The 42,968-nt window shown below is 74.1% G+C and carries 44 protein-coding genes and 1 tRNA gene; 31 read left to right on the top strand and 14 right to left on the bottom strand.

Going from position 1 to position 42,968, the window contains the following annotated elements; translation table 11 throughout:
- Positions 1-143: 143 nt before the first annotated feature.
- Positions 144-1,664 carry a zinc-dependent metalloprotease gene (locus tag ACWF41_RS11085; protein WP_380319922.1) on the bottom strand — a complete coding sequence of 507 codons (1,521 nt, stop codon included), beginning with the start codon at positions 1,662-1,664 and terminating at the stop codon, positions 144-146.
- 217 nt (positions 1,665-1,881) lie between these two features.
- Here ACWF41_RS11085 and ACWF41_RS11090 point away from each other — a divergent pair, with 217 nt between their 5' ends.
- The 8 genes from ACWF41_RS11090 to ACWF41_RS11125 all read left to right on the top strand — a co-directional run bounded on the left by ACWF41_RS11090 (position 1,882) and on the right by ACWF41_RS11125 (position 9,848).
- Positions 1,882-3,051 (top strand): YlbL family protein, encoded by a 1,170-nt coding sequence (locus ACWF41_RS11090; RefSeq protein ID WP_380319925.1) that lies wholly within the window; start codon positions 1,882-1,884, stop codon positions 3,049-3,051.
- Positions 3,052-3,167: 116 nt separating this feature from the next.
- Entirely contained in the window at positions 3,168-6,218 is a 3,051-nt protein-coding gene (locus ACWF41_RS11095) for a UPF0182 family membrane protein (RefSeq protein WP_380319928.1), read from the top strand.
- Between the two features lie 147 nt (positions 6,219-6,365).
- Positions 6,366-6,442, top strand: a tRNA-Met gene (locus tag ACWF41_RS11100).
- Positions 6,443-6,592: 150 nt separating this feature from the next.
- The gene (locus ACWF41_RS11105) at positions 6,593-7,174 is read left to right on the top strand and encodes a helix-turn-helix domain-containing protein (RefSeq protein WP_380319931.1); all 582 of its coding nucleotides are present in this window, start codon (positions 6,593-6,595) and stop codon (positions 7,172-7,174) included.
- Positions 7,171-8,460: an MFS transporter gene (locus ACWF41_RS11110; RefSeq protein WP_380319934.1), complete on the top strand. Its 1,290-nt coding sequence runs from the start codon at positions 7,171-7,173 to the stop codon at positions 8,458-8,460. Before ACWF41_RS11105 ends, ACWF41_RS11110 begins: the two co-directional genes overlap by 4 nt.
- Positions 8,461-8,462: 2 nt before the next feature.
- Positions 8,463-8,732, top strand: coding sequence for a DUF7218 family protein (locus ACWF41_RS11115; protein ID WP_380319937.1), 270 nt, complete (start codon positions 8,463-8,465; stop codon positions 8,730-8,732).
- Between the two features lie 116 nt (positions 8,733-8,848).
- Positions 8,849-9,226 (top strand): hypothetical protein, encoded by a 378-nt coding sequence (locus ACWF41_RS11120; protein ID WP_380319940.1) that lies wholly within the window; start codon positions 8,849-8,851, stop codon positions 9,224-9,226.
- 127 nt (positions 9,227-9,353) lie between these two features.
- Positions 9,354-9,848 carry a dsRBD fold-containing protein gene (locus tag ACWF41_RS11125; RefSeq protein ID WP_380319943.1) on the top strand — a complete coding sequence of 165 codons (495 nt, stop codon included), beginning with the start codon at positions 9,354-9,356 and terminating at the stop codon, positions 9,846-9,848.
- Positions 9,849-9,858: 10 nt separating this feature from the next.
- Here ACWF41_RS11125 and ACWF41_RS11130 read toward each other — a convergent pair whose 3' ends face one another.
- Both ACWF41_RS11130 and ACWF41_RS11135 read right to left on the bottom strand, forming a co-directional pair.
- Positions 9,859-11,106: an RNA polymerase sigma factor gene (locus tag ACWF41_RS11130; protein ID WP_380319946.1), complete on the bottom strand. Its 1,248-nt coding sequence runs from the start codon at positions 11,104-11,106 to the stop codon at positions 9,859-9,861.
- A gap of 13 nt (positions 11,107-11,119) precedes the next feature.
- On the bottom strand, positions 11,120-11,503 hold the full coding sequence (locus ACWF41_RS11135; RefSeq protein WP_380319949.1) for a YciI family protein: 384 nt from the start codon (positions 11,501-11,503) through the stop codon (positions 11,120-11,122).
- Positions 11,504-11,717: 214 nt separating this feature from the next.
- On the opposite strand from ACWF41_RS11135, the gene ACWF41_RS11140 reads away from it, so the two are divergent.
- The 3 genes from ACWF41_RS11140 to ACWF41_RS11150 are packed head-to-tail and all read left to right on the top strand — an operon-like array spanning position 11,718 to position 14,267.
- A complete protein-coding gene (locus tag ACWF41_RS11140; RefSeq protein WP_380319952.1) occupies positions 11,718-12,581 on the top strand; it encodes an ABC transporter substrate-binding protein in 864 nt (287 codons plus the stop codon).
- A 7-nt stretch (positions 12,582-12,588) separates the two neighbouring features.
- Entirely contained in the window at positions 12,589-13,494 is a 906-nt protein-coding gene (locus ACWF41_RS11145) for an ABC transporter permease subunit (RefSeq protein ID WP_380319954.1), read from the top strand.
- Complete coding sequence (locus tag ACWF41_RS11150) at positions 13,491-14,267, top strand: amino acid ABC transporter ATP-binding protein (protein WP_380319957.1); 777 nt, start codon at positions 13,491-13,493, stop codon at positions 14,265-14,267. The genes ACWF41_RS11145 and ACWF41_RS11150 overlap by 4 nt, the downstream gene beginning before the upstream one ends.
- Before the next feature lie 2 nt (positions 14,268-14,269).
- On the opposite strand, the gene ACWF41_RS11155 is transcribed toward ACWF41_RS11150, so the two are convergent.
- Both ACWF41_RS11155 and ACWF41_RS11160 read right to left on the bottom strand, forming a co-directional pair.
- Positions 14,270-14,935 (bottom strand): response regulator, encoded by a 666-nt coding sequence (locus tag ACWF41_RS11155; protein WP_380319960.1) that lies wholly within the window; start codon positions 14,933-14,935, stop codon positions 14,270-14,272.
- A 49-nt stretch (positions 14,936-14,984) separates the two neighbouring features.
- Positions 14,985-16,253 carry a sensor histidine kinase gene (locus ACWF41_RS11160; protein ID WP_380319963.1) on the bottom strand — a complete coding sequence of 423 codons (1,269 nt, stop codon included), beginning with the start codon at positions 16,251-16,253 and terminating at the stop codon, positions 14,985-14,987.
- Between the two features lie 164 nt (positions 16,254-16,417).
- Here ACWF41_RS11160 and ACWF41_RS11165 point away from each other — a divergent pair, with 164 nt between their 5' ends.
- The 4 genes from ACWF41_RS11165 (at position 16,418) to ACWF41_RS11180 (ending at position 20,714) form a co-directional block, all read left to right on the top strand.
- Positions 16,418-17,140: an Ltp family lipoprotein gene (locus tag ACWF41_RS11165; protein ID WP_380319966.1), complete on the top strand. Its 723-nt coding sequence runs from the start codon at positions 16,418-16,420 to the stop codon at positions 17,138-17,140.
- Positions 17,141-17,209: 69 nt separating this feature from the next.
- On the top strand, positions 17,210-18,244 hold the full coding sequence (locus ACWF41_RS11170; RefSeq protein WP_380319969.1) for a DUF2510 domain-containing protein: 1,035 nt from the start codon (positions 17,210-17,212) through the stop codon (positions 18,242-18,244).
- Between the two features lie 133 nt (positions 18,245-18,377).
- Complete coding sequence (locus ACWF41_RS11175) at positions 18,378-19,256, top strand: NAD(P)-dependent oxidoreductase (RefSeq protein ID WP_380319972.1); 879 nt, start codon at positions 18,378-18,380, stop codon at positions 19,254-19,256.
- 105 nt (positions 19,257-19,361) lie between these two features.
- Entirely contained in the window at positions 19,362-20,714 is a 1,353-nt protein-coding gene (locus tag ACWF41_RS11180; RefSeq protein WP_380319975.1) for a DUF2235 domain-containing protein, read from the top strand.
- 24 nt (positions 20,715-20,738) lie between these two features.
- Here ACWF41_RS11180 and ACWF41_RS11185 read toward each other — a convergent pair whose 3' ends face one another.
- Positions 20,739-21,125 (bottom strand): universal stress protein, encoded by a 387-nt coding sequence (locus ACWF41_RS11185; RefSeq protein WP_380319978.1) that lies wholly within the window; start codon positions 21,123-21,125, stop codon positions 20,739-20,741.
- A gap of 79 nt (positions 21,126-21,204) precedes the next feature.
- On the opposite strand from ACWF41_RS11185, the gene ACWF41_RS11190 reads away from it, so the two are divergent.
- Entirely contained in the window at positions 21,205-21,606 is a 402-nt protein-coding gene (locus tag ACWF41_RS11190; protein WP_380319981.1) for a TFIIB-type zinc ribbon-containing protein, read from the top strand.
- 39 nt (positions 21,607-21,645) lie between these two features.
- On the opposite strand, the gene ACWF41_RS11195 is transcribed toward ACWF41_RS11190, so the two are convergent.
- Positions 21,646-22,086, bottom strand: coding sequence for a SufE family protein (locus tag ACWF41_RS11195; RefSeq protein ID WP_380319984.1), 441 nt, complete (start codon positions 22,084-22,086; stop codon positions 21,646-21,648).
- Between the two features lie 152 nt (positions 22,087-22,238).
- The gene (locus tag ACWF41_RS11200) at positions 22,239-23,165 is read right to left on the bottom strand and encodes a sulfurtransferase (protein ID WP_380319987.1); all 927 of its coding nucleotides are present in this window, start codon (positions 23,163-23,165) and stop codon (positions 22,239-22,241) included.
- Positions 23,166-23,604: 439 nt separating this feature from the next.
- Here ACWF41_RS11200 and ACWF41_RS11205 point away from each other — a divergent pair, with 439 nt between their 5' ends.
- From ACWF41_RS11205 to ACWF41_RS11225, 5 genes are read left to right on the top strand one after another with little or no spacing between them, the layout of a single operon-like run.
- Entirely contained in the window at positions 23,605-24,144 is a 540-nt protein-coding gene (locus ACWF41_RS11205; RefSeq protein ID WP_380319990.1) for a nucleoside deaminase, read from the top strand.
- Between the two features lie 29 nt (positions 24,145-24,173).
- Positions 24,174-25,664, top strand: a complete 1,491-nt coding sequence (locus tag ACWF41_RS11210; protein WP_380319993.1) for an NCS2 family permease — start codon at positions 24,174-24,176, stop codon at positions 25,662-25,664.
- Positions 25,665-25,722: 58 nt separating this feature from the next.
- Positions 25,723-26,946, top strand: coding sequence for an XdhC family protein (locus ACWF41_RS11215; RefSeq protein ID WP_380322699.1), 1,224 nt, complete (start codon positions 25,723-25,725; stop codon positions 26,944-26,946).
- Positions 26,937-27,815, top strand: a complete 879-nt coding sequence (locus tag ACWF41_RS11220) for an FAD binding domain-containing protein (protein ID WP_380322696.1) — start codon at positions 26,937-26,939, stop codon at positions 27,813-27,815. The genes ACWF41_RS11215 and ACWF41_RS11220 overlap by 10 nt, the downstream gene beginning before the upstream one ends.
- Positions 27,812-30,685 (top strand): molybdopterin-dependent oxidoreductase, encoded by a 2,874-nt coding sequence (locus ACWF41_RS11225; protein ID WP_380322693.1) that lies wholly within the window; start codon positions 27,812-27,814, stop codon positions 30,683-30,685. Before ACWF41_RS11220 ends, ACWF41_RS11225 begins: the two co-directional genes overlap by 4 nt.
- A 69-nt stretch (positions 30,686-30,754) precedes the next feature.
- Here ACWF41_RS11225 and ACWF41_RS11230 read toward each other — a convergent pair whose 3' ends face one another.
- A complete protein-coding gene (locus ACWF41_RS11230) occupies positions 30,755-31,405 on the bottom strand; it encodes a nucleotidyltransferase family protein (RefSeq protein WP_380322690.1) in 651 nt (216 codons plus the stop codon).
- A complete protein-coding gene (locus ACWF41_RS11235) occupies positions 31,402-31,830 on the bottom strand; it encodes a winged helix-turn-helix transcriptional regulator (protein ID WP_380322687.1) in 429 nt (142 codons plus the stop codon). The genes ACWF41_RS11230 and ACWF41_RS11235 overlap by 4 nt, the downstream gene beginning before the upstream one ends.
- 146 nt (positions 31,831-31,976) lie before the next feature.
- Here ACWF41_RS11235 and ACWF41_RS11240 point away from each other — a divergent pair, with 146 nt between their 5' ends.
- The 7 genes from ACWF41_RS11240 to ACWF41_RS11270 all read left to right on the top strand — a co-directional run bounded on the left by ACWF41_RS11240 (position 31,977) and on the right by ACWF41_RS11270 (position 38,596).
- On the top strand, positions 31,977-32,852 hold the full coding sequence (locus ACWF41_RS11240) for an SDR family oxidoreductase (protein WP_380322684.1): 876 nt from the start codon (positions 31,977-31,979) through the stop codon (positions 32,850-32,852).
- The gene (locus ACWF41_RS11245; RefSeq protein ID WP_380322681.1) at positions 32,849-33,790 is read left to right on the top strand and encodes a VOC family protein; all 942 of its coding nucleotides are present in this window, start codon (positions 32,849-32,851) and stop codon (positions 33,788-33,790) included. Before ACWF41_RS11240 ends, ACWF41_RS11245 begins: the two co-directional genes overlap by 4 nt.
- Positions 33,791-33,849: 59 nt before the next feature.
- Complete coding sequence (locus tag ACWF41_RS11250; protein WP_380322678.1) at positions 33,850-34,872, top strand: bile acid:sodium symporter family protein; 1,023 nt, start codon at positions 33,850-33,852, stop codon at positions 34,870-34,872.
- Positions 34,873-34,882: 10 nt separating this feature from the next.
- On the top strand, positions 34,883-35,170 hold the full coding sequence (locus tag ACWF41_RS11255) for a DUF3175 domain-containing protein (protein WP_380322675.1): 288 nt from the start codon (positions 34,883-34,885) through the stop codon (positions 35,168-35,170).
- A 96-nt stretch (positions 35,171-35,266) separates the two neighbouring features.
- Positions 35,267-36,553, top strand: coding sequence for a GAF domain-containing protein (locus ACWF41_RS11260; RefSeq protein ID WP_380322672.1), 1,287 nt, complete (start codon positions 35,267-35,269; stop codon positions 36,551-36,553).
- Positions 36,554-36,634: 81 nt separating this feature from the next.
- Positions 36,635-38,158 carry an acetaldehyde dehydrogenase ExaC gene (gene exaC, locus ACWF41_RS11265; RefSeq protein WP_380322669.1) on the top strand — a complete coding sequence of 508 codons (1,524 nt, stop codon included), beginning with the start codon at positions 36,635-36,637 and terminating at the stop codon, positions 38,156-38,158.
- A 15-nt stretch (positions 38,159-38,173) separates the two neighbouring features.
- Positions 38,174-38,596: a DUF779 domain-containing protein gene (locus ACWF41_RS11270; RefSeq protein WP_380322667.1), complete on the top strand. Its 423-nt coding sequence runs from the start codon at positions 38,174-38,176 to the stop codon at positions 38,594-38,596.
- An 18-nt stretch (positions 38,597-38,614) separates the two neighbouring features.
- Here ACWF41_RS11270 and ACWF41_RS11275 read toward each other — a convergent pair whose 3' ends face one another.
- Complete coding sequence (locus ACWF41_RS11275; RefSeq protein ID WP_380322664.1) at positions 38,615-38,980, bottom strand: DoxX family protein; 366 nt, start codon at positions 38,978-38,980, stop codon at positions 38,615-38,617.
- A 138-nt stretch (positions 38,981-39,118) separates the two neighbouring features.
- Here ACWF41_RS11275 and ACWF41_RS11280 point away from each other — a divergent pair, with 138 nt between their 5' ends.
- The gene (locus tag ACWF41_RS11280; RefSeq protein ID WP_380322661.1) at positions 39,119-39,520 is read left to right on the top strand and encodes a winged helix-turn-helix transcriptional regulator; all 402 of its coding nucleotides are present in this window, start codon (positions 39,119-39,121) and stop codon (positions 39,518-39,520) included.
- A 21-nt stretch (positions 39,521-39,541) separates the two neighbouring features.
- On the opposite strand, the gene ACWF41_RS11285 is transcribed toward ACWF41_RS11280, so the two are convergent.
- Positions 39,542-39,907 carry a DoxX family protein gene (locus ACWF41_RS11285; RefSeq protein ID WP_380322658.1) on the bottom strand — a complete coding sequence of 122 codons (366 nt, stop codon included), beginning with the start codon at positions 39,905-39,907 and terminating at the stop codon, positions 39,542-39,544.
- 173 nt (positions 39,908-40,080) lie between these two features.
- Here ACWF41_RS11285 and ACWF41_RS11290 point away from each other — a divergent pair, with 173 nt between their 5' ends.
- Positions 40,081-41,073, top strand: coding sequence for a hypothetical protein (locus ACWF41_RS11290; protein ID WP_380322655.1), 993 nt, complete (start codon positions 40,081-40,083; stop codon positions 41,071-41,073).
- 40 nt (positions 41,074-41,113) lie between these two features.
- On the opposite strand, the gene ACWF41_RS11295 is transcribed toward ACWF41_RS11290, so the two are convergent.
- Positions 41,114-41,593 (bottom strand): HNH endonuclease, encoded by a 480-nt coding sequence (locus tag ACWF41_RS11295; RefSeq protein ID WP_380322652.1) that lies wholly within the window; start codon positions 41,591-41,593, stop codon positions 41,114-41,116.
- Between the two features lie 144 nt (positions 41,594-41,737).
- On the opposite strand from ACWF41_RS11295, the gene ACWF41_RS11300 reads away from it, so the two are divergent.
- Positions 41,738-42,385, top strand: a complete 648-nt coding sequence (locus tag ACWF41_RS11300) for a dihydrofolate reductase family protein (protein ID WP_380322649.1) — start codon at positions 41,738-41,740, stop codon at positions 42,383-42,385.
- Between the two features lie 2 nt (positions 42,386-42,387).
- Here ACWF41_RS11300 and ACWF41_RS11305 read toward each other — a convergent pair whose 3' ends face one another.
- Positions 42,388-42,810, bottom strand: coding sequence for a hypothetical protein (locus tag ACWF41_RS11305; protein ID WP_380322646.1), 423 nt, complete (start codon positions 42,808-42,810; stop codon positions 42,388-42,390).
- Between the last annotated feature and the right edge of the window lie 158 nt (positions 42,811-42,968).

Here is a 42,968-nt window from a genome sequence, read left to right on the forward strand (position 1 = left end):
TTGGGGGGGTTTGGGGGGGGTGACGGAGGAATGGGGGGGGCTGGGGTTTTCTGGGGGGGTTTTTTGTTTGTCGGGGAGGGGGGGGTTTTGTCGTTGGGGTTTGGGGGAAAGGACCCGCAGCATCCGGCGGGCTGAGCCCCCCGTCAGCCCTCCTTCGGCGCCGCGGGGCCGTCGTCCGTCGTGTCGTCCGCGCCCTTGTTCGTGCCGTGCTCCGGGTCGTCGTCCGCGCCGCCCTCCGCGGCGTCGAAGATCTGCGCGAGCGCGGCGTCGAGGTCGGACTGCTCGTCCGCCTGGGCGGCGCGGCGGGAGAAGTATCCGGCGGGGTCGTCGAGGTCCGCGGTGCCCGGCAGCAGGTCGGGGTGCGCCCAGACGGCGTCGCGCGCCTCCGGACCGCCCTCGGCGAGGACGTGCGCGAAGAGCGCGGTCGCGTCACGGGAGCGACGGGGCCGCAGCTCGAGGCCGACCAGCGTGGCGAAAGTGTGCTCGGCGGGGCCGCCGGCCGCGCGCCGACGACGGATCATCTCGCGCAGCGGGTACGTGTGCGGCAGGTGGGGGAGGGCCGCGGTCGCGGCCACCTCCGTCACCCAGCCCTCGACGAGCGCGAGCGCCGTCTCGAGGCGCAGCAGCGTGGCCTCCTGCTCCGGGGTGTGCTGCAGCCCGAAGACGCCGCCGGTGAGGGCGCCGCGCAGGGCCTCCGGGTCGCTCGGGTCGATGTCGCGCACCTGCTGCTCGAGCACGTCGAGGTCGATGGTGATGCCGCGCGCGTACTGCTCGACCAGGCCGTGCAGGTGCGCGGCGAGCCACGGCACGTGCGTGAACAGGCGGGCGTGCGCGGCCTCGCGCAGCGCGAGGAACAGCCGCACCTCCTCGAGGGGCGCGTCCAGCCCGTCGGCGAACTTCGCGACGTTCGTGGGCAGGAGGACGGTGGCGGGCTCGGACAGCAGGGGGACGCCGACGTCGGTCGAGCCGAAGACCTCGCGCGAGAGCGTGCCCGCGGCCTGGCCCACCTGCATCCCGAAGACGGCCGAGCCGAGACGGCGCATCATCTGGGCGGGGTCGAGGCCGCCGCCCAGCGCGCCCGCGGGCAGGCCGGCGAGGCCGGGCACGTCGGGCATGCCGAGCGCGCCCGCGGCGCCGAGGTCGTCGGGGAGCTGGTCGCTCAGCACGGTCGCGAGCGCGTCGGCGACGGAGGCCGCGACGGGGGCGACCAACCGGTTCCACGCGGGCAAGGTGGCCTCCACCCACTCCGAGCGGCTCCAGGCGTGCGTGCGACCGCCGGCGGGCGGGAGGTCCGTCACGGCGTCGAGCCACAGCTCGGCCACGCCGAGGGCGTCGGTCGCGGCCTTGGCCTGGCCGCCCGTGAGCGAGGGGTCGCCCTCCGCGACGGCGACCTGACGGGCGATGTCGTGCGCGACGTCCGTGTTCACGGGGCCGTCGCCGGACGCCGACAGGAGGCGCTGCACCTGCGCCAGCACGTGCTGCATGGTCGCGGGGTCGGGCGTGCCCGCCCCTGGCATGCCGGCGAGGGCGGCGGGGTCGATGCCCTGCGCGCGCATCTGGTCGAGCACCTCGTCGGTGCGCTCGCCGAAGAAGCCCTCCAGCATCGAGCGCAGCATGCGCTCGCGCTCCTCGGCACCCTCGGGGTCGTCGGGAAGGTTGCTCATGAGGCTCCTCGCCTGGCTGCGGAACGGCTGCGAACGGTTGCGGGCGGCTGCGGGCGGACGGCGGCCGGGGCCGACCGCTTCACCGTAACCACCCAGGACGTCCGACCGGTGGCCGAGGTTCCGGTGGTTCGCTCTCGGCGCAGATCCCCCGGAGCCCCCTGACGTCCGAGGTCCGGGACCTGGCGCGGGGTCCAGGAACGTCGGCGATGATGTGCCCGTGACCTTCGACCGCGACATCCTCGCGCCCGACGACCCCTCGGCGGCCGGGGACGACCCCTTCGCCGCGCCGCGTGCGTCGCTGCGCAGCGTGACCCTGGGGGTGTCCCTCCTCGTCACGGCGCTGCTCGCCGCGGTCCTGCTCGTGCTGCCGACGCCGTATGCGATCCGGGCGCCGGGGCCCACCGAGGACACGCTGGGGCTGCAGGGCGTCGACGTCGAGGGCGCGGGGGAGGCCTCGAGCGGTGGCAAGAGCGCGACGGCGCAGCCCGTCGTCGAGATCGAGGGCGCCAAGACGTACGACGTCACGGGAGAGCTGCGGCTCACGACCGTGTCCGTGTACGGCGGCCCGGGCGGCGACGTGCTGCTGGGCGACGTGCTGTGGGGCTGGGGCTCGCGGGAGCGGTCCGTGCAGCCGGTCGAGTCGATCTTCCCGGAGCAGACCACGCAGAAGCAGCAGCAGGAGGTCGGGCAGGCGCAGATGGCCGGCTCCGAGTCCTCGGCCACCGTGGCGGCGCTGACCGAGATGGGGTACGAGGTGCCCGCGACGCTGACGATCGCGGGGGCCGCTCCGGGGTCGGGGGCCGACGGCGTCGTCGAGGCGGGCGACGTCGTGAAGAGCCTCGACGGCCACGAGGTCGTCACCCATCAGGACCTGCTGGCCGACCTCGACGACGTCGAGCCGGGCGACGACGTCGTCCTCGGCGTCGAGCGCGGCGGGAAGCCGACGGACCTCACGATCACGACGGCGAAGGGCGACGGCGGCCGGGCGGCGCTGGGGGTGTACCTCGACCCGTCCTACGACTACCCGGTGGACGTGACGATCCGGCCGGGCGACATCGGCGGCCCGAGCGCGGGGACGATGTTCGCGCTCGCGATCATCACCAAGATGACGCCCGAGGACGAGCTGCGGGGCGCGCGCGTGGCCGGCACGGGGACGATGAGCGTCGACGGCGAGGTCGGGCCCATCGGCGGCATCCGGCAGAAGCTGTTCGGCGCGCGCGACGCCGGGGCGGACTGGTTCCTGGCGCCCGCGGACAACTGCGACGAGGTCGTGGGCCACGTGCCGGACGGCCTGCACGTGGTGCGGATGGCGACGCTCGAGGACGCGCGCGCGGCGGTCGAGGCGATCGGTGCCGGGAAGGGCGCGGACCTGCCGACCTGCTCGTGACCGGCCCGTGAAGGGGCTGTCGCCCGCGGGGGGACGAAGCGTGGGAACCTGAGGGATGACAGGGACGTTCACACCAGACGTCCGCCCGTCCCGAGCACGAGTGAGGTGCCCGCACCGTGTCCTTCGCTGCCCCACCCCGTCGACGTCCCGGCGGTCCGCCCGCCAAGCGTCGCCGCAGCCCCCTGGCGATCACGCTCGTCGTGATCGCCGTGGTCGTCGTCGCGCTGCTGCTCCTCGCGCAGTTCTGGACCGAGGTGATGTGGTTCGACGCGCTCGGATTCGGCAACGTGATCTGGACGGAGTGGATCACCCGCGGGGTGCTGTTCGTCCTGGGCTTCCTGGTGATGGGCGGCGCGGTCTTCTCGTCGTTCGCCGTCGCGTACCGGGTGCGCCCGGTCTACGCGCCGTCGACCCCTGAGCAGGCGACCCTCGACCAGTACCGGGAGGCGATCGAGCCGCTGCGGCGGGTCGTGACGATCGCCGGGCCGGTGGTCGTCGGGTTCTTCGCCGGTGTGGCGGCGTCCGCGCAGTGGCGCAGCGTGCTGCTGGCGATCCACCCCGCGTCGTTCGGCACGAAGGACCCGCAGTTCGGCATCGACCTCGGGTTCTTCGTGTTCTCGCTGCCCGCGCTGAGGTTCGTCGTGAGCTTCCTCATGGCCGTGGTCATCATCGCGGGCATCGCCGCCCTGGTGACGCACTACCTCTACGGCGGGCTGCGCCTGGGCCCGGTGCCGCCGGGGACCCCGCGCACCACCCGGGCGTCGCGCGTGCACCTGGCGGTGCTCGGCGCAGTCCTCATGCTGGTCATCGCGGCAAACTACTGGCTCGACCGGTACTCGCTGCTGACGGCCACCAACGGGAGCACGACGAACGCCCGGTACAACGGCGCGTCCTACTCGGACGTGCACGCCGTCATCCCGTCGAAGGAGATCCTCACGGGCGTCGCGGTGCTCGTGGCGCTGCTGTTCGTCGTCGCCGCCGTGCGCGGCACGTGGCGCCTGCCCGCCATCGGCGTGGGCCTCATGGTGGTGTCCGCGATCGCGATCGGCGGGATCTACCCCGCCGTCGTGCAGCGCTTCCAGGTGAACCCGAACGCGCAGGAGCTCGAGGCCGACTACATCCAGCGCAACATCGACGCCACGCACGCGGCGTACGGCCTGGACAGCATCGAGACGCAGCCCTACGACGCGACGACGGAGGCGGAGGCCGGCGCCCTGCGCGCGGACGCCGAGACCACGGCGTCGGTGCGGCTCCTCGACCCGCAGATCGTCAGCCCGTCGTTCCGGCAGCTGCAGCAGAACAAGCAGTACTACAACTTCGCCGACACCCTCGCGGTGGACCGTTACGACATCGACGGCGAGTCCCGCGACACGGTGATCGCCGTCCGCGAGCTCAACCTCGGCGGGCTCGGCGACGGGCAGCGCAACTGGGTCAACGACCACACCGTGTTCACGCACGGCTACGGCGTGGTGGCCGCGTACGGCAACCAGCCCGGCCCGGACGGGCAGCCCGCGTTCTACGAGGGCGGCATCCCCACGCAGGGCGCGCTCACGGACAAGGGCTACGAGCCGCGCATCTACTTCAGCCCGTCCACCACGGAGTACTCCGTCGTGGGCGCGCCGGAGGACGCCAAGCCCTGGGAGCTCGACTACCAGGCCGACGACGAGCAGGGCGGCCAGCAGGTCAACACCACGTTCCCCACGCAGGACGTGACCGCGGGCCCGTCGATCGGCTCGTTCGGCAGCAAGCTGCTGTACGCGCTGAAGTTCGGGTCGCAGGAGATCCTGTTCTCCGACCGCGTGACCGACGAGTCGCAGATCCTGTACGACCGCGACCCGATGACGCGGATCCAGAAGGTCGCCCCCTGGCTGACACTCGACCAGGGCATGTACCCGGCCGTCGTCGACGGTCGCGTGAAGTGGATCGTCGACGCCTACACGACGTCGGACGCCTACCCGTACTCGACCAGCCGGCCGATGCAGGAGGCGACCGCCGACTCGCTGACCCTCGCGGCGCAGGGCGTCCCCGTGGAGATGCCGCAGGAGGTCAACTACATCCGCAACTCGGTGAAGGCGACGGTCGACGCCTACGACGGCTCCGTGACCCTGTACGCCTGGGACACCAGCGACCCGGTCCTCAAGGCCTGGTCGGACGTCTTCCCGACGTCGGTGAAGCCGCTGTCGGAGATCTCGGGCGACCTGATGAGCCACATCCGCTACCCCGAGGACATGTTCAAGGTGCAGCGGACGCTCCTCACCCAGTACCACGTGGACGACGCCGGCCAGTTCTTCTCCGGCCAGGACTTCTGGGCCAACCCGGAGGACCCGGTCGCGAACACGAAGGCGCCCGCGGCGAAGCAGCCGCCGTACTACCTGTCGCTGCAGATGCCCGGGCAGAAGGACTCGGCGTTCTCGTTGACGAGCACCTTCATCCCCGGCGGCAACACCGACCGCGAGATCCTCACCGGGTATCTCGCTGCCGACGGCGATGCGGGCTCGACGGCGGGCAAGGTGGCGGACGGCTACGGCGAGCTGAGGCTGCTGGAGCTGCCCCGTGACTCGACCGTGCCCGGTCCCGGCCAGGTCCAGAACAACTTCGACTCCAACCCGACGATCTCCGAGCAGCTCAACATCCTGGAGCGCGGCTCGTCGAACGTCGTGCGCGGCAACCAGCTGACCCTTCCGGTGGGCGGCGGCCTGCTCTACGTGCAGCCCGTCTACATCCAGTCCGCCGGCGGCACGCAGTTCCCGCTGCTGCGCCGGGTGCTGGTGGCGTTCGGCGACCAGACCGGTTACGCGGAGACGCTGGACGAGGCGCTGGACCAGGTGTTCGGCGGCGACTCCGGCGCGAACGCCGGCGACGCGTCGGGAGAGGCCGAGTCCGAGGTGCCGACGGCGCCGGTCGAGGGCGGGGGCGACGGCTCGACCGAGCCCTCCACGGAGCCGAGCACGGAGCCGTCCACGGAGCCGACCCCGACCGGCACGCCGTCGGGCGACGCGCAGGCACGGCTCAACTCCGCCCTCCAGGACGCGAACAAGGCGATGACCGACAGCGACAAGGCGCTCAAGGCCGGCGACTTCACCGCCTACGGCGAGGCGCAGGACCGCCTGCAGAAGGCGATCGAGGACGCCGTCGCGGCGGAGAAGGAGATCGAGTCCGCCGGCTGACGGCCGGAGGGAGCACGAGCGGGGTCGTCGGTCCACGGACCGACGGCCCCGCGCCGTTCCCGGGGAGGGACGTGGTGTGACCTGAGTCCCATCTGCCCGATTCGATTTGGTCCCTGTCCGGGGATGCCGTAATGTTCAGGGAGTCGACGCGGGGTGGAGCAGCTCGGTAGCTCGCTGGGCTCATAACCCAGAGGTCGCAGGTTCAAATCCTGCCCCCGCTACCACGGGATGTCGTCGACATCCACGAAGGCCCCGACCGGGATCCGGTCGGGGCCTTCGTCATGTCCGGGTATCGGCGCTCGGCGCGGTCTGCTCGGTGCGAAGAGTTCTTCGCATTTCTTGCGAAGAGTTCTTCGCATCCCTACGGTGCCGGTATGGATCACGACGACGAGGTCCCCGGGCCGGCGACCGAGGTCGGCACCGCCCAGCTCCGCGTGCTGGCCCATCCGATGCGCCTCGCCTTTCTGCGGCGGCTCCGGACGGAGGGGCCGAGCACCGCCCGGGCGCTCGGACGCGAGCTCGGCGTGGACTCGGGCGCGGCGAGCTACCACCTGCGCCGCCTGGCCGAGGGCGGCCTGATCGTGGAGGAGCCGGGGCTCGGCACGCGACGGGAGCGATGGTGGCGGGCCGTCACCGACTCCGTGCAGTTCGACCCCGCGGCCCACGAGGACGACCTGTCGCGCGAGTACGTCCGGTCGGCGCTCGTCGCGCTGGCCGACGACCTCCACGGCCTCGCGGCCGCCGTCCCGGCGGCGTCGGCGAAGTGGCTCGAGCGGGCGGCCTTCGTGGACGACCGCCTGCGCATCGACGACTCGACCGCCGACCAGCTCCGGTCGGACCTGCTCGCCCTCCTCGCGCGCTACCGAGCCAGGTCGGCGAACGCGGACACGGCCGCCGAGGGTGCGCAGCCGGTCGCGCCGACGATCGTCCAGGTGCAGCTGTACCGGCAGCCATGAGCGGCTCCGAGGGCTGGCGGGGGAACGCGGCGCGCTGGGTGGTGGCGTACACCGCCGCCGTCGTCGGCGACGTCAGCTACTTCCTGGTTCTCACCTGGGCGGCCGCCGAGGCCGGCGGGCCGCGCACCTCGGGCCTCGTCCTGGCGCTCGGTGCCGTGCCGCGCGCGTTGCTGATGCTGCTCGGGGGCGTGCTCGCGGACCGGGTCGAGCCGCGCCGCATCGCGATCGCCACGGACGGCGCGCGGACGCTGCTCCTCCTCCTGGCCACCGGCGCGGCGTCCTGGTTCGGGCTCGTGCCCTGGTGGCTGGCAGTGCTCGCCGTCGCGTTCGGGGTGGTCGACGCGTGCTTCATCCCGGCGGTCGGCGCCATGCCGGTGCGGCTCGTGCCCCCCGAGGCTCTCCCGCGGCTCCAGGCCTGGCGGCTGACCGGGCTGCGCGCCGGCAACGCCGTCGGCCCGGCGCTCGGCGCGGGGCTGGTGGTGCTCGGGGTCCCCGCCGCGCTCGCCTCGGTCTCGGTGCTGTTCGCCCTCTCCGTGGTGCTGCTGCTCACGGTGCGCAGCAGCGACGACGCGGTGCGGCTCGCGGCGGGCGGCTCGCCCGAGGCCCCCCTGCGGCTCTCGCAGCTCCGGCGGCACGGTCTGCTCCCGCTGGTGGTCGGCACGGCGCTCTCGGAGCTGCCCTTCTCCGGGCCGGTCGCGATCGGCGTCGTGCTGCTTGCCCAGGAGCGGGGGTGGTCCGTCGCCGCCGCCGGCACCGTGCTCGCCGCCTTCAGCGTCGGGGGGATCGTGGTGAGCGTGCTGCTCGCGGCCCTCCCGGTCGCGTCGCCGGGGCGCGCCACGACGCTCGTCGCGGCCGGGGCGACCGCGCCGCTGCTGGTGGTGCTCGGGACCACCCCGGACGCCGCGCGCGCGATCGTCGCGGGCGCACTGCTCGGGGTGACCACGGGAACGGTCATGGTGAGCTGCCACGGGCGGATCCAGCAGTCCACGCCGCCCGGTCTGCTGGGGCGGGTCACCGCCCTCCTCTCGCTGGCGACGCTCGGGCTGAGCCCGCTCACGTACGGCGCCGTCGGCATCGTCGCCGGCGTCTGGGGCGTCGGGGCGTTCTTCGCGCTCGCAGCGGGCGTCATGGTGCTGGCGGGCGTGGTGCTGGCCGGCGCGCCCCTCGCACGGCCGGGCGGGGACCGGACGTCCGTCCTAAGGTCGGAAGGAACCCACACCTCGCACGAGGGCGACGTCCGCGTGGAGCCGACGCGCGGTCGCCCGCGGCGGACCGGAGGGAGCTGACCATGCCTCGACGAGACGCAGGCCCCAGCGTGAAGGACAAGGAGCTGTACGAGGAGCTCCGCGACGAGGGCAACAGCAAGGAGAAGTCCGCGCGGATCGCGAACGCCGCCGCGGCACGCGGCCGCGGGAAGGTTGGCAAGAAGGGTGGCGAGTCGGGCTCCTACGACGACTGGACGGTGGCCGACCTCCGCAAGCGGGCCGCGGAGATCGGCATCGAGGGCCGGTCGTCGATGCGCAAGAGCGAGCTGATCGACGCGCTGCGCTCCCACTGAGCGAGGAGGCTCGCGGCGTCCCGGGCCCTGTGGATAGCCGCCGGGTCGGAAGCGAGGTCGCCGCTACGTTCGGGGTGCCGGCGGGACGCGTCGGCACCCGAACCCAGGAGCGCGAGATGCCCGAGCAGCACGCCGTCGACCTGTCCGCGCCCGAGCACCACGCCTCGCCGCCCGCCACACCGCCCGCCCCGCTGCGCGCCCCCGTCGACCCTGGTCGGCTGCGGACGCGGGCGGTCTGGGCGGTCGTCGTGGCCGCCTCCGGGATCGTGGTGGCCCTCCCCTTCGCCGGGGTCGTCGCGCTGCCCCTGGCGCACACCGCGCACGTCGACGCGCGAGGGACCGGCCCCTACGGCGACGTGACGCGGCGGCTGGCGGTCGTCGCGATCGTGCTCGCGTGGCTCGCGAACGTGGTGACGGCGCTGGCCATCCTGGCCGTCGGCTTCATGACCTACATGGCCTGGACGTACGCCGAGTCGCTCGGGACGCCGTACTGATCGCCCGACGCCCCGTACCGACGGGACGGACCGGGCACGGCGGCCGTGCTGCCTGGCCCCTCGCGTCGGCGCATGATGGGAGGACCGGGCTCGGGCGGCGGGCGGACGACGGCGCGAGGAGGCGGCGATGAGGGCGACGGTGGGCGACCGGATCGTGGTGGCGTCCGGGGTGGTCGGAGGGGCCGTGCGCGACGGGATCGTGATCGCGTGCCCGCACGGGGACGGCTCGCCGCCGTTCCAGGTGCGCTGGTCGGACACGGGGGAGGAGACGCTGGTCTTCCCCGGGGCCGACACGCTCGTGCAGCACGACGGCGGTGGCGCCGAGCCGGTGCGGCCTCCGCGGCCGGAGCCGGCGCGGGCGCTGTCCTGGGACGTGCGGGTGACCCTCGTGGAGTCCTCGGGGAGCACGACGGCCGAGGCGATGCTGACCCCCGGGCCGGACGTGGGGTCGCTGCGCGCCGTCGGGCATGCGCGCAAGGACCCGGGCGACACGGAGATCCCGGTGATCGGGGACGAGGTGGCGGCAGCCCGCGCGCTGCGGCGGCTCGCGGACGCGCTGCTCGGGCAGGCGGAGCAGGACATCTCGGCGCAGACGGGCCACCGGGCGCACGTGCATCCCTGACCGGTGCGGGTCAGGCGAGCTCGGCCCGCCGGCGCAGCAGGTGGTCGCGCTCGGGGGCGTGGTCGCACAGGGCGAGGGCCGCGTCGTAGGCGTGGCGCGCGCCGTCGAGGTCTCCGACGCGCCGCAGCAGCTCGGCGCGCAGCGACGGCAGGCGGTGCCCGGGCAGCGCCACCCCGGAGAGGGCGTCGAGGCCGGCCCGCGGCCCGGCGACCTCCGCGACGGCGACCGCGCGGTTGAGCCGCACCACCGGGGTGTCGGTCAGGGCGAGCAGCTCGTCGTACCGGGCCAGGATGCGGTCCCACGCGGTGGCGTCGGCGGAGGGGGCGATCGCGTGCTCGGCGGCCACCAGCGCCTGGAGCAGGTACGGCGCCGGGGGCGCGGCGGCGAGCGGCGCCAGGAGGTCCACGGCCTCGGCGATCTCGTCCTGGTGCCACCGGCCGCGGTCCTGGTCGGGCAGCGGCACGGGCGCGCCGTCGTCGACCCGTGCGTCGCGCCGTGAGTGCTGCAGGAGCACGAGGGCGAGCAGCGCGTCGAGCTCCGTCGAGCGGTCGGGGTCGCCGTCCGGGGGCACGACGTCCCGCAGGACCCGGACCAGCCGGACGGCCTCTCCGGCGAGCTCGGCGCGCACGACGGCGTCGCCCGTGGCCGGCGCGTAGCCGGCCGTGAAGGCGAGGTAGGCGACGTCCGCCGCGACGGCGAGCCGCTCCTCGAGCTCCGCGCCGTGCGGCAGGGCGAACCGCTCCCCGGCGAGCTTCTTGCGGGCCCGGGTGAGCCGGGCGGCCATCGTCGGCGTCGACTGCAGGAACAGCCGGGCGACGTCGGCGGTCGGCACGCCGAGCACCAGCCGCAGGCTCAGCGCGGACGCCGCCTCCCGCGACAGGCGAGGGTGCGCGCACAGGAGCACCAGGCGGAGCCGCTCGTCGGCGAGGGGCTCGCCAGCGTCCGCCATGACGCGGCGGGCCCGCGCGGCGAGGTCGGCCTCCACCTCCAGCAGCGGCATCGACCGGGCCAGGACCTGCTCGGAGCGGAGCCGGTCGAGGACCCGGCGACGGGCCGCCGTGAGCAGCCAGGCGGCGCCGTTCGCCGGAGTCCCGTCGTGCGGCCAGGTGCGGGCCGCCGCCTCGAACGCGTCGGCGAGACCGTCCTCCGCCAGGTCCAGGCGGCGGAACCGCGCGACGAGCAGGGCCAGCAGGCGGCCCCACTCGTCGCGCATGAGCGTCGTGAGCCGCGCCGAGGCGTCCGCCTCGGGCGAGATCACGGCAGGTGCGCCCTCACGCGTCGCCCTCGCCGTGGTCGACGACGGCCCGCACCTCGACGGTGCCGTCCGCACCGTCGTCGCCGGGGCCCGCCAGGATGGCGCAGACCTGCAGCAGGTCGTCGAGGTCGTCGGACTCGACCAGGTAGAACCCGGTCAGCTGCTCGGCCGTCTCGGCGTAGGGACCGTCCGTGACGACGACCCGGCCGCCGGCGTCACGACTGACCTTCTTGGCGGTGCGGGAGTGGGTGAGCTCGGCGCCGCCGGCCACGGTGTGCCCGCGCTCGGCGAGCGTCCGGGCGAACTCCTCGTGCCGCCCGTAGATCGCGGCGCGCTCCTCGGCGCTGGCCCGCTCGAAGGTGTCCTCGACGCCCGGCAGCAGTACGGCGTAGGTGGTCATGGTCCCATCGTCCTTCCTCGTGGTGTGACGTACACCTGGATGACGCGCGGGGCCGGGACGGATCGACAACCGGGGCAGCTCGAGTCCCCGGGGAAGATCGACAACCTGGCGCGGGTTGTCCTGTTCCGACCGCCATGCCGCCGGCACGCGCCGTCGGCATAGGGTCGACGACGGCGCGACCCGCCGCGTCCCCGCCCCTCGGAAAGGCCCACCCGTGCGCACCTCCCGCCCCGTTCTCGCGCTCGCCCTCGCGTCCGCCGCCACGCTCGCGCTCGCCGGCTGCTCGTCGTCGGACGGCGGCGGCGACGGCGCGCCCGCGGCGTCCGGCAGCGCGACCGACTGCCCGCCCGAGGGCATGAAGACCCTCACGGACGGCACCCTGACCGTCGGCGCGAGCGACCCCTTCGAGCCCTGGTACGTGGGGGAGCCGAACAGCGGGAAGGGCTTCGAGTCCGCGCTCGTGTACGCCGTCGCGGACGAGCTGGGCTTCGCGAAGGACGACGTCGAGTGGACGTCCGTCACCTTCGAGCAGATCATCAGCCCGGCCGTGAAGCCGTTCGACGTCGCGGCCTACCAGACGACGATCACCGACGAGCGCAAGGCTGCCGTCGACTTCTCCAGCCCGTACCTCACGAGCCGCCAGGGCGTCATCGTGGCGGACGAGGGCGAGTTCTCCGACGCCGCGAGCCTGGCCGACCTCAAGGGCGCGAAGATCGGCGTCACCGCCTCGCAGACGTCGCTCGCGGTCGCGGACGCCGCGTGGGGCGACGACGTCGAGGTGACGCCGTTCAACGCCGCAGGCGACGGGATGACCGCCCTGAGCTCGGGCACGATCGACGCGATGGTGATGGACGTCGACCAGGGCGTCGCCGCCACGACCGTCTACTTCCCGGACACGCACGTCGTCGGCTCCCTCCCGCCCGTCGGCGAGCCGGAGCAGCTCGGGCTGGTGCTCGACAAGGGGTCGTCGCTGACCGCGTGCGTGTCGGCCGCCGTCGACACGCTCGAGGAGAACGGCACCCTCGACGAGCTGCGGACCGCGTGGCTCAAGTCGGACGACGTCCCCGAGCTCTCCTGACCCCCGCGTGAGCGACCCCACGACCTCCCCGGCGACCACGCCCGCCGACGGCTGGCGGCCGTCGGACCGGGCGCGCGCCCGCGCGGCCTACCGGCGCGCCCAGCACCGCCGGGCGCTCCTCGTGGCCGGGGTCGCGACCGTCCTGGTGCTCGCCGCCGTCGTCTACGTCGTGACGACCGCCCCCGGCTGGGAGCGGGCGCGCGAGGCGTTCTTCTCGCCCGAGCGGGCGTGGGAGGTGCTGCCCGAGGTCGCGGCGGGCCTGTGGCTCAACCTGCGGGTGTGGGTGGTGGCGAGCGTCGTCGCGCTCGTCGTCGGGCTGCTGCTGGCGGTCGTGCGGACATCCCGGGTGCCCGCCCTGTTCCCGCTGCGGATCCTCGCCGTCGGGTACGTGGACGTGTTCCGCGGCGTGCCGCTGCTGCTGGTGCTGCTGCTGGTCGGCTTCGGGCTGCCCGCCCTGCGCCTGCCGTGGCTGCCGGTGAGCGCCGCGTTCCTCGGCGGGCTGTCGATCGTCGTCTGCTACACCGCGTACCTCGCGGAGATCTTCCGCGCCGGCATCGAGGCGGTGCACCCGTCGCAGGTCGCCGCCGCCCGGTCGCTGGGCCTGACGCGCGGGCAGGCGGCGCGGCGCGTCGTGCTGCCGCAGGCGGTCCGCAACGTCGCCGCGCCGGTCGCGAGCATGCTGGTGTCGCTGCAGAAGGACTCCGGCCTCATCTCGATCCTCGGCGCCGTCGACGCGATCCGCGCCGCGCAGATCGCCACCACCGGGGACTACAACTTCACGCCGTACGTGGTGGCGGGTCTGCTGTTCCTCGCGATCTCGATCCCGCTCACCCGGCTGGTCGACGCGTGGTCCGCGCGCCAGGGGTGGCGCGGCGAGCTGCGTGGCGTCGCCGGGGCGGGGGTGGTCCGATGAGCGCCGTCGTGCCGGGCGCGCCCCTGCTGTCGCTGCGCGGCGTCCGCAAGTCGTTCGGCACCGGTGACGCGCGCAAGGTGGTGCTCGACGGGGTCGACCTGGACGTCGCCGCGGGGTCGTGCGTCGTCGTCGTGGGCTCGTCGGGGTCCGGCAAGTCCACGCTGCTGCGCGTGGTCGACCTGCTCGAGGAGGTCGACGACGGGCAGGTGCTGCTCGACGGCCTCGACGTCGCCGACCCGTGGGTGGACGCCGACGCGGTGCGCGCCCGCCTCGCCATGGTGTTCCAGCAGTACAACCTGTTCCCGCACCTGCGCGTGCTCGACAACGTGACCCTGGCGCCGCGCGTCGTGCACCGGGTGCCGCGCCGGGAGGCCGAGGCGGCAGCCCTCGAGATGCTCGAGCGCGTGGGCCTCGCGGACAAGGCCCGCGCCTACCCGGACCAGCTGTCCGGCGGGCAGCAGCAGCGCGCCGCCATCGCCCGCGCCCTCGTCAGCGGCCCGGAGCTGCTGCTGCTCGACGAGGTGACCTCCGCCCTCGACCCCGAGCTGGTCGGGGAGGTGCTCGACCTCCTGCTGTCCCTGCGCGCCGAGGGCGTGGCCGGCCGCCCCACGACCATGCTCGTCGCGACCCACGAGATGGGCTTCGCGCGCGAGGTTGCCGACGAGGTCGTCTTCCTGCACGACGGGCGCGTGCACGAGCGCGGCACGCCCGAGCAGGTGCTCGGCGACCCGCAGCAGGAGCGCACGCGCGAGTTCCTGCGCCGCCTGCGCTGACGTCAGCTCCGCAGCGGCGCGGTGGCACCTGCACGGTCGACGAGGACGGCGAGCTGCTCGCGCGCGGTGAGGCCCAGCTTCGCCGTCGCCCTGCCGAGGTGCGCCTTCACGGTGGACTCGGAGAGGTAGAGGCGCTCGCCGATCTCCCGGTTCGACAGGCCGTGCGGGAGGTACGACGAGATCTCCAGCTCGCGGGCGGTGAGCCGGGCGAGCGCGTCCCGGGCCTCCGTCCGGCGGGAGTCGAGGCTCTGGCTGCCGCTCAGGTGCCGGATCACCGCGCCCGCGGACGCGTGGTCGAGGGCGCCGGCCCCGGCGGCGACCTCCCGGACGTGGCCGGCGATGTGCTCGGGCTCGTCGTCCTTGCTGAGGAATCCCTGCGCGCCCGCGGCCAGCGCCGCCACCACCGTCTCGTCCGTGCCGAACGACGTCAGCGCGATGACCGCCGGGGGCCGCGGGCGGCGGCGCAGCTCCCGGATCGCCTCCAGCCCGCCCGTGCGCCGCATGGTCAGGTCCATCAGCACCACGTCGGGCCGGTGCTCCGCGACGGCGGCCACCACCTCGTCGCCGTCCGAGGCCTCGCCGACGACGTCGATGTCCTGCGCGGTCAGCACCGTGGCCAGGAGCCGCCGCACCATCGGGTCGTCGTCGACGACGAGGACGCGCGTCACCTGCGGGATGGTAGCCCGGGGCTCCCGCGCTCGCCGGGGGACGCCCTGGTCACGCCCCGCGCGGGACCCACGGGAAGCGCGCCCGCACGACGAACGACCCGTCCTCGGGCCCGGCGAAGAGCGTGCCGCCCACGGCGGCGGCACGCTCCCGCATCCCGAGCAGCCCGGTGCCGGTGCCGGGCACGCCGGGGCCGCGGGGTGGCGTGCGGTCCAGCGGGTTGGTCACGAGGATGTCGACGCCCTGCTCCGGGGAGGCCGTCACGCGGACGTCGACGGGGGCTCCCGCCGCGTGCTTGCGCGCGTTCGTCACCGCCTCCTGCACCACGCGGAACGTCGCGCGCACGAGAACCGGCGCCGCCTTCTCGCCGTCGGACACCGCCACGGCCGTCGTCATGCCGGGGACCTCGCCGGCCATCCGCTCGAGCAGGGGCGCCGCGTCGTCGAGGGTCGCACCGGGGAACCCCGTCACCGTCTCACCCGACCGCAGCGTCGTCACCAGGGACCGCAGCTCCGCGATCGCCCGCTGGGCCGACGCGCGCATCTCGCGCGCGGCGTGCACCGCCTCCGGGTCGTCGGCACTCGTGACCTCGAGCGCCGACGCCTGCAGCGAGACCGCCGCCATGTGGTGCGCCACCGTGTCGTGCACCTCGCGGGCGACGAGCCGCCGCTCGTCCTCACGACGCACACGGTCGCGCAGGACCGCCGTCGCCGAGGCCTGCGCCTCCTGCTCCTCCCGTGCCCGCTCGGCCGCGACCCGCGCCCGCCGGACGAGGCCTGCGGCGACCGAGGCGCCGAGGAGGCCGAGCCCGACGACGACGTATGCCGCCACGGTCGGATCGGTGGACAGCACGCGGGTCTGCTCGTCGATCGTGACGAGCACCTGCGCGGCGTGCTCGCGCGTGCCGTCCCGGATCAGCGCCGCGGAGGTCGCCGCCGCCGTCGCCCCGGATGCCACCAGGCAGGTGCGTCTCGTGGCGCGGGCCAGCACCCACGGCAGTGCGAGCAGCGCCGCCGACGCGTCCAGGGGGAGCAGGACCGAGCAGGCGCACGCGCCGAGGCAGACGGCGAGCGGGAACCGCCGCCGCAGCACCAGGAGGCCCGCCAGGACGATCCCCACGAGCGCGCTCACGACGTAGAGGGCCGGGTGCAGGGCGCTGGCGGGCGCGGCCGCGTGGGATGCGAAGCCCACCGCGGTCAGGGCGCTCGCGGCGGAGACCACGACGGCGACGACCGTGCCGGCGACCGACGCCCAGCGCAGGACGGCGGAGCGGTCAGGTATCTCGCGGGTGCTCGGAGCATCCGTCGCTCGAGCGAACATGCATCGACAGTACGGCTCCGGCGCGCTTCGAGTCCGGCCGAGGCATGAGAGGTACCCGATCGGGTCATGGGGACTGCCCGATCGGGCGATGCCCTGCGGCCGCGACCGGAGCGAACCTGGGAACAGCTCGAACGCAGCATGCGTACCGACCACCAGGAGCAGCGATGACCGACCAGTTCCCGCCCCCCGCTCAGCCGACCGACCCCTCGCCCGAGCAGCCGCCCAGCCAGGCCGAGCTCAACCGGCGTGCCCGTGAGGCGAAGGCCACGGCCAAGGCCAACAAGAACTGGTTCGCGCGGCACAAGGTCCTGACCGGTGTCGGCGTCATCGCCGCCGTCAGCATCGCGGGCACGGCCATCGGCGGTGGCGGTGACGAGGACCCTGCGACCGCCGAGGCCCCGGCGGCCGCGGCGGTGGAAGCGACCGATGTCGGCGACGACCTGACCGCGGAGACGGCTGACGAGAACACCGTCGAGGACGCGGACGTCGAGGAGCCGTCCACGGAGCAGGCTGCCGAGGAGAAGACCGCGAAGGAGCCCGCCACGAAGGAGCCCGCCACGAAGGAGGTCGCGGACGGGCCCACCGTGGCACAGCAGAACGCGCTCGAGTCCGCGCAGTCCTACCTCGAGTACTCCGGCTTCTCCAAGCAGGGCCTGCTGGACCAGCTGACGTCCGAGTACGGCGACGGCTTCGAGACCGCCGACGCCACGTGGGCGATCAAGCACGTCGACGCCGACTGGAAGGCCGAGGCGGTCGAGTCCGCCGAGTCGTACCTGGAGTACGACTCGTTCTCCCGGTCCGGCCTGATCGACCAGCTGTCGAGCGAGTACGGCGACCAGTACACCCGCGCCCAGGCCGAGTACGCGGCCGACCAGGTGGGTCTCTGACGCCGTCTCCGCGCCTCGTCGGCGGCGCAGCCGCGGACCCGGGCCCCATCTCCCGAACGAAGGAACACAGTGAGCAACTCGACGCCGCCGCCCGGCTGGTATCCAGACCCGCAGAACCCGCAGTCGTCCCGCTGGTGGGACGGGCGAGCATGGGGCCCGTCAGCTCCGCCGGCCGCACCCACGACGCAGGCGGTTCCGACCCACCCCGCCGTCGTGCTGGGGACGGGCGTCTTCGTCCTCGCGATCGCCTCCCTGGTGTTCTTCTGGATCCCCGTCCTGGGCCTTCTGCTGGCTGCCGGAGCCGTCGCCTGGTCGATCGTCTCTCTGACGAGAAACCTGCGGACGTGGAAGGTCGTCAGCGCCACGGTGATCTCGTCCGTCGCGCTCGCCCTCGGCGTGGGGTTCACGGCGTCGACCGTCGGCGGCAACGATAACGGTGCAACCCCGTCGGTCGCGTCCAGCTCGACAACCGACGAGGGCGCGTCCGACGCCGCGTCGGAACCGGAGCCGTCCGATGCTTCACCCGCGGACGACCCGGACGAGTCGACACCGCCCGCTTCGCCGTCGGACAAGACCGAGAGCGAGAGGGCGTCGAGCGACGACACGAAGGCCGCGACGCCGGATCCTGCCGCGCAGTACGGCGAGCAGCCGCGGTCGGAACGAGAGTTCGTCACGATCGTCACCGACGGGTTCGCCGCGTTCGACAAGGCGGACACCGACCTCCAGCAGTCCGAGGCGATCCGCAAGCGCAATGCGAAGATCTGCGACGCGGTCGGCACGGCGGCCGACGACTGGACAGGCGTCGTCACCGACGTCGGCGCGAACGGCGAGGGCAAGGCGTGGGTCGAGATCGAGGTGGCGCCGAACATCACGGTGCAGACGTGGAACAACGCGCTCTCCGACACCTTCGACGACACTCTCATCCCGCCGGGGTCGTCGATGTTCGACAACCTGGTCGCCATGAAATCGGGCGACAAGGTGACGTTCTCCGGTGAGTTCGTCCGTGACGACGACGCGTGCGTGCAGACGACGAACATCACCCAGCATTTCAGTGGTGTCGATCCTCAGTTCCTCATGCGCTTCACCGCGGTCGGCGGGCGCTGAGGGTCTGCCTGCGCCGCGTGCTCGTTCCCCGGTCGCGCCGAACACCGCGCGGCCGGGGGAGCCGGTTTCGTTAAGGTGCCTGGAAACGGGCCGCCACCTGGCCTCGTGGTCACCATCGCTCGGAGGTCAGGGCATGCAGGGCACGTCGATCGGGTTCGTCGGCACGGGTCCGATGGGGGCGCCGATGGCGCGGAACCTGCTGACGGCGGGGTTCGACGTCGCGCTGTGGAACCGCACGTCGTCGAAGGCCGCGGCGGTCGCCGAGGGTGAGCCGCGCGCGACGGTCGCGGCGACGCCCGCGGAGGTGGCGCGGCCGGTGGTGGTCGCGATGCTCCCGGACCTGCCGCAGGTGCGCGACACCGTCGATCGCCCGGACGGGCTGCGCGCGGGGTGGGCGGCGGCCGGCGTCGTCGACCCGGTGCTCGTGGTGATGAGCACGGTGAGCCCGGTGGAGGTCACCGCCTGGGCGGGGGAACTCGCGGCTGACGGCATCCGGCTGGTCGACGCGCCCGTGAGCGGCGGCGTCGAGGGCGCGGTGGCGCGCAGCCTGAGCATCATGGTGGGCGGCGCGGACGAGGACGTCGCGGCCGTCCGGCGCGTGCTCGACGCGATGGGCACCACGGTGCGTCACCTGGGCCCGGTGGGTGCGGGGTCGCTCACCAAGACGTGCAATCAGATCATCGTCGGCGGCACGCTCAACGCGCTCGCCGAGGCGGTCGCCATCGCGCGCGCGGGCGGGCTCGACCTCGGGACGGTCCTCGAGGTGCTGGGCGGGGGCCTGGCGGGTTCGCGCCTCCTCGCCGACAAGGGTCGCCGCTACCTCAGCGGCGACTACTCGCACGGCGGCGCCTGCCGCACCCAGCTCAAGGACCTCGAGTTCGGCCTCGCCGCGGGAGAGGCGCTCGGCGTCGACACCGCCCTGACCCGCGTCGCGCGCGACCGCTACCAGCAGATGGTCGACCGCGGTGACGCGGAGCTCGACCACAGCGCCGTCATCCGCGTCGTCGTCTGAGGCCGTCCGGTCGTCGACACCGCCCGGTCGTTGCGCCAGGGCGCATGCGGTGGCCGTATCACTGCCGGTCCTGCGACCCTCCGAAGGTAGGTGGAGGGGACGACGATGAAGCGACTGGTGCTGTGCTGCGACGGGACGTGGAGCCACGCGGTGAACCCGCAGGTCTCCAACATCGAGAAGCTCGCGCGGTCCGTGCTGCGTTCCGGAGGGAGCCGGGAGCCGGACGTCGAGCAGATCGTCGGGTACGTGGCGGGCGTCGGCGCCCGCGGCTACCTGGCGGACCAGCTCCTGGGCGGGGCGTTCGGGTACGGGTTCACGCGCAACGTCGTGGACGGCTACCGGTTCCTGGCCATGAACTACGAGCGCGGCGACGAGATCGTGGTGCTCGGGTACTCGCGCGGCGCGTACACGGCGCGCAGCGTCGTCGGGATGCTGTCCCAGGTGGGGCTGCTGACCCCGGAGGCGACCGACGACGGGCTCCTGCACGAGGCTGAGCGGGTGTACCGCCTCAAGCCGCCGTCGCCACGCCGCGTGGCGTGGGCCGAGCGCACGACGGCGCGGGCGAAGCCCGGCTCCTGGCGGTACCGCAGGGCGGCGGCCGTGCTGGGTCGCGGCGGCGAGGTCGCGGCGGAGAAGGCGCGGTTCCGCGCCGCGCACGGCATCGAGGTGCCGGTGCGGTTCCTCGGCGTCTTCGACACCGTCGGCGCGCTCGGCGTGCCAGGCCCGTCGCGGCGCAAGAACCGCTTCCACGACGTGTCGCTGTCTCCGGCCGTCGCGACGGCCCGGCAGGCGCTGGCGATCGACGAGCGGCGGCTGACGTTCGCCCCCTGCCTGTGGACGGTGCCCGACGGCGACCCGCCCGAGCGCGTGCAGCAGGTGTGGTTCCCCGGCACGCACGGCGACGTCGGCGGCGGGGGAGCGCGCTGCGGCCTGTCCGACATGGCGCTGCAGTGGATGGCGGACGAGATGCGGGCCGTGGGCGTCCAGTTCGACGAGCGCCGCCTGGCGCGCCAGCTGACCCCGAAGGCCGAGCTGATCCTGGCGCAGTCGCCCCCGTGGCCCTTCCGCATCCTCAACGCGGTCAAGCGCACCTGGCCGCGGTACGGGACGGTCGACGGGCGGGTCGTGTTCCGCCGCGGCCTGCGGGTCCTGGCGCTGCCTGCGGCGACGTCGACGGCGTCGACGCTGCCCGCGATCGCCGGCCCGGCCGGCGGCGTCGCCTCCGCGTGGCGCGACGGCGTGCGGCTCGCGGACACGGTGCTGCGGCACGTGCTGCGGGACGGCTACGCAGCCCTCGCGCCGAACCTCGGCTGGTGGATGGCGGAGGCCGGCGGCGTGGAACGGCTCCCCGTGGAGCGGGTGGACGCCGCGCGGGGCGACATGCGGCACCTGGTGGTCCCCGGCGAGGACGACCCCGCCACGGAGCGTGGGCCGCGCGCCCTCACGGCGGGTCGGTGAGGCGGCCGGATCGCGGCGTCGCCGTCAGGCGTCGTAGGCGTCCTTGACGACGAGGACGGGCACGGAGGCGTCGAGCAGCACCCGCTGCGTCGTCGTGCCGATGAGAAACGTGCCGGCGCTCGAGCGCTTGCGCGAGCCCAGCACGACGAGCGTCGCGCCGGACTGGTCGGCCGCGTCGAGGATCGCGTCGGCGGGCTCGGTGCCGGGGGACCGGCGGGTGACGGACTGGACCTCGACGCCCTGCGGCGCCTCCTCGAGGAGGCTCTCGAGCGGGTCGCCGTCGACGGGGTCGTCGGAGCGGGCCAGGTGCACGACGTGCAGGGCGAGGCCCCTGCGGGCAGCCTCCGCGATCGCCGTCCGGACGGCCGCCTCACCGTGCGGCGAGGGGTTGTAGGCCACGAGCACCGTCATGCGCACACTCTCGCACATGGAGGGAACCCTCCGCCGGTCCGGGCCGTTGTCCCCACGACCCGACGAAGGAGCTCCCGCCATGCAGTGTCCGCATGACCAGTCCGTCCTCGTGATGACCGAGCGCAAGGGCGTCGAGATCGACTACTGCCCCCAGTGCCGCGGCGTGTGGCTCGACCGGGGCGAGCTCGACAAGATCATCGACCGCTCGATGGAGGCCGAGATCGCCGCCGAGGCCGGGTCGCCGATGCCGCCCGCGGAGCCCGCCTACGGCGGCCCTGCCGCGTCCCCTTACCCGCCGCGGTACGACGACCGCGCCCCCGACCCCCGCGGCTACGACGACAGGCGATACGACGACCGCCGGGACGACCGCCGGGACGACCGCCGCTACGACGAGCAGCGTCGCGACGACCGCGGATACGACCCGCGCTACCGCAAGCGCAAGAAGAAGGAGTCCTGGCTCGAGGACCTGTTCGACTTCTGACGCGCCGGCCGGCGAGCCGCGGCCCGGGCGGGCGCCGCCTCAGGAGGCGAGCTGCTCGCGGATCTGCCGCTTGGCGCGGGTGAGCATGCCGGCCATGCCGTTGAGGCGCAGCGGGCTCACCGCCCGGGTGAGGCCGATCATGAGGGGAAAGTCGTCGGGCACGTCCAGCACCTGCTGCGGCGTGAGCCCGGACAGCCCCTGGGCGAGGATCGACGCGAACCCCCGAGTGGTGGGCGCCTCCTGCGGTGCGGTGGCGTAGAAGTGCACGACGTCGCCGTCGACCTCGGCGAACGCGCGCACGGGGGACTGGCACTCCTCGACGCGCTCCAGCAGGCCCGGCGCGCTCTCGTACCGGGCGGGCAGGCCCGGCAGCTCGCGCGAGAACTCCAGCAGGAGCTGCAGCCGCTCGCGCTCGGGCAGGGCGAGGAAGTCCTCCCGGATCTCGGACAGCGACTCGGGCAGGGCGGCGGCGTCGGTCATGGTTCCAGTCTCTCTCGGTGCGGGGAGGTGCCGTCGCCGACGACGTAGTCCGAGACGGCGCGAGGTAGTCGCGTTCCCGCCGAGGTAGTGGACCAGACCACTACCTCGGCGAGATCGGGACTACCTCGGCGGGATCGGGACTACCTCGCGGGTCAGGCGGCCTGCTGCTGCTTGACGCTCGCGGGGACCTCGCCCGGCTCGGCGCCCGCGACGATCGGGACGCGCACGGCGTTGCCCCACTCGGTCCACGAGCCGTCGTAGTTGCGCACGTCGTCGATGCCGAGCAGGTAGCGCAGCGCGAACCAGGTGTGGCTGGAGCGCTCGCCGATGCGGCAGTACGTGATCACGGAGTCGCCCTCGGTCAGGCCGAGGCCGCCCTCCTGGTAGATCGCCTCGAGCTCGGCGCGGGTCTTGTACGTGCCGTCCTCGGCGACCGCGGTGGCCCAGGGGACGTTGCGCGCGGACGGGATGTGGCCGCCGCGCAGCACGCCCTCCTCCGGGTAGTCCGGGATGTGCAGGCGCTCGCCGGAGAACTCCTGCGGGGAGCGGATGTCGACCAGCGGCCCGTTGCCGAGGTGGGCGAGCACGTCCTCCTTGAAGGCGCGGAACGTCGTGTCGTCGCGCTCCACGACGGGGTAGATGCCCGGGACGGGGGAGGGGACGTCGGCGGTGAGCTCGCGCCCCTCGGCGACCCACAGGTTGCGGCCGCCGTCGAGCAGGCGGACGTCCTCGTGCCCGAACAGGGTGAACACCCATGCCGTGTACGCGGCCCACCAGTTGTTCTTGTCGCCGTACAGCACGATGGTCGTGTCGCGAGAGATGCCGCGGGACGCGAGCAGGTCGGCGAAGCCCGCGCCGTCGAGGTAGTCGCGCTCGACCGGCTGCAGCAGGTCGGTGTGCCAGTCGATCTTCACCGCGCCGGGGATGTGGCCCGTCTCGTAGAGCAGGACGTCCTCGTCGGACTCCACGACCACCAGGCCCGGGGTGTCGAGGTTCTCGGCGAGCCACGCCGTCGTGACGAGGCGCTCGGGGTGCGCGTACTCGGCGAGGCGCGGCGTCGGGTCGGTGGGTGCGGGCATGGCTTCCTCCATCTGGGGCGGCGTCGGAGCGGCGTCCGGACGCCGGCGGGTGCGGTGGTCCGTGGCCACTCTAGGAACAGCGCGACCAGCGGCGACAGCCCATGTCCAGAATGTGGGACCACGATGCGAGACGCCCCCCTGCATCACGAGAAGACCGCGATGCGGAAGTGTCCTTCCGAAATCCTTGTGGTCGCTCTCACCGAGTGCTAGCGTCGCGGATGCCAAAGGCGGGCCCGGGCCGTGCGGACGCCGACGTCGACGTCGGCACGGTGGTCGACTCCGATCGATCCGACACCGGCAGCTATCAACCAGGCGGCATGAAGGACAACTCGCCTGCAGCGGCCCGCCGAGCTCCCGGTCTCCCGTACCGGACCCGGTGAGGTGCCGACGGACCCGTGGTGTGCCCGGGGGTCGCTGCCCGAACCCGTGGAGACTCACCATGGACCGCAATGCCGTGATCAACACCCAGCCAGCACGCACGGCCGTTCCCGTGGACGCAGCACACCTCGAGAAGGCCGTCACCCTCGCCGTGGACAGCGTCGCGAACGCGGGCGGCCCCTTCGGTGCCGTCGTCGTCACCCGTGACGGCCGCGTCGTCGAGGGCAACAACCGCGTGACCCAGGACAACGACCCCACCGCGCACGCCGAGGTCACCGCCATCCGGCGGGCCTGCGCCGAGCTCGGCACGTTCGACCTGTCGGGGGCCGTGCTCTACTCGAGCTGCGAGCCGTGCCCGATGTGCCTCGCCTCCGCCCTGTGGGCGCGCGTGGACGCCGTCTACTTCGCCGCCGACCGCCACGACGCGGCCGCCGCGGGGTTCGACGACGCCGTGTTCTACGACTTCTTCGCCGCTCGCCTGGGAGACCACCCCGGGGCCGGCGACGGGGACGGCGTCATGACCGTGCGCCACGAGCGCACCGCCAGCGCCGTCGCGCCCTTCGACGCGTGGCGTGTCCTCGACACCCGCATCGACTACTGACGCGCGCGGGCCGGAAAGGACACAACGACGTGACCATCCTGGGAACCCGGCGGGACACCGCCGAGAACGACAAGACGCCCTCCGCCGCCGCCCGCCGCGGCGTGCTGGAGCGGCTGTTCAAGATCACCGAGCGAGGCTCCACCACGGGACGTGAGATCCGTGGCGGGCTGGTGACCTTCTTCGCGATGGCGTACATCGTCATCCTCAACCCCCTCATCCTCGGCGGCACCAGCGCCGAGAACGCGCCGACCGACGTCGCGGGCGGCTGGCTCGCGACGGCCCAGGTCGGCGCCGTCACCGGCCTCGCCGCGGGCGTGCTGACCATCCTGTTCGGCCTCGTCGCGAACCTGCCGTTCGCGCTCGCGGCCGGGCTGGGGATCAACTCGTTCCTCGCCGTGGCCGTCGTCGGCGACGTGACGTGGCCCGAGGCGATGGGCCTCGTGCTCATCAACGGCGTGCTCATCGTGCTGCTCGCCGCGACCGGTGCGCGGTCGGCGATCTTCAACGCCGTCCCGCGCCAGCTCAAGGCCGCCATCACCGTGGGCATCGGGCTGTTCATCGCCTTCATCGGCTTCGTCGACGCCGGCTTCGTCACCCCCACCGAGGGCGGCCCGCCGGTGCAGCTCGGCGACGGGGGGTCGATCACGACCGTCCCGACGATGATCTTCGTCTTCGGCCTGCTCCTCATGGGCATCCTCGTGGCTCGCAAGGTCAAGGGCGGCCTGCTCATCGGGCTGGTCGCCACGACGATCGTCGCGATCGTCGTCGAGGCCGTGGTCAAGCTCGGGCCGGCGAGCGCCGACAACCCGGGCGGCTGGAGCCTGTCGGTGCCCGCGCTGCCCGACACCCTGGTCTCGGTTCCGGACCTGTCCCTGCTGGGACAGTTCAGCTTCGGCGCCTTCGACCGCATCGGGGCGCTCGCGGCCACGATGCTCGTGTTCACGCTGTTCTTCACGAACTTCTTCGACGCGATGGGCACGATGACGGGCCTCGCCAAGCAGGGCGGTCTGGCCGACGCCGACGGGAACTTCCCGCGCATCAAGTCGGCGCTCGTGGTCGAGGGCGTGGGCGCGGTCGTGGGCGGCGCGACGTCGTCGTCGTCGAACACGGTGTTCGTGGACTCGGCGGCGGGCGTCGGCGAGGGGGCGCGCACCGGCCTGGCGTCGGTCGTGACCGGCGCGCTGTTCCTGGCCGCCATGTTCCTCACGCCGCTCACCGCCGTCGTGCCGATCGAGGTCGCCAGCGGCGCCCTCGTCGTGGTCGGCGCGATGATGATGCGAGAGATCAAGGAGATCGACCTGGGCGACTTCTCCGTCGCCCTGCCGGTGTTCCTCACGGTCGTGACCATGCCGCTGACGTACTCCATCGCCAACGGCATCGGGATCGGCTTCGTCACGTGGGTGCTGCTGCGGTTCGCCTGCGGCCGGGCGCGCGAGGTGCACCCGCTGCTGTGGGTGGTCGCCGCGGGCTTCCTCGTGTACTTCGTGCGCGGCCCGCTCTCGGCGGCGCTCGGCGCCTGACGTCGTCGGTCGGGCCTGCCGCGACCCGGCAGGCCCGACCGTCGGGGAGGGACCTTCGATGCTCACCCTTGCTGACCAGCTCGCCGCGTGGCTCGAGCCCGGCGCGCCGCCGTTCGCCGTCGCGACGGTGGTCGGCGCGTCGGGCTCCGTGCCCCGGCCCGTCGGCACCGCGATGGCGGTGCGCGCCGACGGCGCCGTGATCGGCAGCCTCTCCGGCGGCTGCGTGGAGGCCGCCGTGCACGCGGCCGCCCTCGACGCGATCACCGTCGGCGCGTGCCACCGCGAGACCTTCGGCTACTCCGACGACGACGCGTTCGCCGTCGGGCTCACCTGCGGGGGATCGCTCGAGGTGCACGTGCAGCCCGTGCGCCCCGGCGACCCGGACGACCCCGCCGCGGCCGCGCTCGCGCGCCTCGTCGCCGACGACGGCGGCGCGCCCGCCGCGCTCGTGCGCCGCCTCGACGTCGCGCGGCCCACCGCCGTCCTCCTCGGCGACCTGTCAGCGCCACGCGGGGGTATGGCCCGTTCTGGCTCTGACAACCCGTTGCACGGCCTGGTCGACGACGGCGCCCTGCCGGCGGTGTCCGCGCAGGTCGCGGCGGTGCTGCGGGCGGGCGGCGCTGCCACGGTGCACGCGGCCCCCGGTGTGCGCGACGGCGCGTGCGAGCCCGAGGAGCCCGCGGCGCTGCTCGTGGAGACCCGGCTGGCGCCGCCGCGGTTCGTCGTCGTCGGCGCCAACGACTTCGCCGGCGCGCTGGTGCGCGCCGTGCACCTGCTCGGGTACCACGTGACCCTCGTGGACGCCCGCGAGGTGTTCGCCGCGCCGCGCCGGTTCCCGCAGGCCGACGAGGTGGTCGTCGACTGGCCCGACCGCTACCTCGCCGCCGAGGCCGCGGCCGGCCGGCTCGACCCGCGCACCGCCGTCGCCGTCCTCACCCACGACGTGAAGTTCGACGTCCCGACCCTGCGGCTCACCCTCGGCCTGCCGCTGGCATACGTCGGCGCGATGGGCTCGCGGCGCGCCCACGCACAGCGCCTCCAGGCCCTGCACGACGAGGGCGTCACCACCGACCAGCTGGCGCGCCTGCGCTCGCCGATCGGCCTCGACCTCGGGGCGGTGACGCCGGAGGAGGTCGCCGTGTCCGTGGTGGCCGAGCTCCTCGCCGTCCGCTACGGCCGCGACGCGGCCGTCCCCCTGAGCCGCACCGACGGGCCGCTGCATGCGACCTCTCGCCCGTCCTCCAGCACCACCCGAAGCAAGGAGCACTCCCGGTGGACATGAACACCGTCACCGACCTGGTCCCTACCTCCGACCCCGCCGACTGGCGCGAGGGCGACGCGTGGCTGGCCGGCGGCACCGTCCTGTTCTCGTACGGCAGCCAGACGTTGCGCCGCCTGCTGGACGTCACGACCGCCGGCTGGCCCGCGCTCACCGTGACCGACGACGGCCTCGAGATCGCCGCGACCTGCACCGTCGCCGAGCTGTACGCGTTCCCGGAGGGCGCGGCGTCGACCCCGGTGCGCGACGAGTGGCGTGCGCTGGACCTCGTGCGCCCGTGCTGCGACGCGTTCGTCGCGTCGTTCAAGATCTGGAACACCTCGACCGTCGGCGGCAACGTCGCGACGTCGCTGCCCGCGGGCCCGATGACGTCGCTGACGGCGGCGCTCGACGGCGTCGCCGAGGTGTGGGGTCCCGGCGGTGGACGGCGCACGCAGCCCGTGGCCGAGCTCGTGACGGGCGAGATGCGCAACACCCTCGCCCCCGGCGAGCTGCTCCGCGCGATCCGCGTCCCCGCCGCCGCGCTACGGGCCCGGACCGCGTTCCGCCGGCTGTCGCTGTCGAACCTCGGCCGCTCCGGCGTGCTGCTGATCGGGCGCCTCGACGCGCCCGACGACGGCGGCGCACTGGTGATCACGGTGACCGCGTCGACCCGTCGGCCGGTCCAGCTGCGCTTCGCCGCCGGCGCGCACCCGGACGCGGCCGGCCTGGAGGCGGCGATCGACGCCGCGATCCCGGACGACCTGTACCACGACGACATCCACGGCCTGCCCGCGTGGCGCCGCGACATGACCTACCGGCTCGCGGAGGAGATCCGCACCGAGCTCACCACCGAGCTGTTCGACAGCACCACCGACGGAGGCCGGCGATGACCGACGCGACCACCCACCCCACGACCGCGGCCCCTGCGCACTCCGCGACATCGCCCGCCCTCACGTCCGCCCTGCGCGTCGACGGCCGCGACGTCGACGCCGTCCCGCGGGCGGGGCAGTGCCTGCGCACGTTCCTGCGCGAGCAGGGCTCCCTCGGGGTGAAGAAGGGCTGCGACGGCGGGGACTGCGGCGCGTGCACCGTGCACGTGGACGGCGTGCCCGTGCACAGCTGCGTGTACCCCGCGCGGCGCGCGGCCGGGCGCGACGTCACGACGATCGGGGGACTCGCCGCGACGGCCGAGGAACCGACGGCCGACGGGCTGCACCCCGTGCAGCAGCGCTTCCACGACGCGCAGGGCTTCCAGTGCGGCTTCTGCACCGCCGGCATGATCATGACCGCCGCCACGTTCGACGACGAGCAGCGCGCCAACCTGCCCCGCAACCTCAAGGGCAACCTGTGCCGCTGCACCGGGTACCGAGCGATCGAGGACGCGGTGCGGGGGACCGAGAACGCCGAGACGATCGGCGGCTGCGGCACCGCGTTCGGCACCTCGGAACCGGCTCCGGCGAGCCGGGGCGTGGTCACCGGGCAGGTGCGGTACACGCTCGACGTCGACCCCGACGCCTATCCCGGGCTGCTGCACCTCAAGCTGGCGCGCTCGCCCCACGCCCACGCGCGGATCACCGCGATCGACGCCTCCGCCGCGCTCGCGGTGCCCGGGGTGGAGGCCGTGCTCACCCACGAGGACGCGCCCACGGCCCGATTCAGCACCGCCCAGCACGAGCTGTGGACGGACGACCCGGACGACACGCGCATCCTCGACGACGTGGTCCGGTTCGTCGGGCAGCGCGTGGCCGCTGTTGTCGCCGACTCGGTCGCGGCGGCAGAGGAGGGCGTGCGCCGGCTGCGCGTCACCTACGAGGTGCTGCCCGCCGTCGTCGACCCCGAGCAGGCGATGGCGCCCGGTGCGCCGCTCGTGCACCCTGGCCTCGACGCCGCGGCCGCGCGGGTCGCGCGGCCGGAGGCGAACGTCGTCGCCGAGCTGCACAGCGAGCTCGGCAACGTCGAGGCAGGGCTCGCGGAGGCCGACGTCGTGCACGAGGCCACCTACCGCACGCAGCGCGTGCAGAACGCGGCCCTGGAGACGCACGCGGCGATCGCGTCGTTCGACGACGACGGCCGGCTGGTGGTGCGGTCGTCGACCCAGGTGCCGTTCCTCGCCCGCCGCCATCTGGCGCGGGTGCTGGACCTGCCGATGGACCGCGTGCGCGTGGTGTGCGAGCGCGTGGGCGGCGGGTTCGGCGGCAAGCAGGAGGTGCTCGTCGAGGACGTCGCCGGGCTCGCCGCCCTCAGGCTCGGCCGTCCGGTCCAGCTGGAGCTCACGCGCACCGACACGTTCGTCGGCACGACGACGCGGCACCCGTTCCGCATCCGGGTCCGGGCAGGCGCCCGGCGCGACGGCACGCTCACCGCGCTGCACCTGGACGTGCTGAGCAACACCGGCGCGTACGGCAACCACGGGCCGGGCGTGATGTTCCACGGCTGCGGCGAGTCGATCGCCGTCTACACCTGCGCGAACAAGAAGGTCGACGCGCACGCCGTCTACACCCACACCCTGCCGTCCGGGGCGTTCCGCGGGTACGGGCTGAGCCAGATGATTTTCGCCGTCGAGTCCGCGATCGACGAGCTGGCCCGGCAGCTCGGCATGGACCCCCTCGAGGTGCGGCGCCGCAACGTGGTCCGTCCGGGGGTGCCGATGCTGTCCACCGGGCCGGAGCCGGAGGAGGACGTGCTGTACGGCAGCTACGGCCTCGACCAGTGCATCGAGCTCGCCGACGACGCGCTGGCTCGCGGGCGGGCCCGCGACGTCGCGGAGTACGGCGCCGACCCCGCGGACCCGTCGCGCCCGTGGCTCGGGGAGGAGTGGGGCGTCGGCGAGGGCACGGCCGTGTCGATGATCGACACGGTCCCGCCGCGCGGGCACGTGTCGCACGCCCGCGCCCGGCTGCGCCCGGACGGGGTGGTGGAGGCCGAGGTCGGCACCGCCGAGTTCGGCAACGGCACCACGACCGTGCACGCGCAGCTCGTCGCCTCGGCCCTCGGGCAGCGGGCGGCCGACGTCGTGGTGCGGCAGTCCGACACCGACCTCGTCGAGCACGACACCGGTGCCTTCGGGTCCACCGGCACCGTCGTCGCCGGCAAGGCGTCGCTCGCGGCCGCGACGGAGCTGGCGGAGCGCGTGCGCGTGGTCGCGTCGTCGCTCACGGGCACCCCGTCGGCGGAGTGCCGGCTGGTGCCCGGCGGGGTCGAGTACGAGACCGGCGCGGTGGTGCCGCTGGCCGAGGTGGCGCGGCACGCGCGCACCGCGGGCGTGCGGCTCGAGGCCGAGGGCCGGTGGGGCGGCACGCCGCGGTCGGTCGCGTTCAACGTGCACGGCTTCCGCGTGGCCGTGCACCGCGGCACCGGCGAGATCCGCATCCTGCAGAGCGTGCAGGCCGCCGACGCGGGAGAGGTCGTCAACCCGCGCCAGTGCCGCGGCCAGATCGAGGGCGGCATCGCGCAGGCCCTCGGCGCCGCACTGTACGAGGACGTCGTGATCGACGACTCCGGCCGCGTGGTGACCGACATCTTCCGCCAGTACCACCTGCCCACCTTCGCGGACGTGCCCCGCAGCGAGGTCTACTTCGCGCAGACCTCCGACTCGACCGGGCCGATGGGCGCGAAGTCGATGAGCGAGAGCCCGTTCAACCCTGTCGCCCCCGCGCTCGCCAACGCGCTGCGCGCCGCCACCGGCGTCCGGTTCACCGAGCTCCCGCTCGCGCGGGACAAGGTCTACCTGGGCATGAAGGCCGCCGCCGCGACGTCCTGACCGAAGGTTGTGGGTGGGCTTCTGGCCCTGTTTCAGGCGGAAACAGGGCCAAACGCCCACCCACAACGATCAGGCCAGCAGGTCGAGGTCGGCCTCGGTGTCGAGGTCGCGGCCGTCGCCGGGATGGGTGACGACGTCGATCAGGTCGGCGTGCGCGCGCAGGAACGCGCGCGCGCCGGCGTCGCCCTCGGCGCTCGCGGCGGCCGGGCCGGCGAGCGCGGCGTCCAGCACGAGCGGGTGGGACCAGCGGGGCGTGCCCTCCTCGGGCGCGGGGGCGCCGGCCCACCGGGACGCGGTCACGCGGCCGGGCCGGTGCGCCGCGAGGAGGCGGGCGACGTCGTCGGGCGTGACGCCCGGCTGGTCGACATGCGCGACGACGAGGCGCGCGACGGGGCCGTCGAGGGGCTCCAGCGCCGCCGCGACGCCCGCCTGCAGCGACGAGGCCATGCCGGTGGCCCAGCGGTCGTTGACGACGACGCGGGCGGCAGGTTCGGCGAGGCGGTCGGCGGCGGCCGCCACCCGCGCGGCGTCGGCGCCGAGCACGACGACGACGTCGTCGCAGCCGCCACCGAGAAGGACGCGGGCGACGTGCTCCACGAGGGGCCGGCCACGGTGGGGGAGCAGGGCCTTGGGCCCCCGGCCGAGACGCGTGCCCGCACCCGCCGCGAGCAGGACGGCGACGCTGCGGCCGCCCAGGAGCGGGTGCGCGGGTTCGGTCACGACGCGTCGTGGCGCGCGTCGTAGCGCTGCTGCGCTGCGCTGACCTCGTCGACGGCGCCCTCGAGCACGTCGATGAGCCCGACGAGCCGGTCGGCCACCTTCCGTCCGAGGTCGGTCAGCGAGTACTCGACGTGCGGGGGGATGGTGGTGCGCACCTCGCGCGCGACCATGCCGTCGCGCTCGAGGGCCTGCAGCGTCTGCGCGAGCATCTTCTCGCTGACCCCGTCGATCCGGCGGCGGAGGGCGTTGAACCGCACCGCTCCGTCGCGCAGACCCGCGACGGTGAGCACGCCCCAGCGGCCGGTGACGGCCTCGAGCGCCTGGCGCGAGGTGCAGTCGCGCGCGAAGACGTCGGCGATCATCGCGTCGGTCGGGCCGGGGCCCGCCTCGGCCCGGTCGACTGCAGTGGGGGAGTCAGGGGTCACCCATCCAGGATAGGCCGCGAACCCACGGTGTGCACTGTGAGGAGCACCGCACGTGCTGACGGTTGGCACTTTCTAAAAGTTAGTGCATGCTGGGAGTGCGGCCGCGAGCCGCGCACCCCCGATCGTCCGTGAAGTGGAGCATCGCCATGACCATCGCCGTCACCGGAACCAGCGGCCACCTGGGTCGCCTCGTCGTCGAGTCCCTCCTGGCCCGGGGCGCCGCGCCCTCGGACGTGGTCGCGCTCGCCCGCTCGACGGCGAAGGTCGCCGACCTCGCCGACCGCGGCGTCGTCGTCCGCGAGGCCGACTACGACCGCCCCGAGACCCTCGTGCCGGCGCTGGACGGCGTCGAGGTGCTGGTGTTCGTCTCGGGTTCCGAGGTCGGCCGCCGGGTGCCGCAGCACCGCGCGATGATCGAGGCGGCCCAGGGGGCCGGCGTCGGACGCGTCGTGTACACGAGCGCCCCGCACGCCGACACGTCCCCGCTGATCCTCGCCCCCGAGCACAAGGCGACCGAGGAGATGCTCGCCGCGTCCGGCCTGTCCACCACCGTCCTCCGCAACGGCTGGTACACGGAGCTCTACGTGGGCGACGTGCAGCAGGCGCGCGAGACGGGCGAGGTCGCGCGGAGCGCGGGCGAGGGGCGTACCGCCTCCGCGAGCCGCGCGGACTACGCCGAGGCCGCGGCCGTCGTCGCCCTCGACGCGCGTCGCGACGGCGCCCACGACGGCGCGGTGTACGAGCTGTCCGGCGACGTGGCGTGGACCTTCGACGACCTTGCCGCCGCCGCGGCCGAGATCGTCGGCCGACCCGTGACGTACCGGCGCCTGACCGCGGACGAGCACCGTGCGGCGCTGGTCGCCGCCGGGCTGGACGAGGACACCGCCGCGTTCGTCGTCGCGCTCGACGGCGACGCGCGCGCCGGGCTGCTCAGCGAGACCTCGGGCGACCTCGCCCGCCTCATCGGCCGCCCCACGACGCCGCTCGCCGACGGCCTGCGCCGCGCGTTGGACGCGTCGTGACCCCGCTGGCGGGCGACCGTCTCGCCGACGACACGCGCATGGACGCGGTCACGCTCCACGTGCGCGACCTCGACCTCATGACCCGGTACTACCGCGACGCGCTCACGCTCACGGAGCTCGCCGTGCCGGACGGCCTCGAGCTGCCGGCCGGCGCGCGCCGCGAGGAGACCACCGTGCTGGGCCGCGGGACGACGCCGCTCGTCGTGCTGCACCGGTCGCCGGACCTGCCCGCGCCCGGCCGCGGCGAGGCGGGCCTGTTCCACACGGCCGTGCTTTTCGACGACGAGCCCGGGCTGGCGCACGCGCTCGCGTCCGTCGCGACCACCGCGCCCAGCACGTTCATCGGCAGCGCGGACCACCTCGTGTCGCAGGCGTTCTACTTCACCGACCCGGAGGGCAACGGCGTCGAGCTGTACGCCGACCGGCCGCGCGAGGAGTGGTCGTGGGACGGCGCGCACGTGCGCATGGACACGCTGTACCTGGACCCGAACGCGTTCCTCGGCGACCACCTCACCGACGCCGCGCGGGACGCCCTCGCCACCGCCGACCCGGAGGCCCGCGCCACGGCCACCCGCGCGGCCGGCGCGGGCGCCGTCGTCGGGCACGTGCACCTGCAGGTGGGCGACGTGCCCGCCGCCCGCCGCTTCTACGTCGACACCCTCGGCTTCGCCGAGACGGCGAGCGTGCCCGGCGCGCTCTTCGTCTCCGCGGGCGGGTACCACCACCACATGGCGATGAACACGTGGAACAGCCGGGGAGCGGGCCCGCGCGCGTCGACGCTCGGCCTCGGCACCGTGGCCATCACGGTGCCCGGCGCCGACGACGTCGGTGCGCTGCGCGAGCGCCTGTCCCGGGCCGGCGTGGCGGTGCGCGACGACGGCGCGGCCCTGCGCTTCGAGGACCCGTGGCGCAACGCCGTGGAGGTCCGCGCGGCCTGACGGTCTCGGCGGCGTGGACCGGATCGCTTCCCGGGGCGAACATTTCCTACACTCGCGCGGTGCGTCGTGTGCTGAGTGGCTGGTTGGACCTGTTCGTCGTCACGCTCGTCCTCGTGATGGTCCTGGGCCTGGTGGTCCCCGTTCCCCCGGCGGCGCAGCAGGTCGTGGACGTCGCGGCGGACGTCGCGGTCACCGTCCTCTTCCTCGTCTACGGCATGCGGCTGTCCACCCGCGAGGTGTGGGCGGGGCTGCGCAACTGGCGGCTGCAGGGCGGCATCCTCGCGGCCACGTACGTCGTGTTCCCGGTGCTGGGGCTCGTGGTCGCGTGGGCGGTCACGCCGCTCGTCGGGGCGCCGCTGGCCGCCGGGATCCTCTACCTGTCGCTGCTGCCGTCCACCGTGCAGTCGTCGGTGGCCTTCACGTCCGTGGCCCGCGGCAACGTCGCGGGCGCCATCTGCGGGGCCACCGTGTCCAACGTGCTGGGCATGGTCGTGACACCGCTGCTCGTGCTGTGGCTGATGACCGACGCTGACGGCTCGGGCGGTGCGGCCGCCGGGCACGGGCTGGACGGCCTGCAGACCGTGCTGCTGCAGCTGCTGCTCCCGTTCGTCGTGGGCCAGCTGCTGCAGCCGTGGGTGGGCGGCTGGATCCGGGCCCGCCGCTGGCTCACCCTCGGGGTGGACCGCGGCACCATCCTGATCGTCGTGTTCTCCGCGGTCGCGGCCGCCAGCTCCGCGGGCGTCTGGGCCGGCATCTCCGGCTGGGCGATCGTGGCGCTGCTGGCCGTGAGCGCGGTCATGCTCGCCGTGATGCTCGGTGTCACCTGGTGGGGCGGCGCCGCGCTGCGGCTGCCCCTCGAGGACCGTGTCGCGCTCCTCATGTGCGGGTCCAAGAAGTCCCTCGCCACCGGCCTGCCCATGGCGAGCGTGCTCTTCCCCGTCGCCGCCGCCGGCGTCGTCGCCGTGCCCGTGATCATCTTCCACCAGCTCCAGCTCGTGGTCTGCGCGGTCCTCGCGCGGCGCCTGGCGCTGCGCGACCACGAGGCCGGACGAGCCGCTGCGAGCACGCCGACTGCCGCCTAGCGTCGGCCGCATGGCGAAGGACGACGACGGCGAGCGGTGGTCGCAGGACGTCACCGAGCACTCCGACGCCCTGGATCTCGAGAACGAGGTCTTCACCTGGGACGACCCTGCGCGCATCGCCGCGTCGCTGAAACGCTCGGCCGAGGCCAGCGAGCGGCGCAAGGGCACGCCGTACCAGTCGGCGATGTCGATGCTGACCTTCTACCTCAACCGGGCCGGCACGAACCTCCCTGCCGCGCAGCGGGACGTCCTCGAGCGGGCCAAGGACGAGCTGCGCCGGGCCTTCGGCCGCGACTGACCTCGACCGACCTCGACCGACCTCGCCCCCCCGACGGGCTGGACGCCGCCCCTAGACTGGCTCGAACGCACGGGACGACGACGTCGGGAGGTCGCGGTGAGACGCTCGGCCACCTCCGAGGCGCGCGGGGACGGGACCCGCGCGGCAGGCGTGCGTCGTGACCCGCGCTCGGTGCGCGCGGCCTACGAGCGCTTCCTCGGCACGGGCGAGCTGCCCGGCGGCATCGACCCGGTGGTCGCCGACTCCTGGCGCCGGTCGGTGCGCAGCGGCGTCGACCCGGACACCCCGCACCCGCAGGTCGCGCTCGCCGACGACGACCTGGCCGCGTACCGCGGCGCCCACCCCCTCGCCGCGGTGATGCCCGTGGTGCGGGAGCTGGTGGTCGACGGTGCGGCCGACGACGGGCTCGTCGTGGCCGTGTCGGACGAGGTCGGCCGGCTGCTGTGGGTCGAGGGCAACCCGCGGCTGCGCGGCGTCGTGGACCGGGTGGGCTTCGTCGAGGGCGCCGTGTGGCGCGAGGAGAGCGTCGGCACCAACGCACCCGGGACGGCCCTCGCGACCCGGCGCGCCGTCCAGGTCATCGGCGCCGAGCACTTCTCCCGCCCCGTGCAGGAGCTGAGCTGCGCCGCCGCCCCCGTCCGTGACCCCGCCACCGGGCGGGTGCTCGGGGTCCTCGACGTGACGGGCCGGCGGGCCGCGGCGACGCACGTCGTGCTGTCGCTGGTGCGCGCCACCGTCGCCACCGTGGAGCGCGAGCTCGCGACCCGCGCGGCGGCGGTCCCGGTGGCACCGGGGGGCCCGGGCGTCCCTGCGCCCGTCGACCTGCGCGTGCTCGGGCGCCCCGTGCTGGGCGGCCGGTCCGGGGAGCGGCCGCTCTCCCTGCGGCACGCGGAGATCCTGCTGCTCCTCGCGGAGCACCCGCGCGGCCTCGGTACCGACGAGCTCGCCGTGCTGCTGCACCCCGGCGAGCTGTCCGACGTCACCGTCCGGGCCGAGGTGTCCCGGCTGCGGCACGTCGCCGGCCCGCTCCTCGCCGGATCACGCCCCTACCGCCTCGCGCGGCCGCTGCGCACCGACGCCGACGACGTCCGCGCGGCCCTCGCCCTCGGCGACGTGCGCGGTGCCGTCGCCGCGTACGCACCCCTGCTGCCGAGGTCCGTCGCCCCCGGCGTCGAGCGGCTGCGCGCCGAGCTCTCGGCGGAGGTCCGCGCGGCCGTCCTCGCCTCCGGCGACCCCGACGCCCTCGACGCCTGGGTGCGCGGAGTCGACGGCGCGGACGACCACGCCGCATGGTCCCGGCTGCTCGCCGTCGCGCCCGCGGGGAGCCCGCAGGCCGTGCGCGCCCGCGCCCGGATGACGCTCCTCGACGCGCACCTGTCCTGACTGCAACGGGACTGCAACCCTCGCCGTCCTACGGTCGGCGCATCGCGGCGCGACGAGGCGCCGCACGTGCGAGGAGGCAGCATGACCGTCTACGCAGCCCCCGGCCAGCCCGGGGCGATCGCCGAGTACCGCGCGCGGTACGACCACTGGATCGGCGGGGAGTACGTGCCGCCGTCGAGCGGCCAGTACTTCGAGAACCCCAGCCCCGTCACGGGCCAGACCTTCACCGAGGTGGCGCGAGGCAACGCCGACGACATCGAGCGGGCGCTCGACGCCGCCCACGGCGCGGCGCCGGCCTGGGGGCGCACGTCCGTCACCGAGCGGGCGAACATCCTCAACAAGATCGCCGACCGCATGGAGGCCAACCTCGAGAAGATCGCGGTGGCCGAGACGTGGGAGAACGGCAAGCCCGTCCGCGAGACCCTCGCCGCCGACATCCCGCTCGCCATCGACCACTTCCGGTACTTCGCCGGCGCCATCCGCGCCCAGGAGGGGTCGATCTCCGAGATCGACGAGGACACCGTCGCCTACCACTTCCACGAGCCGCTGGGCGTCGTCGGGCAGATCATCCCGTGGAACTTCCCGATCCTCATGGCCACGTGGAAGCTGGCCCCGGCGCTCGCGGCGGGCAACGCCGTCGTGCTCAAGCCGGCCGAGCAGACGCCCGCGTCGATCCTGTTCCTCATGGACATCATCGGCGACCTGCTGCCGGCGGGCGTCGTCAACGTCGTCAACGGCTTCGGCGTCGAGGCGGGCAAGCCGCTCGCGTCGAGCTCGCGGATCCGCAAGATCGCCTTCACGGGCGAGACGACGACGGGCCGCCTGATCATGCAGTACGCGTCGCAGAACATCATCCCGGTGACGCTCGAGCTGGGCGGCAAGAGCCCGAACATCTTCTTCTCGGACGTCGCGTCGGCGAAGGACGACTACTACGACAAGGCGCTCGAGGGGTTCACGATGTTCGCCCTCAACCAGGGGGAGGTGTGCACCTGCCCGTCGCGCGCGCTCATCCAGTCCGACATCTACGACCAGTTCCTCGGCGACGCGCTGGAGCGCACGAAGGCGGTGAAGCAGGGCAACCCCCTGGACACCGACACGATGATCGGCGCGCAGGCGAGCAACGACCAGCTCGAGAAGATCCTGTCCTACATCGACATCGGCAAGGCGGAGGGTGCGACCGTGCTCACGGGCGGCCACCGCGCCGAGCTCGACGGCGACCTGGCGGGCGGCTACTACGTGACGCCCACGGTGTTCGAGGGCAAGAACTCCATGCGGATCTTCCAGGAGGAGATCTTCGGGCCGGTCGTCTCGGTGACCGACTTCGCGGACTTCGACGACGCGATGAAGATCGCCAACGACACCCTCTACGGCCTCGGCGCGGGCGTCTGGTCCCGGCAGGGCGAGACGGCGTACCGGGCGGGGCGCACCATCGAGGCCGGGCGCGTCTGGACGAACTGCTACCACGCGTACCCGGCGGCCGCCGCGTTCGGCGGCTACAAGGGCTCGGGCGTCGGGCGCGAGAACCACAAGATGATGCTCGACCACTACCAGCAGACCAAGAACCTGCTGGTCAGCTACTCGGGCCAGAAGCTCGGGTTCTTCTAGGAGGCGCGACGCGCCATGACTGACGACACGATCTCCCGTGTCGCCGTGACCGACGCCGCGGCCGGGCTCCTCGCCCGGCTGCGGCGTCAGCACGGCGAGCTGATGTTCCACCAGTCCGGCGGCTGCTGCGACGGGTCCAGCCCGATGTGCTACCCCGACGGCGACTTCCTGCTGGGCGACGCGGACGTGCACCTCGGCGACCTCGTCGTCGTCGACGGCCCCGCGGACGAGGCCGGCGCGACCGGCGAGCCGTTCACCGTGCCGGTCTGGATGAGCCGCGCCCAGTTCGAGTACTGGAGCCACACGCACCTGACGATCGACGTCGTGCCCGGGCGCGGGTCCGGCTTCAGCGTGGAGGCCCCCGAGGGGGTGCGCTTCCTCATCCGGTCGCGCCTGCTCACCGACGAGGAGGCGACGGCGCTGGCCGGGCGTGCGTGACCCGGCCGCGGCCACAGGTCAGAGCGCGGCGAAGCGGCCCACTGCGACGAAGACCGCGAGCGCGAGCAGGACGACGTTCATCGGCACGCTCTTGCCCTCGCCGAGGCGCACGTGCAGGGGGATGGCGCCGACCTGCGTGATCGCGAGCCCGACGGCGGCGACCGGGGTCAGCACGGGCGCGACGCCCGTGGCCCAGGGCAGGATCACGCCGATCGCGCCCAGCACCTCGAGCCAGGCGAGGACGCGGACGGCGGTGACCCGCTCGTCGGTGATCCAGCGCATCTGCTCCTGCAGCGCGGGGATCGGCCGCAGGGCCTTGCCGAGGCCGGCCATGAGGAACATGGCGGCGAGCAGGCCGGAGGCGATCCAGAGGGCGATGTCCATGCGAGTCCTTCGAGAGACGCGGGCGGTGACGACCCGTCTGGTCGGTCACTCTTTGTGCCTTGGAGCATGATGAGTAATCATGGGCGGGCGTACAAAAGGCACACCCGTGTGCCCCAGGCACACCGGAGGGAGCGCACGATGACGACGACGGCGCAGGGCCGGCCGGTGCTGAGCGGCTCCTGCCACGCCGACGCGACCACCAGCGAGGTGCGTGCGGTGCTGGACCGCGTGGGCGACAAGTGGAGCACCCTGGTGCTCGGCACGCTGGCGTCGGGCCCGCGGCGGTTCACCGAGCTGCTGCACGGGATCGACGGCATCTCGCAGCGGATGCTCACCCTGACGCTGCGCCAGCTGGAGCGCGACGGCCTGGTGAGCCGCACGGTGCACGCCGTCGTGCCGCCGCGCGTCGACTACGCGCTCACCGACCTCGGGCAGACGCTGCTGCCGCCCGTCATCGCGCTGGTCGAGTGGGCGTTCGCGCACACGGACGCGATCCGTGGGCACCGCGAGCGGTACGACGAGGCGCGGGCCGGGGCCTGACCGGCCGCGCCGGCCCGGCCGTCACCAGCCGGCGAAGCGGCCCACCGCGACGAACGCGGCGGCGAGCAGCAGGAGCACGTTGACCCACAGCTGGCCGAGCTCCCGGCGGCGCACGTGCACCGAGATCGCGAGCGCCTGCAGCACCACCAGGCAGGTCGCGGCGACCGGCGTGAGCCACGGCAGCGTGCCGGTGGCCTGCGGCAGGATCAGCCCGACCGCGCCGGCGATCTCCGCGAGGCCGATGAGCCGCACCACCACGCCGGGGAAGTCGTCGACCCAGCCCATCGCCGAGCGCAGCCGGTCGCGGCTGCGCGTGAGCTTCACGACACCCACGGCCAGGTAGAGCAGGGCCAGCAGCCCGGCGGCGACCCACAGTCCGACGTTCATCCGTGCCTCCTCGCGGCAGCAGCTCGAGGGCGGGCGGCGGCGATGCCCGGGGGGCGGAGCGGCGACGCCGTCGTGCCTGTCCGTGGTGCTGTCCGGAACCTAGCGTGCGGACGGCGCGACGGGAACGACCGCGCCCGTGGTGTCGGAGGGTCGGCGCCCGATATGTTCTCCCGGTGACCCGAGAGACCCTGCCCTCCCTGTCGGCGCTGCCCGCGTGGCTCGTGCCGTCCGTCTACCTCCACTGGTCGGCCGACTGGCTCGCGGAGTCGGTCGCGATCGCGACCCGCTCGTCGGAGCACCGGCTGCCGGGCGGGCCGGACGGGCCGCAGCGCGGCGACGTGGTCGTCACGGTCCTCGGCGACGCGGGCGTCGTCGCGTCGGTGGAGCTGATGGGCGCCACCGACGGCGAGAGCTGGGTGAGCGACGACCTGTTCGGCCCCGACCGGCCCATCGTCTGGGCCGACCTGTTCGACGGCGCGGACACCTACACGGGGTCGTCGGGCTGGCTGCCGCCGGACCACGCGCGCTTGGTGCTCGACGGCGTCGCGGAGCAGTTCCGCGGCGGCCCCGTGCACACGCTCGACCCGGGCGACTGCGGCGCCGGCGCCACCGCCCCCGACGTGCACGCGCTGCGGATCCTGGGCCACCGCGCCGTGACGGGCTGGTCGATGCGCCGCGAGGAGCGCTGCGCCACCTGCGAGCGGTTCGTCGACGTGCACCGGATGCAGGCGCACGACGACGGTGCCGTCCGCCTCGGCACGACGACCGCCGGCGGGCGCACGCTCGAGCAGCTGGTGCGCGACGTGCACCTGCTGTGCGAGCAGTGCCACGACCTCATGCACGCGCACACGGTGTCCTCGCAGCGCGCGCGGATGCGCCCGCAGTGCCCCGGGTGCGGCGCACGCGGCCGGACCAAGCGCATCGTGTGGGGCATGACGTTCCAGGACGACGTCATGAACGCCGAGCCGGACGTCGTCTACGGCGGCTTCGAGGTGCCAGTGCCGACGCCGGAGTGGTACTGCACCGACTGTCACGCGAACTTCGCGAGCAGCGTCATCGCGTCCCGCGCGCTCACCCCGGCGGACCAGGGCGGCGCGAACGCGCTGCCCGCCACGGGGTCGCTGTCCGTGGTCCCCGACCTGCCGGACGACCAGCCCGCCGCCTGACGGCGGTGCAGCCCCCCGGCGGGCGCGGCCGGACCTCGGGTCAGGCTGCGGCCGCCGGTGCTGCGCGGCGCCGCCGGCGGACCAGGCCGTGCTCCGCGGGCGGCACGTAGGGCGCGAGCAGCAGCGGCATGCCGGCCTCGAGCGGCGTGCGGTCGGCCTTGCGCCCGTTGCAGCGCTCGCACGCCGCGACGAGGTTGAGCCACGACGAGTCGCCGCCGCGCGAGCGCGGGATCACGTGGTCGACCGTCTCGGCCGGCCCGCCGCAGTACGCGCACGCGCCGTCGCGTCGCTTCACGCCGTCCTTCGTCACCGCCGGGCGGCCTGCGCCGCGGTAGCGCCACCGCATCGCGACGTACCGCACCAGCCGCAGCACGCGCGGCATCGGGTAGGGGCCGAACCGGTGCCCCTCGACGGCCTCCTCGACCACCGCGACCTCGCGCACCAGCATCGTGATGGCGTGCTTGACCGACACACGGTGCAGGGGCTCGTACCCCGCGTTGAGCACCAGGACGTCGGCCACGGTCCGCTCCTTCCATCTGGTCAGCCCAGCGGTCCGGTAGCGTGTGTGAATCCGGTCACAGCATGCCGCCGAGGCGAAAATATGCCGCCGAGGCGTGGAAGTCCAGGGCAAACGGCGGCCGGTCGGACGGTGACGGAGGATCCGATGAGGCTCAGCGTCAACATCTTCGCCTCGCTCGACGGCGTGGTGCAGGGGCCGGGCGGGCCCGAGGAGGACACCCGAGGCGGCTTCGCCCAGGGCGGCTGGTTCGTCCCCTTCACCTCGGACCCGGCGTTCGGGGAGGTCGTGGACGGCTGGTTCGCCGAGGTCGACGCGTTCCTGCTCGGCCGCACCACCTACGACATGTTCTGGGCGTCGTGGGCGCAGGTCACCGACCCGGACGACGCGCTCGCCGCCCGCATCGACGCCGGCCCGCGGTACGTCGTCTCCTCGACCCTGCGCGACCCCGAGTGGGCAGGGACCACCGTCATCGACCCCGCGGACCTCGCCGCCGAGGTGCAGGCGCTCAAGGACGGCCCCGACGGCGAGCTGCAGATGCACGGCAGCGCCCGCCTCGCCAGCACCCTGCACGACCTCGGGCTCGTCGACGTGTGGCGCCTCGTCCTCGCCCCCGTCGTCGTCGGCTCCGGCGCGCGACTGTTCGACACCGGCGCCACGCCGTCCGGGTTCGCCGTCACGCGGTCGCGGCTCGGAGAGTCCGGGCTGGTGTTCCTCGAGCTCGAGCCCCGGCCCCTGCGGCACGGCACCGCGGACGTCGTGGACGGCAGCCAGTCCGTCAGCGTGGACGACTGACGTCACGCGTCGTCGAGCGCCAGCGGCCGCACCTGCCCGCCCGCGGCGACGAAGAACCCCCGGAGCCGCACGCCCCGCAGGTCGGCCTCGGCGCGCAGGTCGCGGTTCCAGGCGCGGTCGTCGTCGGTGCGGGTCGCGTCGCCCGGGCGTTCCAGGACGACGACTGCGCAGCCGCCGGGCGCCTCGTCCTCGACGACGCTCCGCAGCAGGGCGCCCAGCCCGGCGAGGGCGTCGCCGTCGGGTCGGGCAGGCGGGTCGTCGATCGGCAGCGCGAGGCCGAGGAGGCGGTCGTCGGCGTCGAGCCACGTGACGGTGAGCGCGCGCCGTCGCGGGAAGGCGCCTCCGGCGAGGAAGCGGGCGAGCTCCAGGAGCGCGGCGTCGTCGGCGACCTGGTCGCCCGGGCGGAACGGGGTGGTGGTGTCCATGCGTCGTCACCCTGCCGTACCGGCGCCTCCGCCCGCGGACGTTATCCACAGGTCCCCGACCCCCGGGTGCCGAACAGGGGGGTTTGGGCGTTCTTGCCGCCCCAGGGACGGTCCAACCCCCCTTTCGGTGGGGTCTTCTACCCCACAAAAAGGCCACC

It is taken from the genome of Isoptericola sp. NPDC055063 (assembly GCF_053608125.1).

Bases quoted from the DNA above. Each gene is read 5' to 3' on its own strand.
- ACWF41_RS11120 (WP_380319940.1), top strand. From the start codon at position 8,849: ATGCCCGAGCAGCACGCCGTCGACCTGTCCGCGCCCGAGCACCACGCC.
- ACWF41_RS11135 (WP_380319949.1), bottom strand. From the start codon at position 11,503: ATGACCACCTACGCCGTACTGCTGCCGGGCGTCGAGGACACCTTCGAG.
- exaC (WP_380322669.1), top strand. From the start codon at position 36,635: ATGACCGTCTACGCAGCCCCCGGCCAGCCCGGGGCGATCGCCGAGTAC.
- ACWF41_RS11185 (WP_380319978.1), bottom strand. From the start codon at position 21,125: ATGACGGTGCTCGTGGCCTACAACCCCTCGCCGCACGGTGAGGCGGCC.
- ACWF41_RS11115 (WP_380319937.1), top strand. From the start codon at position 8,463: ATGCCTCGACGAGACGCAGGCCCCAGCGTGAAGGACAAGGAGCTGTAC.
- ACWF41_RS11125 (WP_380319943.1), top strand. From the start codon at position 9,354: ATGAGGGCGACGGTGGGCGACCGGATCGTGGTGGCGTCCGGGGTGGTC.
- ACWF41_RS11205 (WP_380319990.1), top strand. From the start codon at position 23,605: ATGGACCGCAATGCCGTGATCAACACCCAGCCAGCACGCACGGCCGTT.
- ACWF41_RS11300 (WP_380322649.1), top strand. From the start codon at position 41,738: ATGAGGCTCAGCGTCAACATCTTCGCCTCGCTCGACGGCGTGGTGCAG.
- ACWF41_RS11255 (WP_380322675.1), top strand. From the start codon at position 34,883: ATGGCGAAGGACGACGACGGCGAGCGGTGGTCGCAGGACGTCACCGAG.
- ACWF41_RS11190 (WP_380319981.1), top strand. From the start codon at position 21,205: ATGCAGTGTCCGCATGACCAGTCCGTCCTCGTGATGACCGAGCGCAAG.
- ACWF41_RS11240 (WP_380322684.1), top strand. From the start codon at position 31,977: ATGACCATCGCCGTCACCGGAACCAGCGGCCACCTGGGTCGCCTCGTC.
- ACWF41_RS11110 (WP_380319934.1), top strand. From the start codon at position 7,171: ATGAGCGGCTCCGAGGGCTGGCGGGGGAACGCGGCGCGCTGGGTGGTG.
- ACWF41_RS11200 (WP_380319987.1), bottom strand. From the start codon at position 23,165: ATGCCCGCACCCACCGACCCGACGCCGCGCCTCGCCGAGTACGCGCAC.
- ACWF41_RS11180 (WP_380319975.1), top strand. From the start codon at position 19,362: ATGAAGCGACTGGTGCTGTGCTGCGACGGGACGTGGAGCCACGCGGTG.
- ACWF41_RS11305 (WP_380322646.1), bottom strand. From the start codon at position 42,810: ATGGACACCACCACCCCGTTCCGCCCGGGCGACCAGGTCGCCGACGAC.
- ACWF41_RS11275 (WP_380322664.1), bottom strand. From the start codon at position 38,980: ATGGACATCGCCCTCTGGATCGCCTCCGGCCTGCTCGCCGCCATGTTC.
- ACWF41_RS11175 (WP_380319972.1), top strand. From the start codon at position 18,378: ATGCAGGGCACGTCGATCGGGTTCGTCGGCACGGGTCCGATGGGGGCG.
- ACWF41_RS11225 (WP_380322693.1), top strand. From the start codon at position 27,812: ATGACCGACGCGACCACCCACCCCACGACCGCGGCCCCTGCGCACTCC.
- ACWF41_RS11105 (WP_380319931.1), top strand. From the start codon at position 6,593: ATGGATCACGACGACGAGGTCCCCGGGCCGGCGACCGAGGTCGGCACC.
- ACWF41_RS11280 (WP_380322661.1), top strand. From the start codon at position 39,119: ATGACGACGACGGCGCAGGGCCGGCCGGTGCTGAGCGGCTCCTGCCAC.
- ACWF41_RS11285 (WP_380322658.1), bottom strand. From the start codon at position 39,907: ATGAACGTCGGACTGTGGGTCGCCGCCGGGCTGCTGGCCCTGCTCTAC.
- ACWF41_RS11165 (WP_380319966.1), top strand. From the start codon at position 16,418: ATGACCGACCAGTTCCCGCCCCCCGCTCAGCCGACCGACCCCTCGCCC.
- ACWF41_RS11150 (WP_380319957.1), top strand. From the start codon at position 13,491: ATGAGCGCCGTCGTGCCGGGCGCGCCCCTGCTGTCGCTGCGCGGCGTC.
- ACWF41_RS11270 (WP_380322667.1), top strand. From the start codon at position 38,174: ATGACTGACGACACGATCTCCCGTGTCGCCGTGACCGACGCCGCGGCC.
- ACWF41_RS11160 (WP_380319963.1), bottom strand. From the start codon at position 16,253: ATGTTCGCTCGAGCGACGGATGCTCCGAGCACCCGCGAGATACCTGAC.
- ACWF41_RS11215 (WP_380322699.1), top strand. From the start codon at position 25,723: ATGCTCACCCTTGCTGACCAGCTCGCCGCGTGGCTCGAGCCCGGCGCG.
- ACWF41_RS11195 (WP_380319984.1), bottom strand. From the start codon at position 22,086: ATGACCGACGCCGCCGCCCTGCCCGAGTCGCTGTCCGAGATCCGGGAG.
- ACWF41_RS11085 (WP_380319922.1), bottom strand. From the start codon at position 1,664: ATGAGCAACCTTCCCGACGACCCCGAGGGTGCCGAGGAGCGCGAGCGC.